Origin of the sequence: Achromobacter pulmonis, from assembly GCF_902859765.1 — a bacterium.
Lineage (GTDB): Bacteria > Pseudomonadota > Gammaproteobacteria > Burkholderiales > Burkholderiaceae_B > Achromobacter > Achromobacter pulmonis.
In genome coordinates this window covers 57,672-104,104 of record NZ_CADIJV010000019.1, presented here as the reverse complement: position 1 = coordinate 104,104, position 46,433 = coordinate 57,672, and the positions used below count along the sequence as shown (strand labels likewise).

At 66.1% G+C, this 46,433-nt stretch carries 35 protein-coding genes, 1 tRNA gene and 2 pseudogenes (1 of these 38 only partly in view); 12 read left to right on the top strand and 26 right to left on the bottom strand.

Features of this window, described 5'->3' with window-relative positions; genetic code table 11:
- From HV701_RS16635 to HV701_RS16625, 3 genes are all read left to right on the top strand, one after another.
- A partial coding sequence (locus HV701_RS16635) for a VCBS domain-containing protein (RefSeq protein WP_175134136.1) occupies positions 1-5,749 on the top strand: 5,749 nt, incomplete at its 5' end.
- A 137-nt stretch (positions 5,750-5,886) separates the two neighbouring features.
- Positions 5,887-6,570: a transglutaminase-like cysteine peptidase gene (locus HV701_RS16630; protein WP_175134135.1), complete on the top strand. Its 684-nt coding sequence runs from the start codon at positions 5,887-5,889 to the stop codon at positions 6,568-6,570.
- Positions 6,571-6,589: 19 nt separating this feature from the next.
- Entirely contained in the window at positions 6,590-8,551 is a 1,962-nt protein-coding gene (locus tag HV701_RS16625; protein WP_175134134.1) for a bifunctional diguanylate cyclase/phosphodiesterase, read from the top strand.
- Positions 8,552-8,621: 70 nt separating this feature from the next.
- On the opposite strand, the gene HV701_RS16620 is transcribed toward HV701_RS16625, so the two are convergent.
- Genes HV701_RS16620 through HV701_RS16610 form a run of 3 tightly spaced genes read right to left on the bottom strand, consistent with a single transcriptional unit; the run spans position 8,622 to position 12,017 of the window.
- A complete protein-coding gene (locus tag HV701_RS16620) occupies positions 8,622-9,461 on the bottom strand; it encodes a M48 family metallopeptidase (protein WP_175134133.1) in 840 nt (279 codons plus the stop codon).
- Positions 9,462-9,504: 43 nt separating this feature from the next.
- The gene (gene aroC / locus HV701_RS16615; RefSeq protein WP_175134132.1) at positions 9,505-10,572 is read right to left on the bottom strand and encodes a chorismate synthase; all 1,068 of its coding nucleotides are present in this window, start codon (positions 10,570-10,572) and stop codon (positions 9,505-9,507) included.
- A gap of 35 nt (positions 10,573-10,607) precedes the next feature.
- Positions 10,608-12,017 carry a putative bifunctional diguanylate cyclase/phosphodiesterase gene (locus HV701_RS16610; RefSeq protein ID WP_419761657.1) on the bottom strand — a complete coding sequence of 470 codons (1,410 nt, stop codon included), beginning with the start codon at positions 12,015-12,017 and terminating at the stop codon, positions 10,608-10,610.
- 589 nt (positions 12,018-12,606) lie between these two features.
- Here HV701_RS16610 and HV701_RS16605 point away from each other — a divergent pair.
- From HV701_RS16605 to HV701_RS26785, 3 genes are read left to right on the top strand one after another with little or no spacing between them, the layout of a single operon-like run.
- Positions 12,607-14,559 (top strand): bifunctional diguanylate cyclase/phosphodiesterase, encoded by a 1,953-nt coding sequence (locus tag HV701_RS16605; protein ID WP_254595189.1) that lies wholly within the window; start codon positions 12,607-12,609, stop codon positions 14,557-14,559.
- An 18-nt stretch (positions 14,560-14,577) separates the two neighbouring features.
- On the top strand, positions 14,578-15,297 hold the full coding sequence (locus tag HV701_RS26790) for a hypothetical protein (protein WP_254595188.1): 720 nt from the start codon (positions 14,578-14,580) through the stop codon (positions 15,295-15,297).
- Positions 15,275-15,985: a sensor histidine kinase gene (locus tag HV701_RS26785; protein ID WP_254595187.1), complete on the top strand. Its 711-nt coding sequence runs from the start codon at positions 15,275-15,277 to the stop codon at positions 15,983-15,985. Before HV701_RS26790 ends, HV701_RS26785 begins: the two co-directional genes overlap by 23 nt.
- 68 nt (positions 15,986-16,053) lie before the next feature.
- On the opposite strand, the gene HV701_RS16595 is transcribed toward HV701_RS26785, so the two are convergent.
- From HV701_RS16595 to HV701_RS16585, 3 genes are all read right to left on the bottom strand, one after another.
- Positions 16,054-16,773: a response regulator transcription factor gene (locus tag HV701_RS16595; RefSeq protein ID WP_175134141.1), complete on the bottom strand. Its 720-nt coding sequence runs from the start codon at positions 16,771-16,773 to the stop codon at positions 16,054-16,056.
- A gap of 215 nt (positions 16,774-16,988) precedes the next feature.
- Positions 16,989-18,476 carry a protein adenylyltransferase SelO gene (locus HV701_RS16590; RefSeq protein ID WP_175134130.1) on the bottom strand — a complete coding sequence of 496 codons (1,488 nt, stop codon included), beginning with the start codon at positions 18,474-18,476 and terminating at the stop codon, positions 16,989-16,991.
- On the bottom strand, positions 18,473-18,844 hold the full coding sequence (locus HV701_RS16585) for a DUF2069 domain-containing protein (protein ID WP_175134129.1): 372 nt from the start codon (positions 18,842-18,844) through the stop codon (positions 18,473-18,475). The genes HV701_RS16590 and HV701_RS16585 overlap by 4 nt, the downstream gene beginning before the upstream one ends.
- A 17-nt stretch (positions 18,845-18,861) precedes the next feature.
- Between HV701_RS16585 and HV701_RS16580 the strand changes: the two genes are divergently transcribed.
- Together HV701_RS16580 and HV701_RS16575 are read left to right on the top strand one after the other, a co-directional pair.
- A complete protein-coding gene (locus HV701_RS16580) occupies positions 18,862-20,175 on the top strand; it encodes a YihY family inner membrane protein (protein ID WP_175134128.1) in 1,314 nt (437 codons plus the stop codon).
- 31 nt (positions 20,176-20,206) lie between these two features.
- On the top strand, positions 20,207-20,665 hold the full coding sequence (locus tag HV701_RS16575) for a CBS domain-containing protein (protein ID WP_006387928.1): 459 nt from the start codon (positions 20,207-20,209) through the stop codon (positions 20,663-20,665).
- A gap of 134 nt (positions 20,666-20,799) precedes the next feature.
- Here HV701_RS16575 and dusA read toward each other — a convergent pair whose 3' ends face one another.
- Positions 20,800-21,816, bottom strand: coding sequence for a tRNA dihydrouridine(20/20a) synthase DusA (dusA, locus tag HV701_RS16570; protein WP_175134127.1), 1,017 nt, complete (start codon positions 21,814-21,816; stop codon positions 20,800-20,802).
- Between the two features lie 197 nt (positions 21,817-22,013).
- On the opposite strand from dusA, the gene HV701_RS16565 reads away from it, so the two are divergent.
- Complete coding sequence (locus HV701_RS16565; protein ID WP_175134126.1) at positions 22,014-22,982, top strand: homoserine kinase; 969 nt, start codon at positions 22,014-22,016, stop codon at positions 22,980-22,982.
- Between the two features lie 64 nt (positions 22,983-23,046).
- Complete coding sequence (locus tag HV701_RS26780) at positions 23,047-23,850, top strand: BPSS1780 family membrane protein (protein ID WP_236756911.1); 804 nt, start codon at positions 23,047-23,049, stop codon at positions 23,848-23,850.
- Positions 23,851-23,856: 6 nt separating this feature from the next.
- Here the strand turns inward: HV701_RS26780 and HV701_RS27035 are convergent.
- The 11 genes and pseudogenes from HV701_RS27035 to HV701_RS16515 all read right to left on the bottom strand — a co-directional run.
- A pseudogene (locus tag HV701_RS27035) lies at positions 23,857-23,967 on the bottom strand (DUF192 domain-containing protein); the annotation flags it as partial.
- A 119-nt stretch (positions 23,968-24,086) separates the two neighbouring features.
- Complete coding sequence (locus tag HV701_RS16555; protein ID WP_175134124.1) at positions 24,087-24,989, bottom strand: type II secretion system F family protein; 903 nt, start codon at positions 24,987-24,989, stop codon at positions 24,087-24,089.
- 17 nt (positions 24,990-25,006) lie between these two features.
- Entirely contained in the window at positions 25,007-25,852 is an 846-nt protein-coding gene (locus tag HV701_RS16550; protein ID WP_175134123.1) for a type II secretion system F family protein, read from the bottom strand.
- On the bottom strand, positions 25,849-27,495 hold the full coding sequence (locus HV701_RS16545) for a TadA family conjugal transfer-associated ATPase (RefSeq protein ID WP_175134122.1): 1,647 nt from the start codon (positions 27,493-27,495) through the stop codon (positions 25,849-25,851). The genes HV701_RS16550 and HV701_RS16545 overlap by 4 nt, the downstream gene beginning before the upstream one ends.
- A 4-nt stretch (positions 27,496-27,499) precedes the next feature.
- Complete coding sequence (locus HV701_RS26775) at positions 27,500-28,183, bottom strand: type II and III secretion system protein family protein (RefSeq protein WP_254595190.1); 684 nt, start codon at positions 28,181-28,183, stop codon at positions 27,500-27,502.
- 466 nt (positions 28,184-28,649) lie between these two features.
- Positions 28,650-28,775, bottom strand: a pseudogene (locus HV701_RS26770) (pilus assembly protein N-terminal domain-containing protein); the annotation flags it as partial.
- An 83-nt stretch (positions 28,776-28,858) separates the two neighbouring features.
- Positions 28,859-29,686: a Flp pilus assembly protein CpaB gene (gene cpaB / locus HV701_RS16535; protein WP_254595186.1), complete on the bottom strand. Its 828-nt coding sequence runs from the start codon at positions 29,684-29,686 to the stop codon at positions 28,859-28,861.
- Positions 29,683-30,294, bottom strand: a complete 612-nt coding sequence (locus HV701_RS16530; protein ID WP_254595185.1) for a hypothetical protein — start codon at positions 30,292-30,294, stop codon at positions 29,683-29,685. The genes cpaB and HV701_RS16530 overlap by 4 nt, the downstream gene beginning before the upstream one ends.
- 143 nt (positions 30,295-30,437) lie before the next feature.
- A complete protein-coding gene (locus HV701_RS16525; RefSeq protein ID WP_175134121.1) occupies positions 30,438-30,989 on the bottom strand; it encodes a TadE/TadG family type IV pilus assembly protein in 552 nt (183 codons plus the stop codon).
- Between the two features lie 32 nt (positions 30,990-31,021).
- A complete protein-coding gene (locus HV701_RS16520) occupies positions 31,022-32,365 on the bottom strand; it encodes a hypothetical protein (RefSeq protein ID WP_175134120.1) in 1,344 nt (447 codons plus the stop codon).
- Positions 32,362-32,592 carry a hypothetical protein gene (locus HV701_RS16515; RefSeq protein WP_175134119.1) on the bottom strand — a complete coding sequence of 77 codons (231 nt, stop codon included), beginning with the start codon at positions 32,590-32,592 and terminating at the stop codon, positions 32,362-32,364. The genes HV701_RS16520 and HV701_RS16515 overlap by 4 nt, the downstream gene beginning before the upstream one ends.
- Positions 32,593-33,052: 460 nt before the next feature.
- Between HV701_RS16515 and HV701_RS16510 the strand changes: the two genes are divergently transcribed.
- Positions 33,053-34,231, top strand: a complete 1,179-nt coding sequence (locus HV701_RS16510) for an acyltransferase family protein (protein ID WP_175134118.1) — start codon at positions 33,053-33,055, stop codon at positions 34,229-34,231.
- A gap of 126 nt (positions 34,232-34,357) precedes the next feature.
- On the top strand, positions 34,358-35,278 hold the full coding sequence (locus tag HV701_RS16505; protein ID WP_175134117.1) for a glycosyltransferase family 9 protein: 921 nt from the start codon (positions 34,358-34,360) through the stop codon (positions 35,276-35,278).
- Between the two features lie 85 nt (positions 35,279-35,363).
- On the opposite strand, the gene HV701_RS16500 is transcribed toward HV701_RS16505, so the two are convergent.
- The 8 genes from HV701_RS16500 to HV701_RS16465 form a co-directional block, all read right to left on the bottom strand.
- Positions 35,364-36,506, bottom strand: a complete 1,143-nt coding sequence (locus tag HV701_RS16500) for a glycosyltransferase family 4 protein (protein ID WP_175134116.1) — start codon at positions 36,504-36,506, stop codon at positions 35,364-35,366.
- Between the two features lie 361 nt (positions 36,507-36,867).
- Complete coding sequence (locus tag HV701_RS16495; protein WP_175134115.1) at positions 36,868-38,475, bottom strand: EAL domain-containing protein; 1,608 nt, start codon at positions 38,473-38,475, stop codon at positions 36,868-36,870.
- Positions 38,476-39,190: 715 nt separating this feature from the next.
- Positions 39,191-39,269: transfer RNA gene (locus HV701_RS16490), tRNA-Ile, on the bottom strand.
- A gap of 7 nt (positions 39,270-39,276) precedes the next feature.
- On the bottom strand, positions 39,277-41,544 hold the full coding sequence (gene rpoD, locus HV701_RS16485; protein ID WP_175134114.1) for an RNA polymerase sigma factor RpoD: 2,268 nt from the start codon (positions 41,542-41,544) through the stop codon (positions 39,277-39,279).
- Positions 41,545-42,278: 734 nt separating this feature from the next.
- On the bottom strand, positions 42,279-44,339 hold the full coding sequence (gene dnaG / locus HV701_RS16480) for a DNA primase (protein ID WP_175134113.1): 2,061 nt from the start codon (positions 44,337-44,339) through the stop codon (positions 42,279-42,281).
- 19 nt (positions 44,340-44,358) lie between these two features.
- Positions 44,359-44,571 (bottom strand): 30S ribosomal protein S21, encoded by a 213-nt coding sequence (gene rpsU / locus HV701_RS16475; RefSeq protein WP_006218592.1) that lies wholly within the window; start codon positions 44,569-44,571, stop codon positions 44,359-44,361.
- Between the two features lie 457 nt (positions 44,572-45,028).
- Positions 45,029-45,571, bottom strand: a complete 543-nt coding sequence (locus tag HV701_RS16470; protein ID WP_006387865.1) for a phosphoribosyltransferase — start codon at positions 45,569-45,571, stop codon at positions 45,029-45,031.
- Between the two features lie 83 nt (positions 45,572-45,654).
- Positions 45,655-46,433, bottom strand: partial view of an adenylosuccinate synthase gene (locus tag HV701_RS16465; RefSeq protein ID WP_054417791.1) — the 3' portion only. Its footprint extends 517 nt past the window's final position; only the last 779 of its 1,296 coding nucleotides appear in the window; the start codon falls outside the window, past its right edge; the stop codon is at positions 45,655-45,657.

Genomic DNA, 46,433 nt, shown 5'->3' with positions numbered 1-46,433 from the left:
CATCGACACCAGCGACACGCACACCTGGACCGTCGGCAACGATGGCAAGGGCCAGTACGGCACCTTCACCGTCGACCAGAACGGCAACTGGAAGTTCGAGCTGGACAACGAGAGTGCCAAGGTCCAGGCCCTGACCGATGGCCAGAAGGTCACCGACACCATCACCGTCACGGTGGACGATGGCAACGGCGGCACCGCCACCAAGACCATCACGGTCACCATCACCGGCACCAACGACACCGCCATCATCACCCCGAGCAAGCCGGGCGATGACGCCGGCACCGTGCAGGAAGACAAGGTCTACACGGCCAACGGCAAGCTGGATGTCACCGACAAGGACGCCGGCGAGGCCACCTTCAACGCCCAGACCGACGCCAAGGGCGAACACGGCACGTTCTCGATCGACGCCAATGGCAACTGGACCTACACGCTCGATAACGACGCCAAGTCCGTCCAGGAACTGGGCGCCAAGGAAAGCCTGACCGAGACCTTCACCGTCACCACCGCCGACGGCACCACCGGCACGGTCACCATCACCATCAACGGCACCAACGACGCCCCGACCATCACGGGCGCGGCCAGCGGTGACGTCAAGGAAGACGGCGCCGAGGAAGTCTCGGGCCAGTTGACCCAACACGACGTCGACGTCAACGACCAGCACACTTGGTCGCTCGCCAATGACGGCAAGGGCCAGTACGGCACCTTCACGCTCGACCAGACCGGCAAGTGGACCTACACGCTGGACAACGACAGCGCCAAGGTGCAGGCCCTGGCCGAAGGCCAGAAAGCCACCGAGACCATCACCGTCACCGTTGACGACGGCAACGGCGGTACCGCCACGCAAGTCATCACGATCACGGTCACCGGCACCAACGACGCCCCGACCATCACCGGCACGGCCACCGGCAAGATCCAGGAAGGCAGCACCCAGGCGCTGACCGGCCAGCTCACCCAGCATGACGTCGACACCAACGACACCCATACCTGGTCGCTGAACAACGACGGCAAGGGCCAGTACGGCAGCTTCACGCTCGACCAGCATGGCAATTGGACCTACAAGCTCGACAACGCCAATACGGACGTCAAGGCGCTCAAGGACGGCGAACACCTGACCGACACCATCACCGTGACGGTCGACGACGGCCAGGGCGGCAAGGCCACGCAGGTCATCACCATCACGGTCGATGGCACCAGCGACGGCGCCGTCATCACCCCGAGCAAGCCGGGCGACGACGCCGGCACCGTCAAGGAAGACGCCACGCTGACCGCCAGCGGCAAGCTCGATGTCACCGATCCGGATGCCGGCGAGGCCGTGTTCCGTCCGCAGACCGACTTCGCGGGCAAGTACGGCACGTTCTCGATCGACGCCAATGGCAACTGGAGCTTCAAGCTCGACAACAACGCCCAGGCCGTCCAGCAACTGGGCGCCAAGGATCACCTGACGGAAGTGTTCACGGTCACCACCGCCGACGGCACTACCGGCAAGGTCACCATCACCATCAACGGCACCAACGATGCGCCCACCCTCAGTGGCGCGGTCACCGGCGCGGTCAAGGAAGACGGCGCCCAGACCGCTTCCGGTCAACTGGACAAGGCTGACATCGACACCAGTGACACGCATACCTGGACCGTCGGCAACGATGGCAAGGGCCAGTACGGCACCTTCACCGTCGACCAGACCGGCAAGTGGACCTACGTACTGGACAACGCCAGCGACAAGGTCCAGGCGCTGACCGATGGCCAGAAGGTCACCGACACCATCACCGTCACGGTCGACGATGGCAATGGCGGCACCGCCACCAAGACCATCACCGTCGAAATCACCGGCACCAACGACACCGCCATCATCACCCCGAGCAAGCCGGGCGATGACGCCGGCACCGTCAAGGAAGACGACGTGCTGACCACCGGCGGCAAGCTGGATGTCACCGACAAGGACGCCGGCGAGGCCACCTTCAACGCCCAGGCCGACGCCAAGGGCGAGCACGGCTCGTTCTCGATCGACGCCAACGGCAACTGGACCTACACGCTCGACAACACCGACCCCAAGGTCCAGGCCCTGGCCGTGGGCGAGAAGCTCACCGAGACCTTCACCGTCACCACCGCCGACGGCACCCAGAGCACCGTCACCGTCACCATCGACGGCACCAACGACAAGCCTGAACTCAGCGGCAAGACCGACGGCGCCGTGACCGAGGACGGCACCGCCACCGCCACTGGCAAGCTCGACGTCAGCGACATCGACACCAGCGACACGCACACCTGGACCGTCGGCAACGATGGCAAGGGCCAGTACGGCACCTTCACCGTCGACCAGAACGGCAACTGGAAGTTCGAGCTGGACAACGAAAGTGCCAAGGTCCAGGCCCTGACCGATGGCCAGAAGGTCACCGACACCATCACCGTCACGGTCGACGATGGCAACGGCGGCACCGCCACCAAGACCATCACGGTCACCATCACCGGCACCAGCGACGCCGCCATCATCACCCCGAGCAAGCCGGGTGATGACGCCGGCACCGTGCAGGAAGACAAGGTCTACACGGCCAACGGCAAGCTCGACGTCACCGACAAGGATGCCGGCGAGGCCAGCTTCACTCCGCAGACCGACCACCAGGGCCAGTACGGCAAGTTCTCGATCGACGCCAACGGCAACTGGAGCTTCAAGCTCGACAACAACGCCCAGGCCGTCCAGCAGCTCGGCGCCAAGGAGCACCTGACGGAAGTCTTCACGGTCACCACCGCCGACGGCACCACCGGCAAGGTCACCATCACCATCAACGGCACCAACGACGCCCCGACCATCAGCGGCGCGGCCACCGGCGCGGTCAAGGAAGACGGCACCCAGACGGTCACGGGTCAACTGACCAAGGCCGACGTCGACGTCAACGACCAGCACACCTGGTCGCTGAACAACGACGGCAAGGGCCAGTACGGCACCTTCACGCTCGACCAGAGCGGCAAGTGGACCTACGTGCTGGACAACAACAGCGCCAAGGTGCAGGCCCTGGCCGAAGGCCAGAAGGCCACCGACTCCATTACGGTTACGGTCGACGACGGCAATGGCGGTACCGCCACGCAGGTCATCACCGTCGATATCACCGGCACCAATGATGCGCCGACCATCGGCGGCACCGCCACCGGCGCGGTCAAGGAAGACGGCACGCTGGTCACCAGCGGCCAGCTGACCAAGACCGATGTCGATACCAACGACACCCACTCGTGGACCGTCGGCAACAATGGCCAGGGCCAATACGGCACCTTCATCGTCGACCAGAGCGGCAAGTGGACCTATACGCTGGACAACACCAGCGCCAAGGTGCAGGCGCTGACCGAAGGCCAGACGGTGACCGACACTATCAAGGTCACGGTCGACGACGGCCACGGCGGCACCGCGGTCAAGGAAATCACGGTGACCGTCACCGGCACCAACGACATCGCCAAGATCACCGGCCAGTCCAGCGGCGCTGTGATCGAGGACAAGACGCTGGTCACCAGCGGCAAGCTGACGGTCGCGGACGCCGATGCCGGCCAGAGCACCCTGGTCGCCCAGACCAACGTCGAAGGCAAGTACGGCACGTTCACGATCGATGCCAACGGCAACTGGACCTACACGCTCAACAACAGCCTGAAGGCCGTCCAGGACCTGCCGGCGGGCGCCGTGCTGAAAGAGAACTTCGAAGTGGTCTCGGCGGACGGTTCGGCCAAGCAGGTCATCACGGTCGACGTGGTTGGCACCAATGACGCGCCGGTCGCCGCCGACAACGCCACCAACGTGGACGCTGGCGGCAGCCACACCTTCACCGCCGCCGAGTTCAACTTCAATGACGGCGCCGAGGGCAACCAGCTCGACAGCGTCATCATCACGCGCCTGCCGACCGACGGCACGCTGACGCTGAACGGCCAGCAGGTCACGGCGAACACCGCGGTCTCGGCCGCGGACATCGCCGCGGGCAAGCTGGTCTACACGCCCTCGACGGCCGGCCAGGACACCTCGTTCGGCTTCCAGGTGCGCGACAACGGCGGTACCGCCAACGGTGGCAAGGACACCTCCGGCGACTACAACTTCGCCATCAAGACCAACAACTTCATCTCAGGCGACAACGACGGCAGCGGCACGGGCACCAAGCCGCCCATCGAGGGCGGCAGCGGCGACGACGTGATCCTGGGCGACAAGGGCGGCACCGTCACCACCGTCGAGCCGGGCAAAAACTACAACATCGCGATCGTGGTCGACACGTCGGGCAGTATGGCGGACCCGTCGGGCACGAAGGGCCTGAGCCGGATGCAGTTGACGATCGACGCGCTCAAGAATCTGGCGAACACCCTGAAGGGCCATGACGGTATCGTCAACGTGGCGCTGATCGGCTTCGAATCGTCGGCCAGCACCAAGTACACGATCAATGGCCTGAGCGCGAGCAACGTCCAGGACCTGATCAAGGCCATCGAAAAGCTCAGCGCCAGCGGCGGCACCAACTACGAAGGCGCCTTTGACGAAGCGACCAAGTGGTTCAACAAGCAACCCTCTTCGTCCAACGGCAAATCGTTCGAGAACGTCACGTACTTCCTGACCGACGGTGATCCGACCTTCAGCAATAACGGCAGCAATGGCAGCGGCAATAGCACGGACTACCGCGACATGAAGGACGCCGTCGACGCCTTCAAGGACCTGAGCGGCAAGAGCACCGTGCACGCCATCGGCATCGGCAACGGCGTCAACGAGGGCTACCTGAAGTTCTTCGACAATACGAACGTCACCGGCAACGGTTCCGTCAGTTGGTCGAGCTGGTGGTCGACCAATACGGTCACGGGCCCTGTCGGCCAGCCGCAGATCGTCAACACCGCCAAGGACCTGGACGCGGCGTTGCAGGGCGGTTCGTCCAGCACCGATCCGGCCGCGGTCGGCAACGACATCATCAACGGCGGCGCCGGCCACGACATCATCTTCGGTGACACGCTCAACACCGACGGCAATGTCCTGAACTGGTCTTCCGTGGGCGGTCGCCCCACCGACCTGGTGCAGGGCTCGGGCCTGAAGGCGTTGCAGGTGTTCCTGGAGATGCGCGACGGCCATGCGCCGAGCAATGGCGACCTGTACCAGTACATCAAGGACCACCACGCCGACTTCAACCTGACCGATGATCCGCGCGGCGGCGATGACACCATCCACGGCGGCACCGGCGACGACATCATCTACGGCCAGGGCGGCAACGACACGCTGTACGGCGATGATGGCAACGACATCCTCTACGGCGGCGCTGGCGACGACAAACTGTACGGCGGCGACGGCAACGATGTGCTGCACGGCGGGTCGGGCAACGACACGCTGGAAGGTGGCGCCGGCAATGACCTGCTGATCGGCGGCAAGGGCGACGACATCCTGATCGGCGGCGCCGGCAGCGATACCTTCAAGTGGGAACTGGGCGACCAGGGCACGACCGCCAAGCCGGCTGTCGACACCATCAAGGACTTCTCGCTGGACAAGCCGGCCGATGGCGGCGACGTCCTGGACCTGAAGGACCTGCTGGTCGGCGAAAAGGATGGCACCCTGACCCAGTATCTGAACTTCCACAAGGAAGGCAACAATACGGTCATCGACGTCAACACCCAGGGCAAGCTCGGCGCCCAGGGCGCGGACCAGAAGATCGTGCTGGAGAACGTCGACCTGACGCATGGCGGCCAGTTGGACAACCAGGCCATCATCAATGACCTGTTGCAAAAGGGCAAACTCAACGTCGACCACAGCTGACGCTCTCCCCGGGGCAGGGCCGCGCCACGGCCCTGCCCGCTCGACCCACGGGACCTGGCAAGCGCGACGCGCAGGCGGCGCGGGGAATTTTTCCGGATGACGGCTAGACCGGCCGGAAAAATGTGAAAATCCGTTTCATGCGATCAACCCGCCGTTTCCGCGCCACGCTGAATCTGTGCCGATTGGTTTTGCTTTGCCTGGCTTGCGGCTGGGGCGGCAGTTCCGCCCTGGAGGTCAACGCCGACAAATTGCAAAGCCTGTCGGCCAGCCGCTATGGCGCCAAAGGCGCCAGGGCGGTCTCGAATTGGCTGCAATTGCTGCGCAACCCGCCGTCCGCATCGGAGAAGGACCGGCTGGCGGTAGCGAACGATTTCTGGAACCGCGCACTGCTGTCGGGCGACGACATCATGATCTGGGGCAAGGACGACTACTGGGCCACCCCGCTCGAATCGCTGGGCAAGGGCGCGGGCGATTGCGAAGACTACGTCATCGGCAAGTACTTCACCCTGCTGTCGATGGGGGTACCGGCCAGCAAGCTGCGCTTCATCTATGTCCGCGCACGCGTGGGCGGGCCGGCCAGCAGCAGCCAGGTCGCCCACATGGTGCTGGGCTACTACGACACCCCCAACGCAGTACCGCTGGTGCTGGACAGTCTGGTGTCCACCATCCTGCCCGCCTCGCAACGGCGCGATCTGACGCCAGTATTCAGTTTCAACGCCGACGGCGTGTACGTCGACGGCAAAGCCGCCGCACCGGTCGACCGCCTCAGCCGCTGGCGCGATCTACTCCAACGCATGGAACGGGAAGGCATACGCCCCTGACGTCCGGAACCCCAACACTATGTCCATACTTCGACAGCTCCTGCTCAGTGTCACCCTCGCGATCGGCGTCATCCTGCTTGGCACCCTGGCGCTCAGCGTCAATGCCGCCCGCGAATACCTGTCCGGCCAACTGCAGGTGCAGGCCACGGACGCCGCCGTGTCGCTGGCGCTGTCCCTGTCGCAGCCGGCCAACAATGATCCGGTGGTGCAGGAACTGCTGGTGTCGGCCCTGTATGACGGCGGCCACTTCTCGCTGGTGCGCCTGGCCGATCCCGAAGGCAAGGTGCTGATCGAACGCCAATCGACCGCCACCGCCGCCTCGGTACCGGGCTGGTTCCGCGCGCTCGCGCCCCTGGACGCGCGCTCGGCTTCGCACGCGGTCAGCGACGGCTGGCGCCAGATCGGCGAAGTGACGCTGGTGGCCAACGACGCCTACGCCTGGGAAGCACTGTGGCGCGGCAGCCTGCGCATGATCGCGCTGGTGCTGGGCGCGGGCCTGGTCTGGGCGCTGTTCGCCTTCGCGCTGGTCCGCTGGATCAAGAACCGGCTGCTGCGCGAGGTCAGCGACCATGTCCGCAGCATCGGCCGGGACGCTCCGCCGCAGCAGATGGAGGCGCGCGTGCCCGAGCTGTCCGGCGTGGTCCAGGCGCTCAACCAGACGCGCGAGCGCGTTTATGCCAGCGTCGAGGAGCAAAACGCCAAGATCGAATCCCTGGAACTGGAGTTGAACCAGGATCCGGTCACCCGCCTGCCCAACCGCAAGTACTTCGTGAACGAGTTCCGCCGCGCGCTCGAAGGCGGCACGGGCCAGGCGCCGGCGCGCGCCGGCATCGACGGCGGCCATGTGCTGGTGTTCCGCCAGCGCGACCTGGCCGACCTGAACCGCCACATGCCGCGTGAGTTCATCGACCAATGGCTGCGCGCCGCCTGCGAGCGCATCCTGGCATCGCTCAAATCGTTGCACGTGGCCGATCCGCTGCTGGCGCGCCTGAACGGCTCGGACTTCGCCCTGCTGCTGCCGGGCTGCGCCGCGCCGCAGGCGATGATGATCGCCGAACAGTTGCGCGCCGACCTGCACGCCTCGCGCATTCCCGTCGGCGAGGGCCACCTGTGCCGCTGGGCCCAGGCCATGGCCGACTACAGCCGTGGCAACCAGGCCGGGCCGGTGCTGTCGCGCCTGGACTTCGGCCTGATGCGGGCCGAGAGCGCCGGTAACGACCAGGTCGTGATCGCTGGCGCAGCCGACGCCCAATCGCCCTCCGAATCGGGCGAGCGGGCCTGGAAGGACGCCATTCAGTCGGCGCTGGAAGAAAACCGCTTCGAACTCGCCACCGAACCGCTGCGCGATGTCGCCGGCACCCCCATCCGCACCGAAGCGATGCTGATGCTGCGCACCGCCGCCGACCAGGCGCCGATCCCCGCCACCCTGTTCATTCCGCCCGCCGTGCGGCTCGACCTGGTGGCCGACTGCGACCTGCAGGCGGTCAGCCTGGGCCTGGACTGGCTGGCGACGCACGACGGCGAACTGACCCTACGGGTCGCCCTGCCCTCGCTGCGCGGCCAGAAGTATGTCCGCCAATTGGCGCTGCTTCTGACCGAGCGCAAGGCGCTGGCACGGCGCCTGTTTCTGGAAATCGACGCCCACGGCCTGGTCGAATGCCACGAGCAGATCGCCACGCTGGCGCGCGTGGCTTCGGAATTCGGCGCCCACATCGGCGTGCGTCGCCTGGCGCAACAGTTCGGCGCGGTGGCGCAATTGCACACCCTGCCGCTGTCCTACGTGAAGCTGGGCGGCGGCTTCGTCGGCGGCATGTCGCAAAGCCCCGGCAGCCAGCAGTTGACTGCCTCGGTGCTTGAGACCGCCCGCAAGCTCGGCATCGCGGTCTACGCGGAAGACGTGCCCGACAGTGAAACCCGCCACATACTGGCCAGCCTGGGCATCAGCGTCATGCGCGGCCCAGGCGTGAAAACGCCGGCCTGAGGCCGGCGGTCATGGCATCGGCGCTGCTTGAAGGCTGCGGTGCTGGCGGTCCGCCCCTTGCGGCGGACCGCTAGCGCGCCGTGCGGCCCTTGGCTTGCTGGTACAGCGGCAACACCTGCTGCGCCGCGCCCTGCAGGTCGGAGATGCGCGAGGCCGCCGACGGGTGCGTCGACAGGATCTCGGGCGGCGCGCTGCCGTTGTCGGCGGCGCCCATCTTCTGCCACAGCGTGACCGCGGCGCGCGGATCGAAGCCCGCGCGCGCGGCCAGTTCGACGCCCATGCGGTCGGCCTCGGTTTCATGCGTGCGGCTGTTGGGCAGCGTGAACATCACGTCGCTGAGCTTGCCCCCCAGGTCGGACGCCGCGCTCGAGCCGGTGGCGATGGACAGTACCTGCAGGCCCAGATTGGTGGCCATCTGCTGCGACACGCGCTCGCGCGCATGCTCGCGCAGGGCATGGGAGATTTCGTGCCCCAACACCGCCGCCAGCTCGTCATCAGTGGGTTTGATTTTGTTGATCAGGCCCGTGTAGACGGCGATCTTGCCGCCCGGCATGCACCAGGCGTTGATCTCGTCGCTGGTCAGCACATGGACCTCCCATTTCCAGGCCGATGCGTCCGGGCGGAACACACCGGTCTGCGCGATCAGGCGTTGCGAAATGGCGCGCACCCGCGCCACCTGCTGCGCATCGCGATCCAGCAGGTTCTTGGCCTTTGCCTGCTTGAGGATGTCGGCATACTGCTGGTTCGCTTCCTGCTCCAGCGCCTGCGACGGCACCATGCTGGACATGTACTGGGTACGGTTGACGCCGATGGCGCCCGACTGGGTGGTATTCATCCCGGTGCAGCCCGCCAGGGCCACCAGGGACAGCGCAGCCGCCAGGCGGCGCAAAGGATAGCGGTTACGGCTCATGCCAGCCTCCTCCAACGGTCAGGGACTACGGAATCCTGCGGCCTCAGCCGGGTTCGCCACACTGGCCGCGATGGCGCAAGGCGTGGTCGATCAGCACCAGGGCCAGCATGGCCTCGGCGATCGGCGTGGCGCGGATGCCGACACAGGGATCATGCCGGCCCAGCGTCTGCACCATGACCGGTTCGTTGGCGCGGTTCACGGAGCGCCGCTCGACCCGGATGCTGGAAGTGGGCTTGATGGCCAGCGACACCGTCACCGGCTGGCCGGTCGAGATGCCGCCCAGCACGCCGCCAGCGTGGTTGGTCAGGAAACCGTCGGGCGTGATTTCATCGCCATGCTCGGAGCCGCGTTGCGTGACGCAGTCGAAACCGGCGCCGATCGACACCCCCTTGACCGCGTTCAGGCCCATCATGACGTGGGCGATATCCGCATCCAGCCGGTCGTAGATGGGCTCGCCCCAACCGGCCGGCAGGTTTTCGGCCACCACCTCGATGCGCGCGCCGATCGAATCGCCGTCGCGGCGCAACTGGTCCATGTAGGCCTCGAGCTCGGGCACGACCCCGGCGTTGGGCGCATAGAACGGGTTATTGGGGACCTCGTCCCAAGACACGAACGGAATCGCGATCGGGCCCAGCTGGCTCATGTAGCCGCGCACCTTCACCCCGTACTGTTCGGCCAGCCATTTCTTGGCCACCGCGCCCGCGGCCACCGTGGGCGCGGTCAGGCGGGCCGAGGAACGGCCGCCGCCGCGCGGATCGCGCAGGCCGAACTTGCGCCAATAGGCATAGTCGGCATGGCCCGGCCGGAAGGTGTCGGTGATGTTGGAGTAGTCCTTGCTGCGCGCATCGGTATTGCGGATCAACAGGCCGATGGGGGTACCGGTGGTCAAGCCCTCGTACACGCCGGACAGGATCTCGACCTGGTCGGCTTCCTGGCGCTGGGTGACATGGCGCGAGGTGCCGGGACGGCGCCGGTCCAGTTCCCGCTGGATGTCGGCCGCGTCCAGCGCCATTCCAGGCGGGCAGCCGTCAATGACGCAACCGATGGCCGGCCCGTGGGATTCGCCAAAATTCGTGACGGTGAACAGAGTACCGAGGGTATTGCCGGGCATAGGAAGTCAACAAGTGGGTTTGCAAGCAACCCCGATTATGACACCGCCGACGCCAAAGCCTGAATTTCGGCGGCCGGCGCCGGCCGGCCCAGCAGGAACCCCTGCATCACGCGGCAACCCAGCGACTTGAGGATCTCGCGCTGGCCTTCGGTTTCGACGCCCTCGGCCACCACCGGCAGGTGCATCGCCTGGCACAGGCCGAACAGCGCCGACACTACCTCGCGGCTGCCGGCGTCGGATTCGAGCGCGGAAATGAAGCTGCGGTCGATCTTGACCCAATCGATAGGCAGGTGGCGCAGGTGGTTCAGGCTGGAATAGCCGCAACCGAAATCGTCCAGCGCCACGCCGATGCCCTTGGCCCGCAGCGTATTCAGGATCTTCACGTGCCGCTCGTAATGCAGGATGAAGATCGACTCGGTGATCTCCAGCACCAGCTTGCGCGGCGCCAGCTTGGTCGTGGCCAGCACGTCGGAAACCAACTGCACCAGGCCGTCCTCGTTCATCTGCTTGACCGACAGGTTCACGTGCACGCGCCAGGCCGGCGGCCATAGCGCGGCCTGGGAGCAGGCCCGTTCCAGGATCCATGCGCCCAACGGCACGATCAGGCCGCTGCGCTCGGCCAGTTCGATCGTCACGGCCGGCGACACGCTGCCCAGCTCGGGGTGATGCCAGCGCAACAGGGCCTCGCAGCCCTGCACCATGCCGGTGCCGCTGTCGCAAACCGGCTGGTAGTACAACTCGAATTGATCCATCGACGGTGTGGTCAGCGCCAGCCGCAGGTCGTTTTCCAGGCCCTGCTGGTCGCGCTGGCGCGCCAGCATGCGGAAATCGAACATGCTCCAGCCCGGCCCGCCACGCTCCTTGAGCGGCACCATGGCCACCTGCACGCAACGCTGCAGTTCTTCAACGCTGCGACCGTGGTCTGGATACAACGCTGCACCCACCCGAAACACCGCAATCAGGGGCCTGCCGCCCAACTCATAGGGCACGGAGAGGTCTTCGAGCAGCTTGGCCGACACCTGCGCGGCGCCCTGCTCGTCCACGTCCGGAATGCAGACGGTGAACGCATCGGTGCCGGTGCGCGCCACCATGCCGCCGAGCGCGCGCGTCACCAGGCTGAGCCGGTCGGCCACCATCACCAACAAGGTCTGGTCCTCGCCGGCGCGCAACATCGCGCTGATCTCGGCATACTGGTCGAAACTGACCAGGAAGAACGCGCCAATGCCGCGCGCATCGGCCCGCGGCCGCGCGATTCCCAGGGATTCCCGGTCTTCCAGCGCCTGCCCGCGCGGCCCGAACACGCCCCGGCCGGACTGCCGTTCGGCCTGGTTCAGCCAGGCGCGAGCGCGGCGGTGCAACTCCCGCTGGCTCAGGACGCCGGTCAATTCGTCACGCGTCAGCCTGTCGCGCAGCACGCGTTCCCGGCGGACGTAAAACACACAAATCGCTGCAAGTGCGCCCGCGAGCGTCAGGCACAGTGCGAGCAGGTAACTCTCACGCACGGAGCCCCCTATCTAGAAACCCTTGGCGTTGTGGTCCGGAAAGAAACCCAAGGGCTGTAACATTTTTTAAATTATGCATTATTTTCGCAAAAAAACGCCACACTTCAGGAGCAACGCGCTCCCTTTCTTTCTATTTCCACCCTGATCTGGTTGCTCGCGATGGGTCATGGCGGTCCTTGGGGGGCAATTGCTGGCCGGTCCATGCGCCATGCGTTGCCCTTACTACGACAGCCGGAACCGGAAAATTAATACAGCCTGTCTCAATAGTTATCATCCGGGCAATTATCACGAACGAAATAATTGCACAGGTTGTCTGATATCGCTGGCGATTTCGTAATATTCTGTATGTTTCGTGACATAAGGAATTACAGCGCACGCGGCGTCACTGAGGTATTAGTAACGTGTGTCACGTTTCTTATCCAGCATTTTTCCCTTGCGGGCACTTGCGCTGCCTGAAGACCCCCCTTTCATTGGCAGGCCGGCATTGCGCGGCACCGGCAACGGTGCGGGCTACGAAGGGAACCCTCGATCCATGTCCACACTACGCCGGCTGATCCTCTGCACCGCTCTCCTGATTGCCTTCATCCTGCTCGGCGCCCAGGCCCTGGGGATGCTGGCCGCTCATCGCTATCTGAATACACAGCTGGCTCAGCAGGCCCAGGCCGGTGCCAGCGCATTGGCCTGGGCCTTGTCACATGATCCGGACGGCGCGCGCGACCCGCGCAAACTGGCCGATGATCTGTTCGGCGCCGGCATGTATGCGCGGGTCCGCATTGCCGGAGAAAATGGGGATACCCGGATCGAGCGGCATGACCCGGCAACCGGCGGGAGCGATGCCGCACACGACTGGCGCCCCGCCTGGCTGACCCTGGAAGCGCCGCCCGCAACCCGGCCATATCTGGGACCGGATGGCCGAAGACTCGGTACCGTCACGGTCCAGGCCGATGCCCGCCTGGCGCGCGACACCCTGTGGCAGGGCGGCGTGCGCGTCATCGGCCTGACACTGGCCGCCGGTATCTTCTGGGCGCTATTCGCCGGCAACCTGTTGCGCTGGATCGAAGCTCGAACCTCCAAAGACATCCGCGACCGGATACGCGCGCTAACCCCGGGCGGCGCTGACTCGGCCAGCCGCGCCAGCGGGCAGGAGGGCCTCGATCAGGCGCTGGTCGACGCCCAGCGCCAGGCCGCCGCAACGGTGCAGGAACAGAATGCCCGCATCGAATCGCTGCAAAGCGAAATCCAGCGCGATGCCATCACCCGCCTGCCGAACCGCAAGTACTTCATCGACCATTTCCGCCAGGCCCTGGCCAGCCAGGAAACCGATGCCGGCGGCCACATCCTGATGTTCCGCCAGCGCGATCTGGCGCAGATCAACCGGCACCTGTCGCGCGCCTTTACCGATCAGTGGCTGCGGTCATCGTCCGATCGGCTGCGCAAACTGGTCGAAAGTTGCGGCGACACCGGCACGACGCTGGCGCGCATGGGCGGTTCGGATTTCGCGCTGCTGATGCCGCGCACCTCCGCGCCGCAAGCCGGCATGCTGGCCGAGCGGGTGCGGCGCGAGTTGCGGTCGCTGCGGGTACCGATGGGTAAACGCGACTGGTGCCGCTGGGCGCTGGCGATGGCCGCTTATGCGCCGGGCGACAACATGAGCGATACGCTGGCGCGGCTGGACCACGCCCTGATGTGCGCGGAAAGCGCCGATGACGACCTGATCTCCCCGGCCAGCCAGGCGGCCGACAGCACCCGCATCGGCGAATACAGCTGGCATGACGCCCTGTCCACGGCGCTGGAGCAACACCGCTTCTCACTGTCGACGCAACCGCTGGCCAGCGTGGCCGGCCCGCTGCTGCATTACGAAGCCAGCCTGACGCTGCACGACACCAGTGGCGCCGACCCGGTGCCCGCCGCGATCTTCATGCCGCCCGCGGTGCGCCTGGGGCTCTCGGCCGAATGCGATATTCAGGCCATTCGCCTGGGGCTGGACTGGCTGTTCACCCGCCCCGAAGCCCTGGCGGTGCATGTGTCGCAGGCGTCGCTGGCGCACGGCGCCTTCCTGTCGCGGCTGGCCCGCATGCTGGCCGACCGGCCGGCCCTGATTCCACGGCTGATCATCGAAGTGGATGCGGCCGCCCTGATGGAACACGACTCCGACATGCGTCAGCTGTGCCAGATCGTCACCGGCGCGGGGGGCCGTATCGGCCTGTCCCGCCTATCGCAACAATTCGGCGCGATGGAACACCTGCACGCCTATCCCCTGTCGTACGTGAAGCTCTGCGGCAGCTTCATCAGCGGCATCCTGCACAGCCCGGGCAGCCAGCATCTGGCCGCCACGGTCATGGCCACCGCCACCGCGCTCGGCATGGCGGTGTACGCTGAAGACGTGCCCGACGACGCCACCCGCGCCATCCTGGAAAAGATCGGCGTCCACGCGATTCGCGGCACTATCGTAAACTTCGCCCGCGCACATGTCCCCCGCGCCTGACCCACGATGGATTCCTAGTTGACGGAAGGATTGTTTCCTCACCTCTCCGATCTGCAGATCGGCCTGATCGCCGGCATCGCGCTGGCTTGCGCGGTGGCCTGCGCCGTCGCCTGGATTCGCACCCGCGCCATGATTTATGGCGCCGGCCTGGCCTTCGCCCTGGTGGAAGGCGTGCTGCGCACCCAGCCGGCGCTGTTTCCCGCCGGCGCACTGCAGGCCGGCTCCTTTGCCGCCCTGCTGGCCTTGTCCATTCCGCTGATCGCCGGCCAGCGCGCCGCCGCGCGCCTGGCCGTGGCATGCCGCTGGGCCTGCATCGCGCTCACTGGCGTGGCGGCGTTGGCGCTGATCTTCGTCTATGACGGCGACGGCGGCTTGCTGCCTACCCTCGTCGCCGGCGCCGCCGCGACCGCCAGCGTGATCCTGGCGGCGTGGTTCCTGACTGCCGGGGCCCGGCCCATGCCGCGGCGCGGCGCCGTCCTGGCGCTGGGCGGGGCCTACCTGGCATCGGCCTGGATCCTGGGCCATGACGCCTGGGCAATGCCCGACACGGGCACGCTGGCGGCGCCATTGGCGCGGCTGCTGCTGGTGCAGGCCGCCCTGCTCCTGACGGGACTGGAGCCCCCCCAAGCGCCCGGACTCGGCCGACGCCGACCAACGGGTCGAGGGCGAATTGCGGCTGGTGGAAATGGCGGGCGCGCTCGATACTCAACGCCAGATGAACGCGTTGATCTCGCATGAGCTGCGCGCGCCGCTGGCCACGATCAGCGCGGCGGCCCAGTCGCTCGACATGATTCTGTCGGGCAGCGGCGAAACCATCGACAGCCGCCTGGCGCGCATCCACCGCTCGGTCAGCCGGATGACCGAATTGATGGAGCAGTTGCTGAACCAGGACCGCCTGGGAGACCAGGCCTGGACGCCGCGCAGCGAGCAGACCGACATGGCCGAACTGGCCAGCGAGGTGGTAGCCGCCATGCAACCCGACACTGCGCACGCCTTGCGCCTGCAGAAGGGCAGCGAGCGGCTGCCGGTCTATTGTGACCGCGCCCTGACCAGCGTGGTGCTGCGCAACCTGATCCACAACGCGGTCAAGTATTCCCCGGCCAGCGAACCCATCCGGATCGAAACCGGCCTGGCCGACGGGAACGGCGTGCCGATGGCGTGGGTGGCGGTCACGGACCGCGGCCCCGGCATCGGCCAGGAAGAACAGGCCCGCATCTTCGAACCGCGCTTCCGGCGCGCGGCGCATCGCGAAACGCAAGGCATGGGCATCGGACTGTACCTGGCGCGACGCATCTGCCAGAGCCAGGGCGGCTCGCTGACCATGCAAAGCGAGGTGGGCGTGGGCACGCGTTTCGTCATCACCCTGCCGACCCGGCCGCCCGAGCCGGCGCCGCCGAGCCCGACGGCGGACGCCACCCGGGCCTGACCGCGCACGCGCCAGGCGGCGATGCGCGCCAGGGCATGCCAAAAACGGCAAGGCGCCACGCGCCGGCCCTAGGCCGCGAACACGTACCCCTGTCCGCGCACGGACAGCACGGGCAGCTTCAGGCCCGCGCTCTGCGCCTTGGCGCGCAGGCGGCTGACCAGCACATCGATGCGGCGCAATTCAAAGCCCCCCGGGCTGTCCGGCAGGAACAATTCGGCCAGCGCCTGCCGGCTGACCGCCGAACCGGCTGCATCCATCAGCGCCATGAGGAACGTGCGTTCCTGCGCGCTCAAGTGCAGCGACGCACCATCGGGAGCAACCAGGATCCAGCCGCCGTCCTGGAGCGACCAGGCCGTATCGGCCGCCGCGCGCGTCTCGGCATCGACCGGCCGCGGCGCCTTGGCCAGGCGCATACGCCGGGCCAGGCTGCGAATGACCGAACTGAGTTCCAGCAGATCGACCGGCTTGGTCATGTAGACATCGGCACCGCCTTCCAGGCCGCGCACCCGGTCCTCGAGCGCGCTGCGCCCGGTCAGCATGACAATGCCCACCGGACTGAGCGCGCGCAAGCGCGTCGCCACCGAAAAACCGTCTTCTCCCGGAAGATGGGCGTCGAGAATGACGATATCGCAGGGTTGTTCCTGCAAACGGCGGTAGAACGCCGCGGCATTGTCACAGGCGAACGCCACACGGAAACCGTACCCACCCAGGCCCAACGCCAACTCCTCCCGGAAGTCCGCATCATCCTCAAGCAGCCCGATACACAGCAAACCATCTGCGCCAGGCATATTCAGAGTGCTTTTATATTGAAAATTGTCGACAAATGCCCCAGTGACAGGCATGCCATCCTGAGTGTCCCGCAGGCGACAATCTTACGACTTTTACAATGGAAACGAATGATTGCAGAGAAAAAAACCGCGATTTTTCGTCTTACTGCGCCAATTTCCTGCGTCTTCCGCACTCAAAATAGCACTTTGTCGTCAACAAACGCGCAAAACGAACATCAAGACGAACAGCTGACCTCGATGCCGCTGGCCCAGTCCGGCGGCAGGCTGGCATACTTTTCGCAGCCCGCGCGGGCCGTAAACGGATCACGCAGCAGCGTCATGAGCGTGTCGATTTCACCGGTTTCGCCGGCCTTGGCAGCCCGGATCGCCTCTTCCGCCAGATGATTGCGCAGCACATAGAGAGGATTGACGCGATTCATGGCCGCCGCCACCTCGGCCGCCGCGCGCCCGTCCTCGGCCTGGCGCGCCAGCAGGCGGTCGAGCCAGTGCGATGCGGCGGCACGATCGATGAACAGGTCCTGGAACGGCGCGCGCTCGCCCAGCACGGCCTGTGCCAGGCGTCGCCAGGTCAGCGTGAAATCCGCCTGGTTGGCATCCATCAGCTTGAGCAGGTCGTCGAGCAGCGGTTCGTCCGCCGGCCGCCACCCGGCCAGCCCCAGCTTGGCGCCCATGCGCTCATGGAAAGCCCGCGTGAAAACGCCCTCGAACTCGTCCAGAACGGCCCGCAACGCGTCCACATCCTGCACCAGCGCATGCAGGCTGCCCCCCAGGCGGTACAGGTTCCACAGCGCGGCGGACGGCTGGCGGTTCCAGGAGTAGCGGCCCTCGGAATCGGAATGATTGCAGACATGGCCCAGGCGGAAGCCGTCCATGAAGCCATACGGACCGTAATCGAGAGTGAGCCCCAAAATGGACATATTGTCCGTATTCATGACGCCGTGGCAGAACCCTACGGCCTGCCAGTCCGCCATCAGCAACGCGGTGCGCCGCGTGACTTCGCGCAGCAGGCGCACGTAGGGCGCGGTCTGGTCCTGCGGCTCGCCCGCGGGCGCGGCGCGGCAGTCCGGGTAATAGCGGTCGATGACATAGTCCGCCAGCACTTTGAGCGCGTCCAGCTGACGGCGCGAGGACCAATGCTCGAACGAGCCGAAGCGCACGAAGCTGGGCGACATGCGCGTCACGATGGCGGCGGTCTCCACGGTTTCGCGCCAGACCGGGTCGTCCGAAGCCACCAGCGCCAGCGCCCGGGTGGTCGGAATGCCCAGGCCGTGCATGGCTTCACTGGCCAGGTATTCGCGCACCGATGAGCGCAACACCGCGCGGCCGTCGCCCATGCGTGAATATGGCGTCTTGCCGGCGCCCTTGAGCTGCAATTCCCAGCCCCCCGCCGGTCCCTGGATCTCGCCCAGCAGATGGGCGCGGCCATCGCCCAACTGCCCGGCCCAGACACCAAACTGGTGGCCGCTGTACACCGCCGCCAGCGTATCGCCCCCAGGCAACGGCTCGGCGCCGGAAAAGACGCGCAGGAACTGCGGCGTATCCAGCACGGCCGGGTCCAGCCCGATCAGCGCGGCCGCCTCGGCATTGGCATGCAGCAGCCGTGGATGGTTCAGCGGTTGCGGCTCAAGCCGTGTATAGAATGCGGCGGGCAGTGCCGCGAACGAATTGACGGCACGCAGTTCGGACAGGGAACGGGCATTCATGCGCGTTGGCTCCTGGCGGCGCGCTTGGCCGGCCGCACGTAGAAAATGGCGCTCAAGAAGAACATCGTAGACAGCAGGATCTCCCCCCCCGCCATCCACACCGACAACGGCGCCGGGTCGGACATCGCGCGCACCACGCCTTCCATCAGGTACAGCAGCGACAGCATCGACGCCCACTGATACGTATAGAGGTTGCCGCGCACGATGCCGCGCAGCGGCAGCACCAGGGGCAAGGCCTTGAGCAGCATCCAGGAGCCGCCCGGACGCAGCGGCGCCACCAGCGTTTCCCAGGTGACGCACAACACGATCAGGGCGAACAGCGACACCGAGGCCGCCAGGCGCAAGCGGGGGTTGAGTTCAGGGTTCATGCTGCTATTATCGCCTGATGAACCGCCCCGCCGAGCCCGCCGCCGCCGCGCCGGCGGCCCCCGAGTCCCCGCCCCCACGCGCATCGTGGCTGGTGCGGGTCGGGCGCGCGTTCGTCTTCACCGCGCAGCGCGCCGACGAGGAAAAGCTGCTGCAGGTCGCCTCCAGCCTCACCTTCACCACGGTGCTGGCGATCGTGCCGATGCTGGCCGTGGTGCTGTCGCTGTTCACGGCCTTTCCCGTATTTCAGGAATTCCGGATCGCGCTCGAGGACTTCCTGGCCAACAGCCTGATGCCGCCATCCGTCTCGGACAACATCATGGAATACCTGAACCAGTTCGCCCGCCAGGCCTCGCGCCTGACCGCGATCGGCGGCGCGTTCCTGCTGGTGACGTCGCTGCTGCTCATCATGACCATCGACACCGCCTTCAACGACATCTGGCACGTGACACGGCAGCGGCCGCTGCCGCAGCGCGCCCTGGTCTATTGGGCGGTCATCACGCTGGGGCCGGTGGTGGCGGGCGCCAGCCTCTGGGCCACTTCGTTCGTGGCGCGCGAATCGCTTGGCCTGGTGAACGATGTGCCCGAAATCGTCAGCGTCGCCATCTCGTTCATTCCGCTGGTGCTGACCGCCCTGGGCTTTGCCGCCCTGTTCATGGTGGTGCCGAATCGCCCGGTGCTGTGGCGCGACGCCCTCGTCGGCGGCTGCGTCACGGCAATCGCGCTGGAAGTCATGAAATCGGCCTTCGCCTACTACCTGACGCGCTTTCCCACCTATACCGTGATCTACGGCGCATTCGCCACGCTGCCCATCTTCCTGCTGTGGATCTACCTGTCCTGGCTGGCGGTGCTGCTGGGCGCAACGCTGGCGGCCAGCGCGCCGCTGATCCGACTGGGCCGCTGGGAGTTCAACCGCTACGCCGGCGCGCCCTTCGTCGACGCGCTGGACGTATTGCGCACGCTGCGCCGCGCCCAGTCCCGCACGCCGCCCGGCCTGCCGGCCAACCTGCTGGCCTCGAAGCTGAAACTGCACCAGGACGAATTGAACGATGTCCTGGAAACCCTCTGCGACATGAACTTGGTCACGCGTACGCCGGATGACCTGTGGGTGCTCACCTGCGACGCGCGCTCGACCTCGCTGGCGCCGGTGGTCGACCGTTTCCTGCTGGACCGTGGCCAGCCGCGGGTACGCGGCGATCGCGAAATCCTGCGGGTCGCGGCGGCGGTGATTTCCCAGGAAAACGCGCCCGCGCTGGAAGAACTCTGCGGAGAAGCGCAAAATACCGGAAATGGCGTCGCCCCGGTCCTGCAGCTGGAAGCGAACAAGAAATAGCAATCAGGGCACCACCGCCCAGGAGAAACCGATGTTGAAGGTCAGCGAAATTCTGCGCGTCAAAGGAGACACGCTTTACACGGCCTCGCCGGACATGCCCGTGTCCCAGGCCGTGCAAACCATGAGCGAGCAGGATATCGGCTCGCTCGTCATCATGGAATTCGGCACGCTGGTCGGCATGCTGACGTTCCGCGAAATCATCCGCCACATGCATGCGCATGGCGGCGCCGGTGAAACCACCATCCGTTCCATCATGGACGACGCGCCGGTCAGCGTGTCGCCCAACACCAGTGCCGACGAAGTGCAGCGCCTGATGCTCGAAAAGCACGCGCGCTACATCCCCGTCATGGACGGCCCGACGCTGATGGGCGTGATTTCGTTCTACGACATGGCGCAGGCCATCGTGGCGGCGCAACAGTTCGAAAACAACATGCTCAAGGCCTACATCCGCGACTGGCCCGCCGAAAGCGCGGAATCCACGCAGTCCTGAGGGGCGGGCTGTTGCAGGGCGACGCTACGGTCTGCCCACATGCAACACCCTCCACGACGGCCCTCCATGTAAAACGCCCAGGCAGCCTTGCGGCCATCTGGGCGTTTTTGCATTCAGGCGTTGCCGTTACACGTTCAGGCGCTCGCCGGGGCCGCGGTCAACGCAGCATCGCGTTCCGGCGATGCGTGGCGCTGGCTGCGCCAGGCGTCGTAGATCAGGGCCGGATCGTTCGCGGCCAACAGCGCCGGATCCGACAACATGCGGCGCCAGCGGCGCGCGCCCGACTGGCCATTTACCAGGCCCAGCATCGGCCGCGTCATCACCCGCAACGGCACGCCTTGCGCCACCTGGCGCGCGGCATATTCCATCATTGCATCGACCACCTGGGCATCACTGGGCAGGCGCACCGACGGCCACAATTGCAATGACACCTCCGACAGCACCCGCGGCGTGTGCCAGGCCGCGCGGCCGAGCATGACACCGTCGAAGTCGGCGGCGGCGCGCACCGACTGCGCGGCATCGGCCAGCCCGCCGTTCAACACGAACACGCAGTCCGGAAAATCCCGCTTGAGCTGGCCCACCACGTCATAGCGCAGCGGCGGAATCTCGCGATTGTCCTTGGGCGACAGGCCCTTGAGTACTGCGTTGCGCGCATGCGCAATGAACACCCGGCACCCCGTGTCGTGGATCTTGCCGACGAAATCCCGCACGAAGGCGTACGACTCGTCATAGTCCAACCCCAGCCGATGCTTGACCGTCACCGGGATGTCGACCGCGTCCTGCATCGCCTTGATGCAATCGGCGACCAGATCCGGCTCGGCCATCAAGCAGGCGCCGAACGCGCCTTTCTGCACGCGTTCCGACGGACAGCCGCAATTCAGGTTGATTTCGTCGTAGCCCCACTGCCGTCCCAGCTTCGCCGACTGCGCCAGCGCATCCGGTTCGCTGCCGCCCAGTTGAAGCGCGACCGGGTGTTCGGCTTCGTCGAAGTCGAGGTGGCGCGCCACATTGCCATACAACAGCGCGCCGGTAGTGATCATTTCGGTGTACAGACGCGCGCGCGGCGCCAGCAGCCGGTGGAAATAGCGGCAATGCCGGTCGGTCACGTCGATCATCGGGGCGACACACAGCCGCCAGTCGGGGGAGTCCAAGAATCACTCAGCAAAACAAGGGGATGCGCTATTTTACGGTGCTTGGCGGGATTCTGCCCGGCGGCCCCGGCCGGCGATCGTCCAGCCCCTGCCAGCCATGTGGTCTAAAATTGCGCCGCCGCCGCGTGCACGCATTGTCCGGGCGAGCCTTGCCCGCGTCCGCCCGCGTCCGTTAATCCCCTCTTTCCCTGACATCAATGGCCGTTTTCACTCCCGTATCCGACGACGACGCGCGCGCCCTGCTGGCGCAATTCGACCTGGGCGAGTTCGTCTCGCTGCGGGGGATCACGGCTGGCATCGAAAACACTAATTACTTCCTGTACACCAGCCGCGGCGAGTACGTGCTGACGCTGTTCGAGGTGCTCACGCAGGCCCAACTGCCGTTCTACATCGAGCTGATGTACCACCTGGCCAGCCGCGGCATCCCGGTGCCGCAACCCCAGACGCTGCGCGACGGCACCCGCCTGACCACCCTGCACGGCAAGCCCTGCGCCATCGTCTCGCGCCTGCCCGGCGGTTATGAACCGGCCCCCGGCGCGGCCCATTGCGCCCTGGCCGGCGCCACGCTGGCGCGCGCCCACGTGGCGGCACAGGACTTCCCCATCCAGCAGCCCAACCTGCGCGGACTGTCCTGGTGGGTCGAAACGGCGCCCAAGGTCCTGCCTTTCCTGGATCCCGGCCAGGCACAACTGCTGCAATCGGAACTGGCCGCCCAGCAGGCCGCGGCCGCCAGCCCGGCCTGGCAGGCGCTGCCCGCAGGCCCGGCCCATTGCGACCTGTTCCGCGACAATGTGTTGTTCGCCGGCACCTTCGAGGATCCGCTCATGGGCGGCATCATCGACTTCTATTTCGCCGGCTGCGACACCTGGCTGTTCGACGTGGCCGTCAGCGTCAATGACTGGTGCATCGAACGCGATACCGGTGAATTCATCCCCGAACTGGTCGAGTCCTGGCTGGACGCCTACGCCCGGGTGCGGCCGTTCACCGACGCCGAACGCCAGGCCTGGCCCCTGATGCTGCGCGCCGCCGCCCTGCGCTTCTGGCTGTCGCGCCTGTACGACTTCTATCTGCCGCGTCCGGCACAGACGCTCAAGCCGCACGACCCCCGGCATTTCGAAAGAGTGTTGCAGGCGCGCCACCGACCGGGCCTGCCGGTATTGCCGTAATCGTCATGCCCCCCATAATTGGGGGGTAGCGCGTCCCTTTTTGAGAGATCCCCACAAGAGAGCCATGCAAGCAGCATTCCTACCCGCGTCTTCCGGCTGGCAATGGGTTCGAGACGGCTTCCGTCTGTTCCGCAAGCAACCCCTGGCCATGTGTACCTGGGCGCTGGTCAACAGCCTTCTGGTCGGCTTCGCATTCGCCGCGCAGATCGTGGGGCCGATCCTGTTCATCGCGCTGATGCCGTCGATCACGCTGATGAGCCTGGCTGCCTGCAAACACGTTGAGGCTGACCGCGTCATGCTGCCATCGATGTGGGCCAAACCGCTCAAGCAGCCCGGCGTGTTCCGCAAGCTGTTCCTGATGGGACTGCTGTACGCCGCGGTCAGCCTGACCGCCGGCCTGGCGACATTCCTACCATTTTCGGCGGCGTTCGCCGAGGGCATGCGCATAGCCTCCATCGAAAACAGCATGGAGCCCATCCTGATGGCGCTCCGCGCGCCGCTCATCATTTTCACCATCATCTACGTCGTGATAGCGGCCTTGTTCTGGTATGCGCCAGTATTGGTGGCCTGGCACGGACTGCGCCTGACCCAGGCACTGTTCTTCTCCGGTATCGCCTGCTGGCGTAACAAATGGGCTTTCCTGGTCTATGTCGCCACCTGGGTCCTGATCGCCTTGTTTCTGGACTTGTGCTCGGGATTGCTCATCGCCATCGGGCTGCCGCCTGGGTTCGCCAACATATTGCAGGTCCCGTTCACGGTCGCGGCGGCGGGCGTGTTCTATTGCAGCTTCTATCCGTCCTATACCTCCGTGTTCGGCATCAACAGTGCCAGCCCGAACCTCGACAACGGCCACGGCGCCCAGGCATAGCGCGATCCGGCGGGGCGGCAGCGCCCTGCACAGCTTCAGCACGCGCCCTTGCCGCGACACGAACGCCACGTCGATCGCATACCGCATGCCAAACGTGTGCACCGCCCGGCATGGCATCAACAGGATTCCCGACCGATCCCCGGGCGGTCGCCGGCCCAGCAGCCCCCGCATCCGCCCCACCCAGCCCCTGACCCACAGCAGCCGCAGCCTTCCGCGCGGCAGGGGCGCTTGGCGGCTCACACCGAACCTCGCAGCAACTGGATGGCGATGGGAAACGCCAGCACGATGAAGGTGCAGGGAAAGATGCAGCCCACCAGGGGCAGCAGCAGCTTGACCGGCGCCTGCAGCGCCAATTGCTCGGCCCGCTGCTGGCGGTCGCGGCGGCACTGCACCGCCTGCGCCCGCAATACCGGCGCCAGGCTGATACCCAGGGCGTCCGCCTGAGCCAGGGCGGCGACCCAATCGCCTACCAGCGCGCTACCGCAACGCTCGGCCATGGCACGCAGGGCCACGGCCCTGCTCACGCCCGCCCGCATCTGCGCCAGCGCGACTGCCAGGCTCTCGCGCAGCGGCCCGTCCGGACCGTTCGAGGCCGCCACCAACAGAGCCGCCGGTACGCTGAGCCCGGCCTCGACGCACAGGATCATCATGTCCAGCACAAAGGGCAGGCCGCGCTCGATCCGGCGGCGGCGCGCAGCCCCGCGCGCCCGCAACCACAGTACCGGCAGCACGCTGGCCAGCGCCCCGCCCGCCATGGCCCATGGTAGCCAGCGCGAGGAATCGACGGCTCCGAATGGGCCCTCGTGGGCACCGTTCCAGGCCTCGCCCGCCAGCATCCCCACGCCCGCCAACCCCGCTCCGGCCAATCCGGCCAGCAGGCCCAAGGCCAGGACATGTTCGGCACGAACCGCCGTCGGCAAGCCGGCCTGGGCGATCAGGCCGGCCAGGCGCGCCTGGCCCAGGTAACGCCAAAGCGGAGCACCCCAGCGCAACAGAGGCAGGCACCCAGCCATGACGATCCGCCACCACCCTGGCGTGCCGTCCGGGTTGCTCGCCGCGCGCAGCGGGATACGCAACAGCCGCCACACCATCCCGCCCGCGCCCCAGGCTGCGCCCATCATCGCCAGATACAGCCACATACCTTCCGCTCCACGCATCAGACATCGACCTGGACGATGCGCCGGATCAGCCAGAGCCCCAGGACTTCCAGCGTGGCCACCAACGCCAGCACCGCCCACCCTTGCGGCGTATGCCACAGGGGTGCCATGGCGTCAGGTTCGAGCCAGTCCAGCACCGCCAGCAATAACAGCGGCAGAGCCCCCATGATCCATGCCTGCAGGCGCCCCTGCGAGGTCAACGCCCGTACCCGGCCCTGCAGGCGCAGCCGGGCCTGCAGGGTGTGGGCAATGCTGTCGAGCGCTTCGGCCAGATTGCCGCCGGTACGCGCCGCGATACGCATGGCCGCCACAACCAGGAGGGTCGATTCCGCCGGCATGCGCATGTTCAGATGTTCCAATGCCTCGTCCCAAGGCACGCCCAGCCTTTGCTCGCGCAGCATCAGGCCGAATTCCTGCGCCAAGGGTCCTCCGCCCTGGTCCACGACCCGGCGCAGGGCGGGCATCAAGGCAACGCCGGCGCGCAGCGCCGAGGCCAGCATCAGCAACGCCATGGGCAGTTGCTGCTCGAAGCGCCGCACGCGGCGGCGCCATAGCGCCGCCGCCAGCAGACGCGGCGCACGCCACGCCGCCGCGCCCGCCAGCAAGGCGCCGGCGCCGCTGGAGGTGAGCATGAAGGCCGTGGCCGCCGCCAGACTCGCCAGAGCCACCGCCCCCACCCACAGCCGAGTCGGGTCGACAAACAGGAACAGCTCGTCAAGCCGGCCGCGCACCTCCTGGGTGTAGCGTTCACGGTAGCGTCGCAGCCCTGGCCTCAACCAGCGCTGCGACCACCACGCCAGAAGCATGACGCACACCATCGCCCCCGCTGCAGCCAGCCAGGTCATGGCAGCGTTGCCCGGTAGGCCGCGCCGGACGCAGCCCGGTCCGTGCCGAACCAGGCCACGTCCAGGTCCACCTCGGCTTCCTGCCATGCCTGCGCAAAGGAGGGCAAGATGCCGCAAGCCGAAAAACCACCCGCGCGTTCGTACCGGAACAGTTCCTGCATCTGGATACGGCCGCTCTCCACGCCGGTGACTTCGGCCACCGATGCCACTACTCGCCGCCCGTCGGACAACCGCGCCTGCTGCACGACGATGTCGACGCTGGCCGCGATGTGCTCGCGCACGGCGGCCAGCGGCAGGTCGAGCCCCGCCATCAGCACCATCGACTCCAGCCGCGCCAGGGCATCGCGCGGGGAATTGGCGTGAAGCGTGGTCAGCGAGCCTTCATGACCGGTATTCATGGCGGTCAGCATGTCAAAAGCTTCCGCCCCACGGCATTCACCGACCACGATCCGGTCCGGCCGCATGCGCAAGGCATTGCGCACCAGCTCGCGGATATCGATGCGGCCGCGACCTTCCTGGTTGGGAGGGCGCGCTTCCAGGGCCACCAGGTGTGCGTGGTCGAGCCGCAGCTCCGCCGCATCCTCGACCGTCACCACACGCTCGCCCTCGGGGATCTCCTGGGACAGCACATTCAACAGCGTGGTCTTGCCCGCTCCGGTCCCTCCTGAAACCACCACGTTCTTGCGCTGCCGAACGCAGCACGCCAGAAACTGCGCCATCGGCGCGCTGAGCGTGCCCGCCGCCACCAGATCGGCCATGGCGGGACGGCGCGCGGGAAACCTGCGGATCGTCAGGCTCGCGCCCCTGAGCGCAACAGGAGGAATGACGGCGTGCACGCGCGACCCGTCCGGTAACCGCGCATCCACCATCGGCGAACTCTCATCGATGCGGCGCCCCAGCGGGGTCACGATGCGCTCGATGACGCGGCGCACGGATTGCTCGCTGGTGAACGCGGCGGCATGGCGCCAGAGACGCCCATGACGCTCGACGTAGATCTCGTCGTGCCGGTTGACCATGACCTCGGTAACATCGGGCGCCGCCAGCAATGGCTCCAGCGGCCCCAGCCCCACGGCTTCATCCAGGACTTCGCGGCATAACGACGCATGGTCCGTGCCCGCCGGCAGCCCCACGTCGTCGGCCAGTATCCGCGTCAGCAGGCGATCGGCTTCCGCGCGCAAGGCGGCGTCGCTCATGCCGGCCACATCGCGGCGGCGCAGATCGAGCGCCGCCAGCAACGCGGCATGCAGGCGACGGCGCAGGTCCAGGCTGGGCAACGGCGACGCTGGCGCGTCCGCCTGGGACTCGGGAGCCCCGGGCATGGCCTGGCCGGCGGCGGCGCTGCCAGGCGCGTCCGGATGCATCGCACGCACGCGCAGGCGGCACGGACCAATGAGGATCTCGTCTCCGGGCTGCACCGGTGCATGGCGCGTCACGCGCAGGCCGTTGACGAACGTGCCCCCCAGGGCGCCCAGGTCCTCGAGCACGATGGCGGCCGCCTCGCGCAGCAACCGCGCATGCTGGCGGCCTACCCGCCAATTGGCGATGCGCAGGTCGCAATGCGTGCCGCGGCCGATCAGCACCGGCGCCGCCACGCTGACCTTGCGCCGCGCGCGATCCTCGAAGGTCATTTCGATTTCCAGCATGGTATTACTCCTGGTTGGTGGAAGAGGAATCCTGGACAGCGTGCGACCACTGCGACCCTTCCCCGCCACGGACGCTCCAGCCCGCCGTCGCGACGGGAGCCGTTGCCAGCCGTGACGGATGTGAAAACGCGGCATCGACCAGGGCGCGCCCCCGACGCACCTGATCTGCCATGGCCGGTTCGTTGCGCGACACGATCCGGGGCGTGACGAAGATCGCCAATTCGGTTTCACGCAACTGATAGCGATGCGACGAAAACAACGCCCCAAGAATCGGAATGTCCTTCAGCCCGGGCAGGCCGCTGATGTCATCGGAGCGTTCCCGCGACAGAAAGCCGCCAATGACCAGCGTATCGCCGGAGCGCACATTGAACTCCGTCGATGCGCGGCGTGTGCGCAGGGCCGGACCGCCGGCAGCCGTCAAGGCCATGTCGACGGAACTGGCCTCCACTTCGATCAGCGAGCGGATGACGCCGTTGCGGTCTATGCGCGGCGTGATCCGCAACGACACCCCATAAGGCTTGAACAAGGTCGTTGGGTTGCCGCGCGAATCGGTCGAGACATACGGCACCTCGCCCCCCCGCCAGGAAAGTCGCGCTGGCACCGCTGCGCGCCAGCAACTGCGGTTGGGCCAGCATGACGGCCTCGCCGCGCTGTGCCAGCGCGGCAATGCGGGCGGACAAGAGGGCATTCACCCCAAAATAGCCCGCTGCCGACGACACCGGCGCGGCTGTCTCGACCACCTGATCGCCGGGCCGCGCCATCCTGCCCCGCGCCCCGGCATCCCACGCCAGCGCGGCGTTCAGCCCGCCTTGTGTCACGCCATCCCAGCGCACTCCGAATTCGCGCAGGCGCGAGCTGGGAATCTCCACCACCTGCACGTCCAGCAAGACCATGTTGTCCCAACCCACCTGCCCAGTGAAATCCACAACCTCGGGATAGCGCTGCGCCAGTGCCGCCACGCGGGCCCGGTCATCGTCGGAGAGGTCGTCGCCCTCGATGACGATGCGCCCTCCGACCATGGCGCTACGCGCGCCGGGGATACGCGTCAGCAAGGACTCGACCTCGGCGCGCAGGCGCGGCGCGCCCGCCGCCACCACCCTGACGTCGTAGTGCATGACGCCGGAATCTGCCCACACATGCATCGAGGACTGCCCCTCGGCCAGCGCGGAGACCACCACGTCATGGTCATCGGTGGCCATCGCACTCAACACCTGGCTGTTGCCGATGGCCACGCGCGTGACACCCGGCTGCGTGAGCACACGGCTCTCGCCGACCTGCATATCGAGAGCCTCGGCTGCCGGCCACGCCGGGAAAGTTGTCAGGCCCAGGCAAATCGCGGAAATCACCGCGCCGAATCCGATGTTCATGGATACTCCGGTTCAGGTACCACCGAGGGGGTGGCGTAGATGTCAGCAGGTTCGCCAGGTCGATCGCCGTAGAGGATCTCCACGCCCGCGCCGCGCGGGGGTGCCTGCGCCGGTCTGGCGCGCGCCAAGAGACCGGCGTCGGGCGCCGCGCTGATCGTCGAGGAATCGTCGCGGTTGCGCAGCAAAGCCGTCAGGGTTCCTGCCTGGCGGGCCGAAAGGTAGCGCAGGGCGTCGTCCGGGCCTGCCGCCAGCGTGACCTGGGCGGAACCCGTCGGGCCCTCGCCAGCGGCCAGGACACGCACGCCTTGCAGCACGGGGAAGGTGCCCTCGCGCCCCCGGGCCGGCAGCGACACGTAGACATCAATGGCATCACCCTCCCGCAGCATGCCTGCCAGGCCGCCGAGATCGGCCGCCTCCACTACGAAAGCGCGCTGTCCCGGCTTGATCCGCGCGGCCAGCGACGGTGACGACGCGCGATCGGCCGCACCCAGGCAGGCCCTGAGCAGCAACTCGCCACTTGCCAGATCGGCGCCCAGTCGGGTACCCAGGACACTATCGATCGCCCGCGGATCGAGACTGGCTGCGGGTGCCCAAGCCGCCGGTACCTCGCGTACCGCCAATTGCGATGCCTCCAGCACCGTCCCAGCCGGCAGATCCCGCGCCGCCACCAGGCGACTGACCTGCGGTGTACGCGCCGCGGCTTCCAGGTGCTCGACCCGCTGCCGCACATGCTCCCGAACCGCCCAGGCCGCGACGAGGCCGGCGGCCAGTGCCAGCAGCGGGACGGCAAGTTTGCGCAAACCCAGCAAGACGACGCGCATCATGGTTTCCACCACCGGACCCAGAGGCCGCTGCCGGCATCCAGCGGCATCATCATCCACTGCAAGCGCTCGCCCCGGCGTCGCCACGACTGCCAGGCGCCGGCGCCCCCATCCTCATCGAAGCGCCACCCCTGGCGCAGCAAACGCTGGCGCAAGATCGCCTCCAACCGCGCCGGGGCCATCGGATGTTGCCAGACGCTCTCGCGAACCGTGGTGCCGCCATCCAGCACGCCGACATCCAGCTTCAGGCGCGCGGCGGGCGGCAGCCAGGACGGCGTGGGCGCATCCGGCGACTGCGCCCACGCCCGCAGCGACGACACGCTGCCCACACTGCGACCGGCCGAAGGGCTGGCCAGCAACGCCACCCAGATCGCGTCGCCGGCACGGCCGGACAGGATCGCCAACCCAGGCAGGATCAGGAGATCGCGGAATGCGGGCTGCTGGCGCGACAGGGTCCGGATCAATGCCGGCACATCGACTGGCGCATCGAACACCACGGCCTGCAACGGCAGCCCGTGCAACCAAAGCCGATCGGCCAGAGGCTCGACCCGCGAACCCGTCGGGAACCGCAACGCCGCCGGAGTCGTCTCCTGCGGGGACACGAATGCCATCGGCGCCCCCCCTGCCGCCATGCCCGTCGCATTCGGCGCCATGCAAACCACTACAATCAATCCAACGATGACGCCCCACGCACCCGCACGTCCGCCGGGTCCGGCATGACGTGCGCGACCGAGCCGCCCGCCTGACAGCGCCTTCATGGGGATGTCCTCCTGTCGTTCACGCGGTTGTCGGCAGGCAGCACATCCCCCCAGGCCGACAACCAGTCCCAGGACGGCGAAGGCCGGCGCCAGGGCCTATCCACGGCCTCGACCACTGGCGCAAGCATCTGCGCCAGAGACGCCGAGCCCGCCGCCACCCGCCCCCAACCCGTTGTGGACAGGCCGATACGGCGTTGCGCATCCTCATCGTCGCGGGCATTGCCCGCGCCGGCGGCGACGCCGACACGACGCGCAAGTTGGAAGCCGCCCCAGACGGCCGTCCCGCCCACCCGCGCTTGGGATGTGGCCCAAACCCTGCGTGCATCCCCGCCCCACCATCCGGCCCGCCACCCGTCGTCGCCAATGTCGGCGGCCTGCTGGATGCGGATGCCTTCCGCCGGCGCCACAGGGAGTCCCAAGGCGACCGACATCGCGGTCTGGCGGCTGGCCTGCATCAGCGCGAGTGCGGTGTACTGGGCCTTGCCCATCCAGGCGACTCCCAGGAAGACCAGGACCAGCACCGGCAACATGAGCAACGCCTCGACCATGGCCTGTCCGCGTTGCCCGTAGGCGTGACGCCTCATCGCGCCCCCTCGGCCGACAGCCGCGCCTGCCAATATGGCCGGAACAGGGTCGCCAGTTCAACGGCGCCATCGGGATGCGCCGAGGGCCGCGAAAAGTAGGTCTCGGCGGTGCTGCTGGCCACGATCGCCGGGTGCTCGTCCAGGCGGGAGCCCGGCACGACGCGCTCATCCGTGCCCCGCGCTTGCATCGTGACCTGCCGCTCCAGGCGCACCGCCAGCGTGAAGCGCAGCGGCGCGGCGTCCTTCGCCACCTCGTAGTCGTCCGGCAAGCCCCGGCCGGGCCAACGCCGGGCCCCAGCCATGGCATAGGAATTGGCCAGCGGGGTACCTGTGCCGGCGCGCAAGTCCCATGTGGTCGACTGCCGTACCCAGCGCCAGAAGTCCAACTCGGTGAAGTCGGCGGGAGGGGCCGCCGTATATTCCACTTCGGATGGCGCCTCGGCATTGGGCCCGAGCACGGCGCCCCAAGCCATGCTGTATTCGCGGTAATAGCAACCCGCCCAGCGATTCTGGCGCGAGGAATGGAACGACTGCGTGTCCAGCGCGCCCCAACGTCCGTCCGCGCCCAGCCAGGTCGAGCCACGCCACCGCAAGGCATGAGGCGCTTGCGGGCACCGCGTGCCGTTTGGCAGGGCCTTGCTCCGTGTTGCGTCGCGCCGGCCGAGGAAATCGTAGCGGCCCGCCGCCTGCTCGACCGCCGACCACAGGCCGCGACCGGGTGTCGCGGCACGCCGCCGTACATATCCCGGCCAGTCATCTTGCGACAGGTGGAATACCGGGGAATCGCCGGCCCCGAGATTGTCTCGCAGCACCTCCCGCACCCGGCGCGCGCGCGCCGCGGGTAACCCAGCCACGGCGGCGGCCGATCCTGCCGCCAACACTTCGTGCACGACGCGATCGTGTTCGGCATAAGCCCGCGCCAAACCGGCCTGCGCTTGCGGATCGTTGCGCGCCGCGCGATAGGCCTGTGCCACCTCTCGGCCGAAAAGCGCGGCAAGCAGGTGTTCAGGTGGATTGTTGCGCCGATGCTGGCCGGCCAACGTATCGGCAAACGCCATGGATGCGCCCAACGTCACCAGATGCGCCATTGCGATCTGATGGGCTACCTGCGCGCGGTTGGCGTAGGCCAGGAAATTGAGCTGGCGGGCCTGTTCCAGCGCGCCGCTGAAAGCCGCCGCATCCGTCGCGTGGATCAGGCGCGTGCGCGACTCGACCGTGCGCCCCACGCCGTACTGCATGACCAGCACGGCGGCCAGCCCTCCCAGCAACAGCAGCCCCGGCACCAGCACCTGGCCGTGCTGGCCGGTACGCCGCAATGGCCCGGCAATGTGCCGTTTCATGGCGCCGCCACCGCGTTGCCGGTGTAGGACTTGAGCGTCCGTACACCGGCCTGCCCGGCGGCCTTGCGCACTGCGGCCTGCGCGGCTCGCGACTGCGCACTGCCGTCCTCGCCCGCCAATTCGCGGGCCATGGCGGCAGTCTGTGCCCGCACGACCTGCCCAAGATATTGATAGACGGCAATCGCGGCCACCGCCACCAGCGCCACCACCACGATGTATTCCGTCATGCCCTGTCCGGCCTGACGCTTCCGGTAATCCGACACAGCCACTCTCCCCACGCGATGAATCGAGGACTCAGTGTCGGCGCTACGGCAAGGCGCCACCATTCGCGGATGCCGAGGTGGATATAGGTGTCACATCTGCCTGGCAACGCAACACCGCCTGATCGCGCCCCATCGCAAACCCGCTGCGGACAGGAACCCGGGAATTGTTGTAACCCCCTAATTTTTATCGGGTTTTCCCTATTGCCCGCGCAGAAGAGCGGCAGTAGATTGGGCTTGCCGGGCTGTCTGACACCCATCGCGTGCGAAGCCGGGCAGGAGCGCCCCAGACTCATCTCGAGCTGGGGCGCTCTTCCATTTTTCGGATCAGGCCGACCCCGGCGGCATTACAAAATCTATACACAGTCGCCCAATCCCCTCACAGCACCGTGGCTAGCATTGCGTCTTTCTGTACCAGGACCGACCGATGCTTGTCCAAGCCCCACCGCCGCGGGCCACGCGCCCCGCGCAGGGCTTCGCCCGCCACCCCGCCATCGATGCCTTGCGAGGCGCCGCAATCCTCTGCGTGGTGCTGCGGCATATGCAGATCCATATCCCCCAGGAACAGAGCCTGCTCGGCAAGATATTGCCCGCGCCCCTCTTCAACCTCCTTTTTCACAGCGGTTACTACGGCGCCATCATCTTCTTCGTGATCTCGGGCTTTCTCATCACGCGCACGTCCATCCAACGCTGGGGCCGCCTCGAGACCATCCCGTGCACTGGCTTTCTGTGGCGCCGCGGCGCCCGACTCTATCCCTGCCTGCTGCTGGTGTCGCTGCTGCTTGGCCTGCACCAAGCCGGATTGCCGGATTTCATCATCAGCGATGCAAGTCCTGGCCAGGCGGCGGCCGACGCGCTGGCATTCCGCTTGAATGGACTTGACGCAAACGTAGGCCACCTGCCGCCGACCTGGAACCTGCTGTGGTCAGTGTCGCTCGAACAGGCGTTTTATCTGGCCTTTCCGCTGCTCTGCCTGCTGTCGCGACAGGTCAGCAGGCACGCGCTGGCGCTGACATTGCTGCTAGTCATGATGCTCGGGCCGTTCGTGCGCGCCCTCTCCGGTGACGACGAGATCCGGGCCCTCCACGGCTATCTGTCCGGCATGGGCGGTATCGCCATCGGCTGCCTGGCGGCGCTGTATGCCGCGCGGCCTGCATCGCACATGAGTCACCACCGCACGCTGTTGCTGATCGGCACGGTGTTGTTCGTGCTGGTGTTTTTCCTGCGCCAGGCCACCGCCACGCTGGGGCTGACCGCCTTGGGCCTGCATATCACGGCGTTGGAAATCGGCGTTGCCTGCCTGCTGCTCGGCTGGAGCCTGCGCCCCCACTCCGCCCGCCCCGCCCTGCTGGCGCCTTTGCGATGGGCCGGCCGCAATAGCTATGAGATCTCCCTGACGCACATGTTTCCGGTCTGGTTGCTGGCCGCCGCATCGTGCCGCAGTTCCGGCGGCGTGGTCGCAACCTGGTGGCGCGCAGGCGCCTTGACCGCCGCGGGCGTGCTGGCCATCCTGCTGTCGGCGGTATTGGGGGGACTGGTGGCGCGCTGGTTCTCATCCCCCATGCGCCGCTGGTTGAACCACATCGGACCGCGGACGACCCGCTAGCGGCCTGCCCTGGCCGGAGCCAGCCGGTCCCGCGCGCGCCGCTGACGGCCTGTCCAGGGGACACCGCCGAAAAGAACCATAGGATCGGTTATCCTCCGCAGCAAAAGCTACGAGGATAACTAGAACGTGAGCAACGCTCATTCCATCGCGACCGGCAAGCTGGCGCTGGTGCTGTCCAACCGGCTGGGCGATACGCTATATCAAATGACGCTCGCCAACAACCTGCGCAAGGCCGGCCATGATCTTTCCGTTTATGGCGTGCATGGGCATGCCTTGCGCAAGTGGTTTCCGGACTTCGACATCCAGCCCTTGCCGGCGGATATCACCGGCCTGGCCGGATACGACACCATTGTGCAAATGGACCCGGACAGCCCGTTTGACGGACTCACCCGCGTCTGCCGGCGCTTCCTGAGCACCAAGGAATGGGGCAAGATCCGCGCTGCGCCGCGCAGGCACCTCTCGCCCAATGGCATCCTGGACGAATTCCGCCGCTTCGCGCTCGATGCCTTCGGCCTGACCGAATGGCAGCATGAGAATGGCTTGCGGGCGCCCGCGGGTCTGCAGGCGCGACGCCACGACAAGCGCGTCATCCTGCATCCCACGTCAAGCGAGGCCGAACGTTGCTGGACGCCCGGCAAATATGTCATCGTTGCGCGCCGCCTGCGCGCCATGGGCTACGAGCCGACCTTCGTGCTGGCTCCCTCCGAGCGCGCATTCTGGTTGCCGCTCCTGGAACAGGCCCGCGCTGGCCTGATCGAAGCCCCCACGATAGATGGCGTCGCCGCCGAGGTCTACGAATCCGGCTGGTTCATCGGTACCGATTCCGGCATCGGCCACCTGGCCTCGCGCTGTGGGCTGTCGACCGTCACCATCGTCGACCGTCCCCGCAACATGCCGCGCTGGCGACCGGCCTGGGCCGACAACATCATAGTCAAGCCATGGTGGCTGCCACTGCGTGGACTGCGCCGCAAATACTGGCGCGAGGCCACGACGGTGGCAGCGGTGATGCGCTGCTTTGGCCGCATGGTGCGCCGGCGTCGCCATTGAACCACCCGGCACTTGGCGCGCTCCCCTGCGCGGCAAACTGGAATCCGACACCCCCTCTCGCCGCGACCGCCCGCCAGGCGGTCGCTCAAGCGGTCACTTCCACCTTTCTGGCCGAGCGGGCCCGATCGATCGCTGCCTCGTAGGCGCCCAGCGTCTCCGCCATCTTTTGCGACAGCAGCAGATGGCGGTCGGCAAAGCGCCGGGCCTGGTCCGCGATCCGCGCCGCCTCCTCAGGATGCCGCCAGATGCGGCACAAATGGTCCGCGAATCCCGCCACGTCGCCCGCCGCCGCCAACCAGCCCGTCACACCAGGATGCACGATCTCGGGCAACCCGCCGACCGCGCTGGCCACCACTGGACACCGGGCCGCATACGCTTCAGGCACCACGCGCGACCAAGCCTCGTTGATCGACGGTACCAGCACCGCATCGGCGGCATGGATGATAGCGGCGGTGTCTTCGCGATGCCCGGCGAATGTCACATGTTCGCCAATGCCCAATTCGGCCACCAGCTCACGCAGGCGCTGGCCATACGAGAGCGTCGCGCGCGTCGGCGCCCCGACCAATAGCGCACGCGCCGGCAAGCCGCGCTGGCGCAGGACACTCACCACGCGCAGCAGATCTTCCTGGCGCTTATCGGGGCGCAGCATACCGACAGTCGCCACCACGAATGCCGCCGGATCGATGCCCAGCGTCTGGCGCGCGGCGGACCGCAACGCGAGCTTGTCCGTCCCCACGAAAAAGCCTTGGTCGGCCCACTCGCCAACGACACTGATACGGCGCTCCGCCGCAAAACCCGCCGTGACAATGTTCTGCGCCCCGCCCTCGCTAGTCGTGATGACACGATGGCAGCCCAGGCGCCATTCCAGCCGGCGGCGCCAGGACGTACGCAAAGGCCGGGAAAAGTGCCACGTGCGCACCAGCGAGCAGAGATCGCGGCATAGCGCGCTGGCCTTCGCATCTGGGGTGCCGTGCGCATCGATGACCTGGATGCGCAGGTCCTTCACGAGCTGCCGCAAGCGCAGCGCGCCGGACCACGAATACGGAGCGTTGAAGTCCATGCCGATGGCCGTCAACCCCCAATCGCGCGCCAGTTTGAAGGTTTCGCTTTGCGGTGGTGCGGCAATCGCCACGGCGTGGCCTTGCTCTCGAAGCCAGCGCGCCTGGTCCAGGACGCGGAACTCCAACCCGCCCAGGTTCGGGCCGGACAGCGTGTGCAGAATTTGCATGGGATGAAAACAGGGCGCGGCACGGCCACGCCGGGCACGCAGCGATCGGCCTCGGCACCCGTACAGGAGCCGTCCTTGATACGCCGTGGCCCGCGCAACGGCGAAACCAACTGAAATATTTATTTTGTGAAATTTAGCTACGAGTCAGGAATATAGACTCGTAAATAGGGACAAATTAAGCGGAGCTTTTAACTATTGTTAAGTTATATGCAAAATTTGTAACTTTCTAATTCTTATCTTCGAGGCGTTCGCGCCTACGCCTCTTGCCCCATGGTCACCATTACAGTCCGGGAAGCAACGGCTTAAAACATGCAGGTCTTTTGCGCACAAGAAACACTCAACCGCTGGCCGCCAGCTTCGTTCACAGCTGTGATTCAGCCATCGCTCCGCTCCTGAGGGTCCGCCCTCCCCTGTCCAGCAGCGCATCCAGCAGTTCATTCAGTGGCAATGCACGCTCGAAGTACCAACCCTGCACCTTGGACACGCCATGCTCGGAAATCGCCTGCACCTGTTCGGCGGTTTCCGCGCCTTCGGCGATGACGTCGAAATTAAGCGATCTCGCCAGGTCGATGATCTGGATCGCCACCGTGCGCTTGGGGCCCTGCTCGACCATGCCTTGGGTAAACACCTTGTCGAGTTTCAGATAATCCACCGGAAACGATCCCAGATACGCCAGGCTGGAATAGCCGGTTCCAAAATCGTCGATCGCCACCCTCACGCCCAATCCGCGTATGGCGTTGATCGTCTCCCGCGCATTCGCCTCCAGCAGGCCACGTTCGGTCAACTCGATAAGCAGCGACTCCGGCGGCATGCCGGTGGCCTGCAATAGCCGCTGCACCAGACTGCGCCCCGAGCCGGACCGCACTTCGTTCGCGGAGATATTCAAGGAGACATAGAAGCCACGCACCCGAGCGGCGATCTCGGGAATGTCCCGCGCCGCCAATTCGAACACCTGCGCCGCGATGTCTTCCGACAGGCCAAGCTTTTCCGCCTCCGGGATGAAGACATCCGGCCCGATGGGCTCCGCGCCGAACGGACGCTCCCAGCGCAACAGCGCTTCCGCGCCGATCCACTTTCCGGTGTGAATATCGACGATGGGCTGATAGGCGAGATAGAACTCGCGCTTCCTGATCGCCTTGCGCAGCAGATGCGGCAAGTCCTGCACGCGGCGCTGCCGCCAGACAATCAAGCCACACAGCATCAGGCCCGCCATGGCACCGGCCACGCCCACCACCCAGCGCATCGCGGTCAGGTTGTGCAGGTACGCGTCGCGCGGAATCGCCACCAGCGCCACGTGCTGGAACGTGCGCGACGGCGACAGCGCGACCACCGTGCCTGACATCTCCACCACGGCGGCGCGGCGGGTGGCGGCTTCCTGCAGCCATTCAGGCTGCACGTAGCCGACCCCGAAGAAACGGTTCGTGTTGCCGGGGTAGAACAAGCCCAGCGTCGCCGAGGGTTCAAGCAGGATCGCCGAACTGACCAGGTCGCCGCGGTTCAGGAAGATGGTGTAGCCGTTGCGCGATAGCGCGATATAGCGCAGATTCGGCGCGGCCGGCAGCACCACTTCCTGCCAGACACGTATGTCCTGCAGCGAGACGAAGTCAGGCGTGCCCAGATCGGTGCCGTCCAGGCTGCGCCCCAGCGATGAGCAGAGAATCCGGCTGCCGTCGGTGTAGGCGATCGCCCGCAGCAGCGGCGACTGCAGCACCAGGCGTCCCATTTCGGACTGTATGTACGAGGCGCAGGGCAGCGTGCCGCTGAGCCCCCCCAATGATCTACTCACCCCCTCCAGCTGCCGCGTCACGCTGTCGGCGCGCGTCAGCAGCGCCTCGGACAATCCCCGCGCCTGGACCTTGGCCTTTTCGACAGCAAAATGCGTGAGCAACTCCAGCCCGAAATAGATCGGTGCCGTCGCCGCGAACAGCAGGCCGGCAGCGAACACCAGCGTTGTGACAGCTTTTCCCACGCGACCAACACCTCTATCAAGTGTTTGACTATGACCGCAAGCTTTCGGATCATTATCAACGAAAATCAAACCCCGTACCTAGAGAGCGGATCTTCGCGCATTCCAATTCAACGAAGCCCCTCACCCGAAACCGCTGTAATCACAGCCCGCCCCGGGTCGCGGAACGCGATCTCGAACTGCGCGGCATGGCGATGCATTGCTGGACCGACAACGCACCCTGCACAGCACGCCTTTGCATCGGCCGCCATCCGGACCACGCTATCGGAGGCTTGAAGTGACGCGAGGCCTGCCTCAGTGCCGCGGCCGGCCTGGGCCGTGGCGGCCGGCGCACCGGTCGGATCACGGCACTCCGAGTTGTGGCGCTCCCTATGCCGGGTGATCGGCGGGGACCTGGCGATCACCGCCATGGACCGCCGGGCGGCATATCGGGGGCACGCGGCAGATCCGCTATCCATCCCCCATTGAGCGAGTCTGCCATCGCACCGGGACGCGGCGGCAACGCCGATACCGGCGATCGATCCGGATCATTTCAAGTCCGGCGACGACACCTATGGCCACAAGAGCGGCCGAACAAGTACGCAAGATCGCAGCCTGGCGGATGATCGACGCGCTTCGCGAAGCCGACGTCCTGTCACGCTTCGAATGCGACGAATTCATTCAAACTCCGCCGACAACAGAACGGGCCTCGGATTGCTCCGAGGCCCGCATGTTTCTTTGGTAGGCCCCCCGAGAGTCGAACTCGGCACCAACGGATTATGAGTCCGCTGCTCTAACCAGGCATGAGCTAGAGGCCCAGGAAACTTACTGCCCTTCCAGGAAGCTCTTCAGCTTGTCGGCCCGGCTCGGGTGACGCAGCTTGCGCAGCGCTTTAGCCTCTATTTGGCGGATGCGCTCACGCGTGACGTCGAATTGCTTGCCCACTTCTTCCAGGGTCTGGTCGGTGCTCATTTCGATACCGAAACGCATGCGCAGCACCTTGGCTTCCCGCGGGGTCAAAGAGTCTAGCACTTCCTTGACGACGTCGCGCATGGAACCATGCAGTGCGGCGTCGGACGGCGCCAGCGTCGAGGTGTCCTCGATGAAATCGCCCAGGTGCGAATCGTCATCATCACCGATCGGCGTTTCCATGGAGATCGGCTCCTTGGCGATCTTCAGGATCTTGCGGATCTTGTCCTCGGGCATGTCCATCTTCTGCGCCAGGGTCGCGGGATCCGGCTCGGCGCCGGTTTCCTGCAGGATCTGGCGGCTGATCCGGTTCATCTTGTTGATCGTTTCGATCATGTGAACCGGGATACGGATAGTGCGCGCCTGGTCGGCGATGGAACGGGTGATAGCCTGGCGGATCCACCACGTCGCGTAGGTCGAGAACTTGTAGCCACGGCGGTATTCGAACTTGTCCACGGCCTTCATCAGGCCGATGTTGCCTTCCTGGATCAGGTCCAGGAACTGCAGGCCGCGGTTCGTGTACTTCTTGGCGATCGAGATCACCAGACGCAGGTTGGCCTCGGTCATTTCACGCTTGGCCTTGCGAGCCTTGGCTTCGCCCGTGGCCATGCGCTTGTTGACGTCCTTCAGGTCCTTGAGCGGCAACACCACGCGGGTCTGCAGGTCGATCAGCTTCTGCTGCAGTTCCTGCACGGCGGGGATCTGGCGCTCCAGCGTTTCGGCGTACGGATGGCCTGCGGCCACCTCGTCGACGACCCACTGCAGGTTGGTTTCGTTGCCCGGGAACACCTTGATGAAATGCGTGCGCGGCATGCCGGCACGGTCCACACACGTGTGCAGGACCGCGCGTTCGAGCTGGCGCACTTCTTCCACTTGGCTGCGCAGCGTATCGGCCAGCTTCTCGACCATCTTGGCGGTGAAGCGAATGCCCATCAGCTCGTTCTGGATCGCCTCTTGCGCGCGCACGTAGATGTCCGACTTGTAGCCGTCCTTCTCGTAAGACAGGCGCATCTTGTCGAACTGCTTGCCGACCTCGTCGAACTTGGCCAGCGCCTTAACACGCAGGTCTTCCAGCTGCTTGCTGGACATGCCGCCGGCGGGGCCGTCATCGCCTTCATCCTCGTCGGCGGTGACACCGGCACCAGCGTACTCTTCGCCGTCTTCCGGATCGACCAGGCCGTCGACCACTTCGTCGATCTGCGCCTGGCCTTCACGCACGCGCATGACGTGGGCGAGGATTTCGTTGATGGTGGTCGGGCAGGCGGAGATGGCCATGACCATGTGCTTCAGACCGTCTTCGATGCGCTTGGCGATTTCGATTTCGCCTTCGCGCGTGAGCAGCTCCACCGAGCCCATTTCGCGCATGTACATCCGCACGGGATCGGTGGTGCGACCGAAGTCGGAATCCACGGTGGTCAGCGCAGCTTCGGCTTCGTCCTCGACGTCGTCGTCGTTGGAGGCCACCGGCGCGTTTTCGCTCATCAGCAGCGTTTCGGCGTCGGGGGCCTGGTCATAGACCGCGATACCCATGTCGCTGAAGGTGCTGATGATGCCGTCGATGGCTTCGGCGTCGACCAGATCGTCAGGCAGATGGTCGTTGATTTCGCCGTAGGTCAGGTAGCCGCGGTCCTTGCCCAGCTTGATCAGCTGCTTGAGGCGGTTGCGACGCGCTTCGTATTCCTCGGCCGAGACGGGACCGCGGGCGATCAGATCCTTGGGATCCGCCTTGCCGCGCTTGCCACCGCGCTTGGGCGGCTTCAGGTCCGGCAGGACTTCGCCTTCGCCGTCCATGGTGTCGTCGAAACCATCGGAATCGTTGTTGGCATTCTTGGCCGGGCGCCCCGGGCGACGGCCGCTGGGGGCCGGACGCGCGCTGCCGACCAGGTCGGCCAGCTTGTCCTCGGCCTTCTTGGCGCGAGCCTTCGTCACCTTCTCGGGCTTGTCGGCTACCGCCGTCTTGGTGGCCGCCTTCTTGGCGGCAGTCTTGGCGGCAGGCTTGGCGACCTTCACCGCCGTCTTGGCGGGCGCTTTTTCCGCCGCCATGCTCACGACGCGCTTGGCCTTGGCGGCCGGAGTGTCGGTGGCGTCAATTGCAGAGGAGGATTTGCCGGTGGATTTGGTCATAGTCGCTTCCGTGGTCGTCGCAACCCGTTCGGGCATGTTGCACCGCATGACATCACCACCGGGCAACGGGCCCGGCGCGGCGTCCATACGGGTAAATCAGGTGAATCGGCGGAAACCCTGCGGCTGCGTTGGTCGCAGCACCAGCTCTCGCGAGCCCGCCTGGCGCCCTTCCGGTGCAATACCGGGCGAACGCCTGACGTACATGGCCTCATCCCGCGGCGGGTCTCGGGCGTCGAGGGGGGGCTGCCTGCCTATAAATAGGCGTTGCTTGCCTGTCGGGCCTTGCCCTTGGCAGCTAGATAGACACAGCACCCGAGCCTCCGACGCGACGCGAGAACAACCGCCGCCGGACTGCGTGATTCACCGCTCAGCTATATTAATTAACTATGTAACAAGTTTGACGCACAGATCCGCTTTTTTTCGCTGGTACCCAGGGTGGCTTCGCACCCCGCAGGTTCCCACCAGGGACCCCGTCTCCAACCCGGCAAAAACTTCAACCGATCCGTCCGTCAAACCCTAAAACAATTAGATTCCCGCAACGAAAATAGATTCCGTACGCCGTAAAAAGGATTACGCCCTTAATTTCCGCCTTGGGTTTTTGCCTTGGGTTTCTGCCTTGGGTTTTTGCCTTAGGTTCTTCCCTGCGCCCGGCTTCTCGTCAGGGCACCCCCAATTCACCAACCTCCGGTGAGACATCGACCTTTCACGGCGGAAAACCCTTGATTTTACCGCATTTAGCGTATCCCGGCACCCTTGAGCACTTGCATACGGCTGGACAGCTCCAGGTAGCGCTTCCGCGCCTCCTCGGAGGCCAGGCCTGCCGCCGCCAATCGGGCCATTTCCACCTTGGCGGAATCGAACTCGATACGGCGCAGGGCATCATCCCATTCCGTCTGCGGATCCGGCAGATCTTCCTGGGACAGGATATCGGCCCGCAAGCCCTTGAGCACCGTCGCCAAGTCCGAATCCGGCTCAGCCGCCTCCAACAGGGCTCCCACATGACGCGCACCACTGGATTGGGCCAGCATGATCAGGTCCCGTACCAATCCTAGATGGGGGCCGTTATCGATGACTTCAAGCTGCTGGTCTCCCATCGAGTCCACCAGTTCCGGATGCGCCAGCAGCAAGCCCAACAGGCGCTTGGCCAGCGATGGCATGGTGCGGCGCCCTTCGAAGCCGCCAATGTCGTCACGCCGGCCCTTCCAGTTGCCCTTGCCGCCCTTCCAGTCGCTCTTGCCCTTCCAGTCGCCCTTGCCCTTCCAATCCGCCTTCCCTTTCCAGCCCTGCTGGCCGCCGCCGGCGCTCCAGCCGCTAGCCTGCTCGCCCGTCGGCGCGCCAAATTGGCCATAGTCGGCGTATTCGCCGTCCTCGGCCGGGATGTCGTGAAAATCGTGACCGCTGAAATCGTAACCGGCCTCCGGCGGACCGCCGTCTTGCGGCACCGCGGCAGCGCCGCCAGTTTCCGCGAGCGCCGGCCTGGCGGGCGCGCCAAACGGCTTGGCCGGCTGCTGCGCCAGGACCAGGGCCATCTCTTCCGGCGTCAGTTGCACCAGCTTGGCCATTTCGCGTTCGATCTGCACGCGCAGCGCGCATTCGGGAATGGTGGCCAGCAGCGGCTTGGCCTCGTGCAGGCAGCTGGCGCGTCCCTCGGCCTCGTCCATGTTGTGGCGCGAGGCCAGCTCGTCCAACAGGAAGCGCGACAGTGCCACCGCCTCGCCCAGGCAGGCACGGAAGGCCTCGGCGCCAAGCTCGCGCACGTACGAATCCGGATCGTGCTCGGTCGGCAGGAACAGGAAGCGGATGGCGATATCGTCGCGCAGCACCGGCAGGCATGCCTGCAGCGCACGCCATGCGGCGCGGCGACCGGCGCCGTCGCCGTCAAAACTGAAGATGACCTTGTCGCTGGCGCGCAGCAGCTTCTTGACGTGGTCTGGCGTGGTCGCGGTACCCAGCGTCGCCACGGCGTTGGCGATGCCCTGCTGCGCCAACCCCACCACGTCCATGTAGCCTTCGACCACGATGACCTGGCCTTCCTGGCGGATCGCCTGGCGGGCTTCCCACAGGCCATACAACTCCTGGCCCTTGGAAAACAACGGGGTTTCCGGCGAATTCAGGTACTTGGGTTCGCCCTTGCCGATGATGCGGCCGCCAAAGCCGATCAGGCTGCCACGCGCATTGCGGATCGGGAACATGATCCGCTCGCGGAAGCGGTCATAGCGGCGCCCGTCCTCCGACTCGATGACCAGACCCGATTCCACCAGGGTGGGATCTTCATAATTGGGAAAAACCTGCGACAGGCCGTGCCGGTCCGTGCCGGACCAGCCCAAGCCGAAATGCGCCGCGATCTCGCCGGTCAGACCGCGCTGCTTCAGGTAGCGGATCGCCGCCGGCGACGCGCGCAACTGCTTCAGATAATGGGCCTGGGCGGCGTCCAGCACCTGCGTATGGCGGGACTCCTCGGCCTTGCGGCGCGCGGTTTCCTGCTGCTGGCGGGGACTGCGATTTTCTTCGGGGACCGTCATTCCCGCCGAAGCCGCGAGCGTGCGCACGGCTTCGGGGAAACTGGCGCCCGTGTGTTCCATCAGGAAAGTGATGGCGCTGCCATGCGCTCCGCAACCGAAGCAGTGATAGAACTGCTTGGTGGGGCTGACAGTGAACGACGGACTTTTTTCGTTATGAAAGGGACACAGGCCAAGCAAGTTGGCCCCACCCTTTCGCAACTGCACGTACCGCCCGACTACATCGACGACGTCGACCCGGGCGAGTAGTTCCTGGATGAATGATTCTGGAATCAATAGATTCGGGAATCAAAAATCAATACAGGCGCGGGGGCAGTTGCTGGCTACGGATGCGCTTGTAGTGACGCTTCACGGCGGCGGCGTGCTTGCGCTTGCGCTCGGCCGTGGGCTTCTCATAGAACTCGCGCGAACGCAGCTCGGTGAGCAAACCGGTCTTTTCGATAGTGCGCTTGAAGCGACGCAGAGCGGCTTCAAACGGTTCGTTTTCCTTCAGTCGAACGATAGGCATAAAGTGATTGGCCTGCTTGTAGGGTAACAAAAGTTGATGACAAACCTGGCTTGCTTACCAGCAACGCCACGGGGTTCCCGACGGCGAACCGCCTGTCAGCCCAGGCCGCAGACCATGCATACGCGAATATAGTAATCGGGCATGCCCATCCGGGCCAAGGGATCCGCGCACCCTAGCCCGGGGCACACCCGGGCAACTGATTGCTTATCCCTCGTTTTCCGCTTCCAGGCGCCAACGCCAAGAGCCTTGCAGCGCTAAATTCGGCTGGCTGTTTCCGTTACCCGTAGACTACCCAGAGAGTAACAAGCCAAGTTCGGTTTAGCGATAACCAGCGATTCTAGCATGGTCATGGCCATTTTGACTACCGAATGGGACCGTCCGGAACAACACCTGCATACGTTCCGGCCAGGCCGCGCATGGACGGCCTGGCCCGCCGGACAACCCGTCCCCAATGACTTCAGCCCTTGGATCCCTTGCGGATCCATGCTTCCAACTGGTGCGGACGCAGGCTGTCGTAGTCTTCGAAGGGTTGGTGGATCCAGGGGTTGGTCGGCAGCTTGTCGACGTAATAGTCGGGCTGCGCCTGGGAATGCCCCTTCCACCACAGCACGGCGCTGCGCAGTTCGGTGATGTCGGCGAACTGGCTCTTGAGGTGGTCATACACCTTCATGAAGGTCTTGCCGGTATCGACCATGTCGTCCACCAGCAACACCCGCCCGGACAGCGTGCCGCGCGTGATGGTGATGAACTGCGCAATATCCATGTCGCCCTGCTTGGTGCCGGCGGCCTCGCGGTAGCTGCTGGTCGCCAGAATGCCCAACGGCACATCGAAAATGCGGGACATGACGTCGCCGACGCGCATGCCGCCACGCGCCAGGCACAGAATCTTGTCGAACTCCCAACCGGACTGATGCACCTGCAAAGCCAGGCGCTCGATCAAGCGGTTGTAGTCGTCCCACGTCACCCACAGATGGCTATCGTCACTGGTTGGCGCGCTCATAGGCAAGGATCTCCTGCGTAAAAATACGAAAAGGCCGCCGCCGGTATGAGACCGGCGGCGGCCTTGCGAATAATAACCCGATGTCAGCCCTTCAGGGGATGACGCAGCACAATGGTTTCGTTGCGGTCGGGGCCGGTGGACACCAGATCTATCGGCACGCCGCAGACTTCGGCCACGCGCTCCAGGTAGCGGCGGGCGGCCTCGGGCAGCTTGTCGTACTCGGTGATGCCGACAGTGGATTCGCTCCAGCCCGGCAGCTCTTCCAGCACCGGCTGGGCTTGCGCCACGGCGTGCGCACCGTACGGCAGCACGTCGCGGAATTCACCGTTGACGCGATAGCCGACGCCCAGCTGGATGGTTTCCAGGCCGTCGAGCACGTCCAGCTTGGTGATGCACAGGCCCGTGATGCCGTTCAGGCGCACCGAACGCTTGAGGGCGGCGCCATCGAACCAGCCGCAGCGGCGCGGACGGCCGGTGACCGAGCCGAATTCCTTGCCGATGGTGGCCAGGCGGGTGCCGATCTCGTCGACCAGTTCCGTCGGGAACGGGCCCGAGCCGACACGCGTGGTGTAGGCCTTGGTGATGCCCAGGACGTAGTCCAGCGACTGCGGACCAACGCCCGCGCCAGCCGAGGCGGCGCCGGCGACGCAATTGCTGCTGGTGACGAACGGGTACGTGCCGTGGTCGACATCGAGCAGCGCGCCCTGCGCGCCTTCGAAGAGCAGGCGCTTACCTTCCTGCTGCATGGCGAACAGGGTGCTGGAGACGTCCGCCACCATCGGCGCGATGGCCGGCGCCAGCGCCATGGCCTGATCGCGCACTTCGTTGGCCGACACCGCTTCGGCGCCCAGGTACTGGGTCA

Excerpts from the sequence above, each read along its gene's own strand:
- HV701_RS16530 (WP_254595185.1), bottom strand. The coding sequence starts at position 30,294 with ATGGCATTCGTGTCCCCGCAGGAGACGACTCCGGCGGCGTTGCGGTTC.
- HV701_RS16630 (WP_175134135.1), top strand. The coding sequence starts at position 5,887 with ATGCGATCAACCCGCCGTTTCCGCGCCACGCTGAATCTGTGCCGATTG.
- HV701_RS16565 (WP_175134126.1), top strand. The coding sequence starts at position 22,014 with ATGGCCGTTTTCACTCCCGTATCCGACGACGACGCGCGCGCCCTGCTG.
- HV701_RS16545 (WP_175134122.1), bottom strand. The coding sequence starts at position 27,495 with ATGCTGGAAATCGAAATGACCTTCGAGGATCGCGCGCGGCGCAAGGTC.
- HV701_RS26775 (WP_254595190.1), bottom strand. The coding sequence starts at position 28,183 with ATGCCCTCTTGTCCGCCCGCATTGCCGCGCTGGCACAGCGCGGCGAGG.
- HV701_RS26780 (WP_236756911.1), top strand. The coding sequence starts at position 23,047 with ATGCAAGCAGCATTCCTACCCGCGTCTTCCGGCTGGCAATGGGTTCGA.
- HV701_RS16575 (WP_006387928.1), top strand. The coding sequence starts at position 20,207 with ATGTTGAAGGTCAGCGAAATTCTGCGCGTCAAAGGAGACACGCTTTAC.
- HV701_RS16550 (WP_175134123.1), bottom strand. The coding sequence starts at position 25,852 with ATGACCTGGCTGGCTGCAGCGGGGGCGATGGTGTGCGTCATGCTTCTG.
- HV701_RS16625 (WP_175134134.1), top strand. The coding sequence starts at position 6,590 with ATGTCCATACTTCGACAGCTCCTGCTCAGTGTCACCCTCGCGATCGGC.
- HV701_RS16620 (WP_175134133.1), bottom strand. The coding sequence starts at position 9,461 with ATGAGCCGTAACCGCTATCCTTTGCGCCGCCTGGCGGCTGCGCTGTCC.
- rpoD (WP_175134114.1), bottom strand. The coding sequence starts at position 41,544 with ATGACCAAATCCACCGGCAAATCCTCCTCTGCAATTGACGCCACCGAC.
- HV701_RS16590 (WP_175134130.1), bottom strand. The coding sequence starts at position 18,476 with ATGAATGCCCGTTCCCTGTCCGAACTGCGTGCCGTCAATTCGTTCGCG.
- aroC (WP_175134132.1), bottom strand. The coding sequence starts at position 10,572 with ATGCCCGGCAATACCCTCGGTACTCTGTTCACCGTCACGAATTTTGGC.
- HV701_RS16525 (WP_175134121.1), bottom strand. The coding sequence starts at position 30,989 with ATGGTCGAGGCGTTGCTCATGTTGCCGGTGCTGGTCCTGGTCTTCCTG.
- HV701_RS16500 (WP_175134116.1), bottom strand. The coding sequence starts at position 36,506 with ATGCAAATTCTGCACACGCTGTCCGGCCCGAACCTGGGCGGGTTGGAG.
- HV701_RS16585 (WP_175134129.1), bottom strand. The coding sequence starts at position 18,844 with ATGAACCCTGAACTCAACCCCCGCTTGCGCCTGGCGGCCTCGGTGTCG.
- HV701_RS26785 (WP_254595187.1), top strand. The coding sequence starts at position 15,275 with ATGAACGCGTTGATCTCGCATGAGCTGCGCGCGCCGCTGGCCACGATC.
- cpaB (WP_254595186.1), bottom strand. The coding sequence starts at position 29,686 with ATGATGCGCGTCGTCTTGCTGGGTTTGCGCAAACTTGCCGTCCCGCTG.
- HV701_RS16595 (WP_175134141.1), bottom strand. The coding sequence starts at position 16,773 with ATGCCTGGCGCAGATGGTTTGCTGTGTATCGGGCTGCTTGAGGATGAT.
- HV701_RS16520 (WP_175134120.1), bottom strand. The coding sequence starts at position 32,365 with ATGAAACGGCACATTGCCGGGCCATTGCGGCGTACCGGCCAGCACGGC.
- HV701_RS16580 (WP_175134128.1), top strand. The coding sequence starts at position 18,862 with ATGAACCGCCCCGCCGAGCCCGCCGCCGCCGCGCCGGCGGCCCCCGAG.
- HV701_RS16605 (WP_254595189.1), top strand. The coding sequence starts at position 12,607 with ATGTCCACACTACGCCGGCTGATCCTCTGCACCGCTCTCCTGATTGCC.
- rpsU (WP_006218592.1), bottom strand. The coding sequence starts at position 44,571 with ATGCCTATCGTTCGACTGAAGGAAAACGAACCGTTTGAAGCCGCTCTG.
- HV701_RS16515 (WP_175134119.1), bottom strand. The coding sequence starts at position 32,592 with ATGACGGAATACATCGTGGTGGTGGCGCTGGTGGCGGTGGCCGCGATT.
- HV701_RS16555 (WP_175134124.1), bottom strand. The coding sequence starts at position 24,989 with ATGTGGCTGTATCTGGCGATGATGGGCGCAGCCTGGGGCGCGGGCGGG.
- HV701_RS16510 (WP_175134118.1), top strand. The coding sequence starts at position 33,053 with ATGCTTGTCCAAGCCCCACCGCCGCGGGCCACGCGCCCCGCGCAGGGC.
- HV701_RS16470 (WP_006387865.1), bottom strand. The coding sequence starts at position 45,571 with ATGAGCGCGCCAACCAGTGACGATAGCCATCTGTGGGTGACGTGGGAC.